The organism is Nocardioides sp. T2.26MG-1, assembly GCF_950101795.1.
Lineage (GTDB): Bacteria > Actinomycetota > Actinomycetes > Propionibacteriales > Nocardioidaceae > Nocardioides.
Genome location: NZ_CATNLZ010000032.1, coordinates 392330 through 447287 on the forward strand (window position 1 = coordinate 392330; position 54958 = coordinate 447287).

The following is a 54958-nucleotide window of genomic DNA, read 5'->3' on the forward strand; positions in this document are numbered from 1 at the left end:
TGCTCATCGGCTCGCGCCGACCCGATCGGCATAGGTGACCAGGCGCGGCAGGAAGTGGTCCCAGCCCTGGACGTGCTCGGCGTACATCTCCTCGAGCACCGCGGCCTCCCAGCCGAGCTCGCGGTAGCCGGTCTCGGAGAAGCGCAGCAGCGTGCCGGTGCCCGACGGCACCAGGTCGAAGGTGACCAGCAGGGAGTTGCTCGCGGAGGCTGTCTCGCCCGACTCGTGCACCCAGCGGAAGGAGAACCTTCGGGGCGGGTCGGCCTCGACGACGGCGATCGGCGCGACCTGCGCGTCCGGCTTCGTCGTGTCGCCGAACGAGATGACGCCGGTGCCGCCGGGCGCCGGGTCGAACTCGGCGTCGTCGGGCCACCACTCGCGCAGGTGCTCGGGCCTGCTCACGACCTCGTACACCACCTCGGGGGTCGCCTCGATGCGGAGCTCCCGCTCGATCGTGCCCCGCTCACTCCCCTGGCTCGTCTGCGTCATGCCACTCTCCTTCGTGATGCAACCGTTGGTTGCACGCTACCTCGGAGGAGCGCGATGCGCAACTACTTGTTGCGCACAGGTTGCTTCACGTACGCCGCGAGGTGCTGCCCGGTGAGCGTGTTCTGGGCCGCCACCAGGTCCGCGGGGGTCCCCTCGAACACCACCCGTCCACCGTCGTGGCCCGCCCCCGGGCCGAGGTCGACGATCCAGTCGGCGTGCGCCATCACGGCCTGGTGGTGCTCGATCACGATCACCGACCGGCCCGAGTCCACGAGGCGATCGAGCAGGCCGAGCAGCTGCTCGACGTCCGCGAGGTGCAGGCCGGTCGTCGGCTCGTCGAGCACGTAGACCTCGCCCTTGTCGGCCATCTGCGCCGCGAGCTTGAGCCGTTGCCGCTCCCCTCCCGAGAGGGTGGTGAGCGGCTGGCCCAGACTGACATAACCGAGGCCGACGTCGGCGAGCCGCTCGAGGACCTTGCGGGCCGCCGGCGTCGCCGCGTCCCCCTCGCTGAAGAACTCCAGCGCCTCGGCGACCGGCATCGCGAGCACCTGGCTGATGTCCTTGCCGCCGAAGGTGTACTCCAGCACCACCGCCTGGAACCGCTTGCCCTCGCAGTCCTCGCACGGCGACTCGACGGTCGCCATCACTCCCAGCTCGGTGAAGATCACGCCGGCGCCGTTGCACGTCGGGCAGGCGCCCTCGGAGTTGGCGCTGAACAGCGCCGGCTTGACGCCGTTGGCCTTCGCGAACGCCTTGCGGATCGGGTCGAGCAGGCCCGTGTACGTCGCCGGGTTGCTGCGCCGGGAGCCTTTGATCGCCCCCTGGTCGATCACGACCACGCCGTCACGGCCCGCGACCGAGCCCTGGACCAGCGAGCTCTTGCCGGAGCCGGCGACGCCGGTGAGCACGCACAGCACGCCGAGCGGGATGTCGACGTCGACGTCCTGCAGGTTGTGCGTCGAGGCGCCGCGGACCTCCAGGGCACCTGTCGGCGTGCGGACCTCGGCCTTGAGCGAGGCCCGGTCGTCGAGGTGCCGGCCGGTGACGGTGGGCGTGCGCCGCAGCTCGTCGTACGTGCCCTCGAAGACCACCTCTCCCCCGGCGCCGCCGGCGCCGGGACCGAGGTCGACCACGTGGTCCGCGATCGCGATCGTCTCGGGCTTGTGCTCGACCACGAGCACGGTGTTGCCCTTGTCGCGCAGCTGCAGCAGCAGCTGGTTCATCCGCTGGATGTCGTGGGGGTGCAGCCCGATCGTGGGCTCGTCGAAGACGTAGGTGACGTCGGTGAGCGAGGAGCCCAGGTGACGGATCATCTTGGTGCGCTGGGCCTCTCCCCCGGACAGCGTGCCCGCCGGTCGGTCCAGGGAGAGGTAGCCAAGCCCGATCTCGGCGAACGAGTCGAGCAGATGCTGGAGGCCGGCGAGCAGCGGCGCCACGGTGGGCTCGTCCAGCTCGCGGATCCAGTCGGCTAGGTCGGTGATCTGCATCCGGCACAGGTCCGCGATGTTCCTGCCGGCGATCATGGAGGACCGGGCCTCCTTGCTGAGCCGGGTGCCGTCGCAGTCGGGACACGTCGTGAACGTGATCGCCCGCTCCACGAACGCCCGGATGTGCGGCTGCATCGCCTCGACGTCCTTGGACAGCATCGACTTCTGGATCTGCGGGATCAGGCCGAGGTAGGTCAGGTTGATCCCGTCGACCTTGATCTTGGTCGCCTCCTTGTAGAGGAGGTCCTCGCGCTCCCGCTTGGTGTACTTGCCGAGGGGCTTGTCGGGGTCGAACCAGCCGCAGCCGCGGAAGATCCGGCCGTACCAGCCCTCCATGCTGTAGCCCGGGATCGTGATCGCGCCCTCGTTGAGCGACTTGGTCTCGTCGTACAGCGCGGTCAGGTCGAAGTCGCTCACCGAGCCCATGCCCTCGCAGCGGGGGCACATGCCGCCGAGGTAGACCGCCTTGCGGACCACGTTGCGCTCGACCCGGCCGCCCTTCTCGGTGCTCATCACGCCGCTCGCGGTGCGGGTCGGGACGTTGAACGAGAACGCCGTCGGCCCGCCGATATGCGGCCGCCCGAGGCGGCTGAAGAGGATCCGCAGCATCGCGTAGGCGTCGGTCGCGGTGCCGACGGTGGAGCGCGGGTTGGCGCCCATCCGCTCCTGGTCGACGATGATCGCGGTGGTCAGCCCGTCGAGGACGTCGACGTCGGGCCGGGTCAACGAGGGCATGAAGCCCTGCAGGAACGCGCTGTAGGTCTCGTTGATCAGCCGCTGCGACTCCGCGGCGATCGTGTCGAAGACCAGCGAGCTCTTGCCCGACCCCGACACGCCGGTGAACACCGTCAGCCGGCGCTTGGGGATCTCGACGTGCACGTCCTTGAGGTTGTTGACCCGGGCGCCGTGGACGCGGATCAACTCGTGGCTGTCCGCGGCGTACGACGGGGTGCTGGACGCAGGACTCAAGCGATCTCCCGGATCCGGATGAGGTTGCCCGCGGGGTCGCGGAAGGCACAGTCGCGCAGGCCATACGGCTGGAGGGTCGGCTCCTGGACGACCTCGGCCTCGGTCGCCTGCACCTGGTCGAAGGTGCCGTCGAGGTCCTTGGTCGCCAGCAGGATCCAGCCGTAGGTGCCCTTGGCCATCATCTCGGCGATCATCCGGCGCTCGTCCTCGGTGATGCCGGGGTCGGCCGCGGGCGGTCCGAGCAGGATGCAGGTCTCGGGCTGGCCGACCGGGCCGACGGTGATCCAGCGCATCGTGCCGGTGCCGACGTCGCTGCGCACCTCGAAGCCCAGCGCGTCGCGGTAGAACGCGAGCGACTCCTCCGGGTCGACGTGCGGGAGGGCGGTGGTGTGAATGGTGAGGTCCATGGCGCTCACGCTAGGTGCGGCTGCGGGGTCGGCGCTTCTCGATTCCTGACCGGTCTGGTGACCTGCTTGACCACGCACGACGGCATCCCCTCGACCGCGCCCGCCGTCTCCCGGCGGTAGGTGCTGGGCGGCATGCCGACCAGCTCGGTGAAGCGGGTGCTGAACGTGCCCAGCGAGGAGCACCCGACCGCGAAGCAGACCTCCGTGACGCTGAGGTCCCCCCGGCGCAGGAGTGCCATCGCCCGCTCGATGCGCCGCGTCATCAGGTAGCCGTACGGCGACTCGCCGTACGCGAGCTTGAACTGGCGGCTCAGGTGCCCGGCCGACACGTGGGCGCCCCGGGCGAGCGCCTCGACGTCCAGGGGCTGGGCGTACTCCCGGTCGATCCGGTCCCGCACCCGCCGGAGCCGCGCGAGGTCGCGCAGGTCGGGCGTCTTCCCAGGTGGAGGCGTCACCTGCGAGATCGTGCCACACCAAGCACCAGCCGGTCATCGGCGATCTCTTCAGTCCGGCCCGGGTCGGCCGATGGTCTGAGGTATCCGGGGGCACTCCCGGGGCTCCTTGGACAGGAGACCTCGAGCCACTCGGGATGATGTGGGAGGACAGCGCCATGTGGGACACCGTCGAGACCAGCACCCATCACCTGTCGCACGACCGTCCGTGCCCCCTGTGCGGGCACGCCCTGCACGTGTACCTCGCGTGCGACGGCTGCGACTGCGAGCCGCGCGAGGCGCGGACCGCCTGCGCCTGACCTGCTCTCGCCTGACTGTCCGGGATCAGGCTCCCCCGGCGCGCCGGCGCTCGAGCACGTCGAGGTCGCGCTCGGCGAAGAGCCGGTGCTCCCACTCCTCGTTGAGGATCGCCTGCAGGCACCGGCGTACGGCGTAGGACTCCGGGGGCGGGTAGCCGGGGGCGTCCACCGGCTCGGTGTGGCCGGCGAGCTGCTCGTCGGTGAGGCCGGCCAGCACCTCGCGGACGGTGCGCATCCGGTCGGCTCGGACCGCCAGGATCTCGTCGAGGTTCGGCCGCGCGTCGGGGTCGTTCGGGACGCCGGGCACGTCACCCATCTCGGTGTGCGGCAGGCCGAGCGGGTGGAACGGCGCAGGGTCGCCCAGGACAGCCCGGCCCACCCACGCGTCGGTGGCCATCACGAGGTGGCGCAGGGTCTCGATGAACGACCACTCGCCGTCGACCCGCTCGTGCAGCAGTTCGGGCGGCAGCCGCCGCGCCCGCTCGAGGGTCACCGGCCAGAGCTGCTCGAGTGCAGCCCACCCGGCCCGGAAGCCGTCCGCGTCGGCGGGGCGCATCTTGCGCCGCTGCGGGTAGCGGCGGTCGAGCTCGGCCTCGACCAGCGGCGCGACGTCGACGCCGTTGACGGTGAGACCCTCGATGACGCCGTCGATCTCGGCGCCGACCATGAGCGCACCACGGATGACCGCGCCGCTGAGGTCGACGTTGTGGAAGCGCGACCCCTGGAGATCGACGTTCTCGAAGCGGGACCCCCGGAGGTCCTCCTGGATGTGCTCGACCATGCGATCACCGTAGATGCCGGCGCGGACAGCGCGATCCCCCTGACCCGAACGGGCCATGTCGGCCTGACGTGCTCGGGGGGTTTGCTCCCATCACGTCACATCAGCCCCACTGGTTCTCTACCGTCGGAGCCATTGGTTCCAGGCCCCAGGCCCGGTCGGCACCTGCGTCCACAGGTCGTCCGGGGTGGGGTTGGCGGGCCACGCCGTGGGGCAGACCGAGGGGTACGAGAGGAGGCAGAGCCATGTGGGACACCGTCCAGACCAACACGGTGCACCTGTCGCACGACATGCCGTGCCCACAGTGCGGGCACGCCCTCCACACCTACCTTGCGTGCGGAGACACCTGCGACTGTGAGCCGGTCCGGCTGCGCCGGAGCGTCGAGCCGGTCCTCGTCTGACCCGTTCCGGATCAGCCGACCGGGCCCACGGTCGCGACCCGCTCGAGCACCGGGAGGTCGGGGCGGCCCTCGACCTTGCCGGCCACCCACCAGATCCGCAGCCCGGGCGTGCCGAGCTCGAGGATCGCGAGGTTGTTGTCGAACCAGGGGCCCTGCGTGACGCCCCAGCGCAGCGGCTCGAGCGGGACCCGGCCCGCGAGCGAGAGCAGGCGGCCCAGCAGGCCGGCCGGCCGCTTCGACGCCCCCTGCATGAAGCCCCGCATCCCCCGCGGGAGCGGATTGCGGATCGGCGAGCAGACCGCCTGCACGATCCGGCTCGCCACCAGGCCGCCGCGCGGCCACGCCTCCGCGACGTAGCTGTGGTGGACGTCCCCGGAGAGGAACGTGATCGTCCGCGGTGCGCGGCCGCGCCGGCCCGAGGCGACCTCGACCACGATCTCGGCCACGTCGCGGAAGCCCTGCTCGAACGCCGCCCAGTGCTCGAGGTCCGCCGCGGTTCGGACCCTCTCCCCCAGGACCTTGCCCGGCCGTCCCCAGGCGCCCTCGGCGATCGACTCGCTGAACGACTCGATGTGGTGCAGCCCTGGCGCCAGCAGGAACGGCAGCGACGTGCCCACCAGCAGGTGGTCGACGTCGCCCTGCAGCTGGGCGTCGAGCCACATCAGCTCGCCCTCGTCGAGCATCGAGCGCCGGTCGGGCTCCAGCACCCGGGCGGCGCGCGAGTCCACCACGACCAGCCGGGCCTGGGTGTCGAAGTCGCGCGAGTAGCTCCAGCGGTAGGTCTCCGGGTGCTGGTCGGCGCGGTCCGCGAGCGCGTCGAGCGCGTCGCTCACGTCCAGCTCCTGGCCGCCGTCAGCATCGCGGTCGTACGACGTGATCCGCCGCCACAGCTCGTCGGCGGCGCGCTCCTCGGGGCCGAGGTTGCCGAGGTGCTGGTAGATCCAGTACGACGCCAGCCCGCCCACGACGCGGTCGTGCCACCACGACGTCGACTCCATCTCCTGGCGCCAGGACCAGCTGGTGTTCCAGTCGTCGCGGATGTCGTGGTCGTCGAAGATCATCGCGCTGGGCAGCGTCGACAGCAGCCACCGGTTGGCCGGGTCGCGCCACGCGAGGGCGTAGAGGTGGGCGTACTCCTCGAAGTCCTTCAGCTCGTACCACGGAGCCTGCTCGGGGTCGCGGCGCCGTTCGATGAACTCGCGCATCTCGTCGCTGGTCTCGTCCGCGTAGACCTGGTCGCCGAGGAACAGCACGAGGTCGGGCCAGCGCTCGCTGTCCTCCGGCGAGTCGTCGGCGGTGATGCCGGCCATGAACAGCGCGTACGCCCGCAGCGCGTCGACGCCGAACTGCGCGTTGCCCCGCTCGTCGTGGTCGACGCTGACCCGGCACGACCCGAAGGCCATCCGCAGCGGCTTGCCCGGCTGCAGCGTGGGGATCACCGAGGGTGGGAAGTCCGCGAACGCGGGGTCGCCCGGCGGCCAGACCCGGGTGCCGCCCACCTCGACCGTGTACGGCGTCTTCGTCCCCGGCTCCAGCCCGGTGAGCTCGACGAGGGCGTAGTGGTGGCCGTGCGCGCCGAACGTCCGGGCCTCGGCGTGGCGGCCGCCGGCGGTCACGGTCACGACGGCCGGGTCGGCCGTCTCGACCCACACCGTCGCGGACGTGGCGTCGACGTACCTGAGCAAAGGGCCGAGCACCAGATCCGACATGGGACCGAACCTAATACGCTGTCGCCCATGGCGACCCCTGTGCAGCGCACCTCCCACGTCCCGGCGCCCTCCGCGGCGCACCCGATCGCCGGGCAGCAGCCGGTCGAAGCCGTCCCCGTCGTCGCACCCTTCGGCTGGGTGCTGGCGATCGCCGGCGCGGTCGGGCTGCTGCTCGCGACCTGGCTGATCTACCCCCTCGACTACGACGGCATGTGGGCCGGCTACCGCGGCGGGATCATCGGCACCGTGGCGATCGTGGCCGCGATGTCGCTGCGTACCTCGCTCCCGGACCGGCCCGCGATCGCCGTGATCGCGCTCTGTGGCGCGCTGCTGGTGCTGTTCGGGGTCTTCCTCGACAACCCGCAGAAGGTGCTGGTCAGCGAGCTCTCCGCCGGCGCGGTGCTGCTGCTCGCGGCCGGGCTGCTCGCCGCGGGCTCCCCCCGTCGCTGACGGGAGGGAGCCTCAGGGCTCGATCAGCACCTTGATCGCCCGGCGCTCGTCCATCGCCCGGTAGCCCTCGGCGACCTCGTCGAGGGGCAGCCTGCTGTCGAAGACGAGGCCCGGTTCGATCCGTCCACTCAGCACCAGGTCGAGCAGCTCGGGCACGTAGCGCCGCGTCGGCGCCATGCCGCCCGCGAGGCCGACGTTGCGTTGGAACATCCGGCGCACCGGGAGCTCCACCCCGTGCGGCACGCCGACGAACCCGACCATCGAGCCCGGGCGCGCGATCGCGAAGGCCGACCGCATCGCGTCGTCGGTGCCGACGCACTCGAGCACAGCGTCGGCCCCCACTCCCTCGGTGATCTCGAGGACCGCGGCCGTGCCGTCCTTGCCGCGCTCGGCGACGACGTGGGTCGCACCGAACCGGCGGGCCAGCTCCTGGCGCGGCTCGTGGCGCGACATCGCGACGATGGTCTCGGCGCCCATGACGGACGCCGCCAGCACGCCGCACAGCCCGACCGCGCCGTCGCCGACCACGACCGCCGTACCGCCCTGGCGGACGCCGGCCGACACCGCCGCGTGCCAGCCGGTCGGCATCACGTCGGAGAGCGTGAGCAGCGAGGGCAGCAGCGCCGCGTCGGGCATGCCGTCGGTCTTGACCAGGCTGCCGTCGGCCTGGGTGACCCGGGTGAGCTCGGCCTGGCCGCTCTCGGTGAAGCCGAGGTTGGTGCAGGCCGACTGCGCACCGGCGAGGCAGTGCGGGCAGGTGTTGTCGCAGTGGTCGAAGGGGACGATCACGAAGTCGCCGGGCCGGAACGAGCGGACGTCGGCGCCGACCTCCTCGACTACCCCGACGCACTCGTGGCCGATGGTGTCGCCGGGCGTGATGTCGTTCTCGCCGCGGTAGGGCCACAGGTCGGAGCCGCAGATGCATCCGGCGACCACGCGGACGATCGCGTCGGTCGGTGCGGAGATGGTCGGGTCGGGGACCTCGGAGACGCGGATGTCGCGGGGGCCGTGGATCGTGGTGGCACGCATGAGAGCATCTTCTCAGCACCCCTCGCCGCCCCTCGGTCCCGGCTCCCCGGCCGCCGACACCCCGGCGGCGGGGGTTTGTTGTCTTATCTCATATATGAGTTACCGTGGCGGTATGAGTGAGGGATACAAGAACCGCATCGGGAACCTCATCCGGGACGCGCGCAAGCACCGGGGCCTGACCCAGCACCAGCTCGCGGACCTTCTCGGGACCAGCCAGAGTGCGATCAACCGGATCGAGAAGGGTCACCAGAACCTCTCGCTGGAGATGCTCGCCCGCATCGGCGCCGCCCTGGACTCCGAGATCGTCGCGCTGGGCGCCGGACCCACGCACCTGCGCGTGAGCGGCCCGACCACGCTGTCGGGTGAGATCGAGGTCAAGACCTCTAAGAACGCCGGGGTCGCGCTGCTGTGCGCCACCCTGCTCAACCGCGGCCGCACGACGCTGCGCAAGGTCGCCCGGATCGAGGAGGTCAACCGCCTCCTCGAGGTGCTGACCAGCATGGGCGTGCAGTGCCGCTGGCTCAACGACGACAACGACCTCGAGATCGTGCCCCCCAAGGAGCTCGACCTCGAGCACATCGACGCCGACTCCGCCCGGCGCACCCGCTCGATCATCATGTTCCTGGGCCCGCTCCTGCACCGCACCGACGTGTTCGAGCTGCCGTACGCCGGCGGCTGCGACCTCGGCACCCGCACGGTCGAGCCGCACATGGCTGCGCTGCGGCCCTTCGGCCTCGAGGTCAAGGCCACCGACGGCAGCTACCACGCCGCGGTCAACCGGGCCATCGAGCCGCACCGCCCGATCGTGCTCACCGAGCGCGGCGACACCGTCACCGAGAACGCCCTGATGGCCGCCGCCCTGCACCCGGGCACCACGGTGATCCGCAACGCCTCGTCCAACTACATGGTCCAGGACCTCTGCTTCTACCTCGAGCGGCTCGGCGTCCGCATCGACGGCATCGGCACCACCACGCTCTCGGTCACCGGCCTGGCGAACATCGACGTCGACGTCGACTACGCGCCGAGCGAGGACCCGATCGAGGCGATGTCGCTGCTCGCGGCCGCGATCGTCACGAAGTCCTCGATCACGATCCGCCGGGTGCCGATCGAGTTCCTCGAGATCGAGCTCGCGCTGCTCGAGGAGATGGGCTTCCTCTACGAGCGCTCCGAGGAGTACGTCGCGCTCAACGGGCACACCCGGCTGGTCGACATCACCACCAAGCCGTCGAGCCTGCACGCGCCGCTGGACAAGATCCACCCGATGCCGTTCCCGGGGCTCAACATCGACAACCTGCCGTTCTTCGCGGTGATCGCCGCCGTCGCCGAGGGCCAGACGCTGCTGCACGACTGGGTCTACGAGAACCGCGCGATCTACCTCACCGACCTCAACAAGCTCGGTGCCAAGGTCAAGCTGCTCGACCCCCACCGGGTGATGATCGAGGGGCCCACGAGCTTCACCGGCACCGAGCTGGTCTGCCCGCCTGCGCTACGCCCGGCCGTGGTGATCCTGCTGGCGATGCTCGCCTCGAAGGGCACCTCGGTGCTGCGCTCGACGTACGTCATCCACCGCGGCTACGAGGACCTGGCCGAGCGGCTCAACCAGCTCGGCGCCACGATCGAGACGTTCCGCGACATATAGGAGCCGTCAAGGCGCTTCGCTGGTCGAGTAGCGAGCGCCAGCGAGCGTATCGAGACCGCTGCACGTACTCGACCTGGTCTCGATACGCCCGTCGCGGCCTCGTTCCTCGGCCGCGGGGCTACTCGACCTGGTGCCTGATTCCGGGCCTTCGCGAGCTCAGGCCCGGGTCACTCGAAGAGGGTCTCCACCCAGGCACGCGGGCTGGGCTTGCCGACCGGCGGGGCGGTCATGTCGGCGGTGATCCGCGGCATCGGGGCGGTGTGCTGACCGGCGTGCCGGTGCCAGTCGCCCTCGGCCTCGATCAGCGCGCCGAGGTCGGCGCGGGCGAGGAAGACGCCGTGGCCGTCCGGGCACTGGCTGATCTCGCCCTCGCCCAGCGACGAGCTCAGGGTGCGGGTGACCATCTCGGTGCCACAGCGAGGACAGGTCAAGGTCTCCATGCCCCGACGCTACCGCCCGCCCGGGTGGCCCGGGCGGAGCCCCTGCCGTGAATACTGCACCCGTGGTCATGCCGCGCACCGGGTTCGCCTTCCTCGACGATCCGGGCCCCGTCCTCGCCTTCGCCCACCGCGGCGGCGCCTACCACCCGGAGATCGAGGGCCTGGAGAACACCCTGGCGGCGTTCCGCCATGCGGTGGAGCTCGGCTACGACTACCTCGAGACCGACGCGCACGTGACCCGCGACGGCGTGCTGCTGGCCTTCCACGACACCGTCCTGGACCGGGTGACGGACCGGCGCGGTGAGATCGGGGCGCTCACCCACGCCGAGGTCCGTCGTGCGCTGGTCAACGGGCGGGAGTCGGTGCCGACGCTGGCCGAGCTGTTCGACGCGTTCCCGCACGCCCGGTTCAACATCGACCTCAAGTCGGACGGGGCGGTGCCGGCACTGGCGGAGTTCATCGCGGCGCGCGAGGCCTGGGACCGGGTGCTCGTGGGCTCGTTCTCGCGGCGCCGCACCGGGCAGTTCCGGGCCCTGACCGGTGGTCGGGTCCCGACGTCGGCCACCCCGGCGGAGATCGTGCTGTTCCGCTTCCTGCCCAGCGGCCGGCTGGCCGCCCTGCTCAGCCGCGGCCGGTTCGCCGCGTTCCAGGTCCCCCACCGCCACGGCCGGATCAGGATCGTCACCCCCGGGTTCGTACGCCGGGCCCACGCCGCAGGTCGGCACGTCCACGTGTGGACGATCGACGAGGCGGACGAGATGCGGGAGCTGCTCGACCGGGGCGTCGACGGGCTGTTCACCGACCGCACCGACATACTCAAGGCCGTCCTGACCGAGCGGGCACAGTGGCGGGAGGCGACATGACGGCGAGCGGGATCGCGGACCTCGGACCGCTGCGGCGCGCCCGGGAGCAGAAGGCGTGGTACTGGTACGACTGGGCCAACAGCGCCTACGTCACCACGACCGCCGCGGTGCTGTTCGCGCCGTACCTCACCTCGGTCGCCGAGAAGGCCGCCTGCGGACGCGCGACCGACGACGACGCGGGCTACAAGTGCACTACCGACCTGCACGTGCTCGGGCTGGACGTCTCGGCGGGCTCACTGGTCTTCTACATCGTCACGGCCGCGACCATCCTCTCGGCGTTCGTGCTGCCGGTGGTCGGCGCGATCGCCGACCGCAGCAGCCGCAAGCCGCGCCTGCTCGGCGGGTTCGCCTGGTCGGGCAGCGCGATGGCGATGGCGATGTTCCTCGTGGCGGGCTCCAACTGGCAGCTGGGGGCCGTGCTGCTGCTCCTGGCGACCCTCTTCCTCGGCGCGAGCCTGGTCGTGTACGACGCGCTGCTGGTCGAGGTCGCCGACCCGGACGAACGCGACCGGGTGTCCTCGCGCGGCTGGGCGCTGGGCTACCTCGGCGGCGGGCTGCTGCTCGCGCTCAACTTCGGCCTGCTGACCGCGCTGAGCGACCACACCGAGCTCGCGGTGCGGATCAGCCTCCTCAGCGCGGGCGTGTGGTGGGCGGCGTTCACGATCATCCCGGTGCGCGGCATCCGGTCGCGGCCGCCCGTGAACGTGGTGGCGGAGCCGGGCGGGCTGCTCCAGGCGAGCTTCGGCCAGCTCTGGCGGACGCTGAAGGACCTGCGCCGCTACCCCGTCACCCTGACGTTCCTGGTCGCCTACCTGTTCTACAACGACGGCATCCAGACCGTGATCTACGCGGCGTCGGTGTACGGCGAGAAGCAGCTCGGGTTCGAGAAGAGCACGGTCCTGCTGGCCTTCCTCGTCGTCCAGTTCGTCGGCATCCTCGGGGCGCTGTGGTTCGGCCGGGTGGCCCAGGGGCGCGGCGCCTACCACGTGATCCTCGGTGGGCTCTTCGTGTGGCTGCTGGTCGTCGTGGCCGGCTGGCTCACCCCCGACGAGAACCTCCCGCTGTTCCTGCTGCTCGCGATCGGGATCGGGATCGTGCTGGGCGGCACCCAGGCGCTGTCGCGGTCCTTCTACAGTCAGCTGATCCCCCGCGGGCGGGAGGCGGAGTACTTCTCGCTCTACCAGGCCTGCGAGCGCGGCACGAGCTGGGTGGGGACGCTGATCTTCGGCCTGGTCCACCAGTGGACCGACTCCTACCGGCCCGCGCTGCTCGCGCTGGTGGTGCTGTTCGTGCTCGGGATCGGGTTCCTGCTGCGGGTCGACCCGCGCCGGGGCATCGCGGAGGCCGGCAACGCCCTCCCCCGGGTCGTCTGAGGGCGCAGCGCGCCCGGTGCGGCGCGCCTGAGGGTTTCGGCGGTCAGCAGCCGGAACCCGCACGACACGCCGGGGACGTACGGCGTGTCGTGCGGCTTTCGGCTGCCAGCAGCCGAACCCCCGGCGTGACAAGCGGGTGTGAGCCCGGCCACGACGACGATTCCTGGAATCATCACCCCCCCGGTACCGTTGAACGGGTTGAGACGTCGTCCGGCTGGGTACATGAAATCCCGGAGTCCGGTGTCACGAACAGCGGAGTTCGTCCGTCTCGGTCAACACACGGGGGACAAGAATTCGGGAGGTGGCTCATGGCGGAGCGCACGCTGCGCGGAGCGCGGCTGGGGGGCCAGAGTTTCGAGGATGAGCGCGGCATCGAGTTCGCGGCTCGTCAGCAGGTCGGGTACCGGTGCCCCCAGGGGCACGAGTTCGAGATCACGATGTCGGTCGAGGCCGACGTCCCGGCGGTGTGGGAGTGCCCGCGCTGCGGTGGCGAGGGACTGAGCGTCTCCGGCATCCAGCCCGAGGTGAAGGCTGAGAAGCCGGCCCGCACCCACTGGGACATGCTGCTCGAGCGGCGCTCGGAGAAGGAGCTCGAGGACATCCTCAAGGAGCGGCTGCAGCTGCTCCGCGACGGAGAGATCGGCCCCGCTCACCTGCACCGCGTCAACCAGAAGAAGCGCAAGGCGACCGCGTAGGCCTCGGCCGACGCGTCGCTACTCGTCGATCACCTCGCCCCGGACGACCGGGCCCTCGGGTCCGCGTCCGGGGCGAGTCACGTCCAGGAGCACCCGGCGCGAGACGAGCGTCGCCAGGAGGCGCCGGAAGACCGGCCGGGTCGGGGGCAGCACCAGCAGCAGGCCGAACCCGTCGGTGACGAACCCGGGGGTCAGCATCAGGGTGCCACCGACCAGGATCAGAGCGCCGTCCGCGAGCTCGCGGGCGGGCATCCGTCCGGTCCCGAGCGCGTCGCGCAACGCCCGCCAAGCGCGGGTGCCCTCGCGCCGCACCAGCCAGGCACCCACCACGCTGTCGGCCACCAGCAGCAGGATCGTCCAGCCGGCACCGATGACCTGCCCGACCTGGACGATCACGTAGATCTCGAGCAGCGGCAGCAGCACGAACGAGAGGACCAGCGCCAGCGCGACCGGCCGGCGGCGCCGGCGGCTCACGGCCGGCTCCGCCCGAGTGCTCGGCGTACCTGTGCCGTCCGCTGGCGCACCCCCCAGGCGGTGATCCGCTTGAGTGACTCGGTGGCGACCGCGCCGCTCATCTTGGAGTCGCCGCGCACCCGCTCGACGAACTCGATCGGCACCTCGCGCACGGTCAGGCCGGCGGTGAGAGCGCGGGCGACCATGTCGGTCTGGAAGACGTAGCCGGTGGACTCGACCGACTCGAGGTCGATCTTCTCGAGCGTCGCGCGCCGGAACAGCCGGAAGCCGGCGGTCGCATCGCGCACCGGCACGCCGAGGAGCAGCCGGACGTAGAGGTTGCCGCCGCGGGAGAGCAGCTCGCGGCGCAGCGGCCAGTTCACGACCGAGCCGCCGGGGACCCAACGCGAGCCGATCACCAGGTCGGCACCGGCGAGCGCGTGGAGCAGCCGGTCGAGCTGCTCGGGCTGGTGGGAGCCGTCGGCGTCCATCTCGCCGATCACGTCGTAGCCGGCGTCGAGCGCGACCCGGAAGCCGTGCAGGTACGCCGCGCCCAGACCGGCCTTCGCGGTGCGGTGCACGACCGAGACCGCGGGGTCGGCCGCTGCCAGCTCGTCGGCGATCGCGCCGGTGCCGTCGGGCGAGCCGTCGTCGACGACCAGCACGTCGACGTCCGGCTGGGCGGCGCGGAGGCGGCCCACGATCCAGGCGAGGTTGCTCGCCTCGTTGTACGTCGGGATCACCACCACGACGCGTCCGAGGCCCTCGACGCTGCGCTCACCCATCGGGTCACTCACCTGCGGTACGCCCTCCACTCGCGGCCGGGGCCGCGACCGGGTGGTCGGAGCCTGCCGGGCCGTCCTCGGCTGCTTGCCGGTTCCTCTTCCGACGATACGTGAGCCGGCCTGACCCCAAGGTGACCAAGAGACCAACGGCGGTGAGCGCGATGCAGAACCGGCCGGTCCAGGCCCCCAGCCGCACCGCCGGCGTGACGCTGTCCACGAGCCCGACCCGCTCGACCAGCACCCGCTGGGTGCGGGGCGCGGCGCTCGCGATCACCTCGCCGTCGGGGTCGATCACGCCGGAGACGCCGTTCGTGGAGGCCACCGCCAGCCACCGCCCGGTCTCGATCGCGCGCAGCCGGGTGATCGCGAACTGCTGGTCGATCTGGTCGGTGTGGATGAACGTCGCATTGCTGGTCTGCACGGTCAGCAGCTGAGCGCCATGGCTGACCTGGGCGTAGATGCCGTCGTCGTACGCCACGTCGAAGCAGATCGCGTCGGCGACCTCGGTCCCGGCCACCTGCAGCGGCGTCGAGCGGGTGCCGCTGAGCATGTCGCGCGGGATCTCCGCGAGCCGCCCGAACTGGCGGGTGAAGAACTCCCGCGCCGGGATGTACTCCCCGAACGGCACCGGGTGGCGCTTGGTGTAGCGGTCCCCCGCGCCCGTGACCGGGTCCCAGACGATGCCCTGGTTGAGCACGTGCTCCGGGCCGGCGTCGACGATCGCGCCGACCAGGATCGGCACCCCGATGGCGGCGCTGGCCGCCCGGATGCCGGCGTTGGTCTGGGCGTCGCGGAACGGGTCGATCGCGGTGGAGTTCTCCGGCCAGAGCACGAAGTCGGGGCGCTCCGCGGTGCCGGCCGCCACGTCGCGGGCGAGCTGGACGGTCACGTCCACCTGGTTCTGGGTGACCTGCCGGAAGTCGTAGAGGATGTCGTCGCCGTTGCCCGGCACGTCGCCCTGGACGGCCGCCACCGTGATCTCGCCGGTGGCGTCGGCCTGCCACGGCACCGCCACCGGCAGCGCGACCACGGCGAACAGCCCGACCAGCGCTCCGGCGGCAACCTTGCGCTCGCGGCTCTCTGCCACGGCCAACCAGGCGAGGAGCGTGCCACTGAGCGCGAGCAGGAGGCTGACGCCGACCGAGCCCACCCACGGGAGCGCGTTGGCGACCGGGGTGTCGACCACGGCGAAGGCGAGCCGTCCCCAGGGCATGCCGCTGAACGGCCAGCCGCTGCGCCAGACCTCGACCGCGACCCACGCGGCGGCCACCCACAGCGGCCACCAGCGGTGCCGGCAGAGCACCGCGGTGAGCGAGCCGAGCAGGCCGAGGAACACCGCCTCGACGCTCGCGAGAGCCAGCCACGCGTCGACGCCGACCGCACGCATCCAGAACAGCAGCACGTACTGGAAGCCGAGCCCGAACAGCAGGCCCGGCAGCCAGGCGATCCGGGCGCGCAGCCCCCGGACGGACAGCACGAACCCGGCGACGGCGAACGGGATGACCACGGGGGCCGCGACCGGCTCGAAGGCGAGGGACAGGACGACGCCCGACAGCAGCGCGAGGAGGAGGCGGGCGGGCACGAGACGAAAATACCGGTCCGGCGGGCGCCGGACCGGCTCAACCCACCTCTCGGCCTCGCCGGGAGCTCCACATCCTGCAGATCACGGAAGGGAGCCGCACCCTTCGGACCAGCACGACGCCGACTGGCTGCCGAGAGCGTGACTGTTGTCTAGGGGACACGGGTCCCTTCCGTATCCGTCCTCGCGGAGCGGACCGACCTCCGCGAACCAGGGTGGACGGATGGTTGGCGCTGCCATCCTCCGACCCGGCCACTCGGACGTCGGTTCGCCGGCCACGATCTGCATGGGCGGACGGCACACATTGGATCGGCGGGAGCGTGCCTGTCAAGCGTCCGATGACCTGCGAGAACGCGCGAATCCGCAGGTCACGGACCTGCCGCTGGCGAGGAAAATCTCGGCGATTTCGAAACGTGATCGGCGTGTCGCCGGCGACGCGCCGAGCGATGTGTCACCTGGCCCCGGGCGTCACGCCGGGACGACGACGGTCCCGGTGGCGGTCGTCGCGAGCAGCGGCTCGCTGAGCACCTCCGCGGCACCGGGCCGCTCCGGGTTCGCGGCACCGCGGGCCACCACGTGGACCGCGAGCTCGAGGACGCGCGAGCGGGTGCCCACCCGGACCAGGTCACAGGTGATCTCGAGGACGTCGCCGGCGCGCACGGGAGCGCGGAACTGCACGTCGGAGTACGACGCGAACAGCCCCTCGTCACCGTCGGTCCGGATGCACATCTCGGTCGCGACGTCGCCGAACAGCGCGAGGCTGTAGGCCCCGTCGACCAGGTTGCCGGCGTAGTGGGCGTGGGAGTAAGGCACGTAGCGACGGTGCACCACTCGGGTTCCGACCTCTGGGGTGTGACGTGGGCTGGTCATGCGGCGACTCCCTTCCGGGCGAGACGGTGGACGAGGAACGACGCGACCTCGGCGGGCGTGGTGCCGCGGACGAAGACCCGGTCGACGCCGAGCTCGTCGGCCATGGACTCGTCGAACCGCGGCCCTCCGACGACCAGCAGCGGGCGCCGGTCGGACGGGTAGGCCTCGCGGAACGCGGCCGCCATCTCGCGGGTGTTGAGGAGGTGGGCGTCGCGCTGGGTGACGACCTGCGACACGAGCACGGCGTCGGCGTTCTCGGCCCGGGCGCGCTCGACGAGCTGCGGCACCGACACCTGGGCGCCGAGGTTCACGACCTTGAGCTCGCGGTAGTACTCCAGGCCCTTCTCGCCCGCGAAGCCCTTGATGTTGAGGATCGCGTCGATGCCGACGGTGTGCGCGTCGGTGCCGATGCAGCCGCCGACGACGACCAGGCGGCGGCGCAGCGCCCGCTTGATCGCGGCGTTGGCCTCCTTGGGCGTCAGCAGGGGGTAGTCGCGCTCGACGACCTCGACCGTGCTGGTGTCGACGAGGTGGTGGACCCGGCCGTAGACCACGAAGAACGTGAAGTCGGGGCCCATCGGCTTGGCGTGCACGACGAGGGCGGGATCCATGCCCATCTTGTGCGCGAGCTGGGCCGCGGCCCCCTCGGCGAGCTTGAGGTTCTGCCCCTCGCCGTTGACCGGCAGGGTGAAGCTCAGCTGCACCATGCCGTCGCCGGTGGTGTCGCCGTACGGCCGGATGATTCCCATCGTCACCTCGGTTCCTGAGGAGGCGCGCCAGCGCCGTCTCGAAGGGCCTCGAGGATCTCCGAGGCCGGGTTGTAGTACGCCGCCGACTTGCGGGCGACGCCGTCGAGGCCCTTGCCTGCGTCCGCCGGCCGCTTCATCAGGCCGAAGGTGCCGTCCGCGATCGCGTTCAGCAGTGTGTCGTCGACGATCCGGTCGAGCAGGTCGATCGACTCGGCCAGCACCTGCCGGGCGCGCTGCACGATGAAGCCCTCCGGCTCGGGGCGGAAGTCCTGGTGCAGGTTGCCCGCGGCGTTCATGACGTAGCGGACGTTCTGCAGCGCGAGGTCGCGGTCGGAGATCCAGGGGGTCACCACCGCCTCGGTCATCATGCCGACCAGCAGGATGCCCTGGCCGGTCAGTGCCCCGGCGAGGTTGAAGAACCCGTCGAGGAGGTAGCCGCGGAACACGTCGCCGGTCATGTGCCGGGTCGGTGGCATCCACTTGAGCGGTGCCTTCGGGAACAGCTCGCGGGCCAGCAGCGCGTGAGCGAGCTCGAGCCGGAACGAGTCGGGCACGTCGGGGTCGATCTCGAACGCGTGCCCGAGGCCGAGCTGCCAGTCCTCGAGACCCGCCTCCTTGGCGAAGTACTCGTTGAGCAGCTGGCTCGTGGTGACCGTGTGGGCGGCCTCGATCGCGTCGGCGGTGGTGAGGTAGTTGTCCTCGCCGGTGTTGATGATGATGCCGGCCCGAGCGTGGACCTGACGGCTGAACCGCTGGTCGACGAACGTGCGCACCGGGTTGATGTCGCGGAACAGGATCCCGTACATCGAGTCGTTGAGCATCATGTCGAGGCGCTCCATGCCGGCGAGCGCCGCGATCTCGGGCATGCACAGCCCGGAGGCGTAGTTGGTGAGGCGCACGTAGCGGCCCAGCTCCTTGCTGGACTCGTCGAGCGCCGCCCGCATCAGCCGGAAGTTCTCCTGGGTGGCGTAGGTGCCGGCGAAGCCCTCGCGGGTCGCGCCCTCGGGCACGAAGTCGAGCAGGCTCTGGCCGGTGGAGCGGATCACCGCGATCACGTCGGCGCCGGCCCGTGCGGCCGCCTGCGCCTGGGGGATGTCCTCGTAGATGTCACCGGTCGCGACGATCAGGTAGATCCACGGGGTGCGGGGCGCGTCGCCGTACCGCCGGATGAGCCGGTCGCGCTCGACCCGGCGCCGGTCGATGAGCCGGATGCCGCGCTGCACCTGGGCACGTGAGGCGCGCCGGGCCCGGTCGGCGTCCTTGCCCTCGGGCAGGCGGAAGCGCACCGAGCCGGCCGACGCCTTCTCCGCGAGCGTGGCGAGGTCGTCGGCCTCGCCGCGCAGGAGGGCGTCCCAGACCGGGAGGGCGACGCCGTGCTCGAGCCCGCCGTCCTCGTGGAGGTCGGCGCGCACCGAGTCGAGCAGCCGGTTGACCCACGGCGTGCCGTCGGGGTCGGCGCCCTCGAGGCCGGCGAGGCGGAGCGTCGCCCGCTCGACGGCGACGGTGGTGTGCCTCTTGGCCATCGTGACGATCGGGCGGCCGGCCTTGCGTGCCAGCGCGCGAGCCTGGCGGATGGTCGCCGGGTCGAGGTCGAGTTTGCCCCTCATCCGAGCCTCCTCTCGAACAGGTCGCGCACGCCGGGGGTCCCGCGGAGCAGCTCGAGAGCGTACGCCGCGTGGCCCGGTGCGTAGCCGTTGCCGACCAGCATCGTCACGTCCGCAGCGAGCCCCTCGGCGCCCAGGGCGGCAGCGGAGAAGGACGTCGCCATCGAGAAGAACACGACCGTGCCCTTGTCGGCGGTCGTGAGGATCGCGCCGCCCTCGCAGCCCGGGACGTCGACGCACACCACGGTGACGTCGGCCGGGCCACCGGCCTTGGTGACGGCGTCGCGGAGCGCGATCGGGTCGCGGGCGTCGGCGATCACGACCTCGTCGGCCAGGCCGGCGCCCCGGAGGAGCTCGGCCTCGGCCTGGTGCGGCACGACGCCGATGGTGCGCCGGGCGCCGGCCTGCCGGGCTGCGGCGAGGCTCAGCGATCCCGACTTGCCCGCCCCGCCGACCACGGCGACCACCGGGTCGGCGTAGGTCCCGACGACTCGCGCCGTCAGGGCCGGGGCGCCGCACACGTCCATCACCGAGAGGCTCAGCTCGGGGGCCAGGTCGTCGGGCAGCACCGCGGCGATCGAGCGGCCGAAGAGCACGGCGTACCCGTCACAGGGCACCTGCTCCCCCAGCCCGTCCCACCGGGCGAGCCCGTCCTCGATCACCAGCGGGGTCAGGGTCAGCGAGACCAGGGTGGCGACCCGGTCGCCGACGGCGAGTCCGAGCGGGGACTCGGGCCCGACCTCCTCGACGGTGCCGACGAGCATGCCGCCCGACCCGGTCACGGGGTTGTGCATCTTGCCGCGCCGGCCGACGATCTCGAGGACCTCGTCGCGGATCGCGGCCCCCGCGACCGTGCCGTCGACGGTGTGCTTGCGCTCGAGCTGGCGGTACGACGCGGCGTCGAGGTTGAGTCGCTCGACCCGCACCCGCACCTCGTCGGGCCACAGCTCGCGGCGGGTGTCGAGCCGCTCGGCGGCCTGCGGCAGCCGGGCAGCACCGCTCGGCAGCTCGTCCAGCACCCGGTGCAGACCGGTGGGATCACTGGCAAGGTGCGTCGGCACGGCTCGTCCTCCGATGAAATCATCATGTGACAGGAAAAGATGCGGCATGTCTTTGGACATACCGGATGATCTTCTCCTACTCTGGCAGATAGGTCGCGGCGCACACAACCGGCGCGCCGTCGGACCCGGACCACCCCCGTCACAGCACCGCGCCACCGAGGAGGACCCCCGTGAGCATCGAGACTTCTGTCGCCGCCCGGCTCGAGGGGAACGACGGCCAGCCCTACGCCTACCGGCGCACCGAGCTCGTCGAACCGGACTGGACCCGGTTCCCCGGATGGCGCGACGTCGTCCGCGAGGAGTGGGAGTCGGTGCAGTGGCAGCGCGCCCACTGCGTGAAGAACGTGAAGCAGCTGCGCGAGCTGTTCGGCGACCTGCTCGACGAGCGCTTCTACGCCGACCTCGAGCGCGACCAGGCCGAGCGGGCCACCATGTCCATGCTGGTGCCGCCGCAGATGATGAACACGATGGTCCCCGACGCGACCCCGGCCGGGCCGGGCTCGCTGACCGAGGCGTTCTACGCCGACCCGGTGCGGCACTACATGATCCCGGTGTTCTCCGACCGGCGTACCGACTGGCCCTCGCACCCGCACGCCACCCGGGACTCGCTGCACGAGCACGACATGTGGGTCGCCGAGGGGCTGACCCACCGCTACCCCACCAAGGTGCTCGCCGAGCTGCTGCCGACCTGCCCGCAGTACTGCGGCCACTGCACCCGGATGGACCTGGTCGGCAACTCGACGCCGACGATCGACAAGCTGAAGTTCGTCGCCAAGCCGAATGACCGGCTCGGCGACATGCTCGACTACCTGCGTCGTACGCCGCAGGTGCGCGACGTGGTCGTCTCCGGCGGCGACGTGGCGAACATGCCCTGGCCGCGCCTCGAGGACTTCCTGACCCGGCTGCTGGAGATCGAGAACATCCGAGACATCCGGCTCGCGACCAAGGCGCTGATCGGCCTCCCCCAGCACTGGCTGCAGGACGACGTGCGCGCCGGCATGGCCCGCGTCGCGGGCACCGCGCGCGCCCGTGGGGTGTCGATCGCGATCCACACCCACGCCAACCACGCCAACTCCGTCACTCCCCTGGTGGCTCGCGCCGCCGGCGCCATGCTCGAGGCCGGGGTGCGCGACGTACGCAACCAGGGCGTGCTCCTCAACGGCGTCAACGCCGACCCGCATGCCCTGCTCGACCTGTGCTTCCGGCTGCTCGACGGTGCGCAGGTCATGCCCTACTACTTCTACATGTGCGACATGATCCCGTTCTCGGAGCACTGGCGGGTCTCGGTCGCCGACGCGCAGCGGCTCCAACACCACATCATGGGCTACCTGCCCGGCTTCGCGACCCCGCGGATCGTGTGCGACGTGCCGTTCGTCGGCAAGCGCTGGGTGCACCAGGTCGCCGACTACGACACCGAGCGCGGCATCTCGTACTGGACGAAGAACTACCGCACGTCCATCGAGAACGCGGATCCCGAGGCGCTGACGCGGACCTACGAGTACTACGACCCGATCCACACCCTGCCGGCCGCCGGCCAGGCGTGGTGGGCCGAGCACGCCGACGACTGAGCGATCCCGATGGGGCGATCCCGACTGGGGCGATCACGGGCGCCTAGGCTCGGCGCTGTGCTGTCGGCGCAGACCCACTCGGTGTTCTTCTCCGAGACCGAGGTGAGGAAGCGGTACGTCAGCTGGCAGCGTGGCGAGCCGGACCGGGAGTGGGCCTGCCTGACCCTTCTCGCCCGCCACGCCCCAGGTGTCGCGCCGGTCCCGCTCCGCCGTGAGACCGATCCCGACGGCGCGCCGGTCGTCGTCATGAGCAGGCTGCCCGGGGACCCTCTCGGCGGAGCGCCGCTCACCCCCGCGCAGACCATGGCCCTGGGCCGAGCCCTCCGCAAGACCTACGACGTACCGCTCGGGGCCGCCCTCGGAGCCGGCATCGCCGAGCGCGTGCTCGGCCCGAGGACGCTGCCGGCGGTGGTCAGCGAGTGGCTCGGCGGCTGCGGCTCCCTCGAGCGGTGCCGAGACCCTCGCCTGGTGCGCCTCGGGGTGGACGCGGCGCTGTCCTGGCTCGCGGATCCAGCCGTCCTGCCCGAGCCGCGCCCCTCGGTCCTGGGCGTCTCCGACCGCAAGCCGGCCAACACCCTCTGGGACGGGCGGACCTGCCGCCTGGTCGACTTCGAGGACAGTGGTCTGAGCGACCCGGCGTACGAGCTCGCCGACCTCGTCGAGCACATCGCGGGGCGCCTCGGTGGGCTAGTCGAACCGGGTGCCCAGATCGATGCGGTGGGCCTCTCCTCGGAGCAGGAGGACCGGGTGCAGACCTACCGACCGCTGTGGGCCTGCTTCTGGCTCGCCATGCTCCTGCCGGGCAGCGGCGGCTTCCGGCGCAACCCGGCGGGCACCACCGAGCTCCAGGTCGAGCACCTGCTGGGCCTCATCGGGGAGGCCCATCCCCGGTGGGCTGCCGTCAGATGACCGAGCGGGCCTCGTAGGGCGTCGAGAGCACGATCGTGGTGCGGGTCGAGACGTTCGCGGCGGAGCGGATCCGGGCGAGCAGGTCCTCGAGGTCGGTCGGGGTGCCAACCCGCACCTTGAGGATGTAGGACTCGTCGCCCGCCACCGACCAGCACGACTCGATCTCCGGGATGCCGCGGACCCGCTCCGGGGAGTCGTCGGGCTGGGAGGGGTCGATCGGACGGATCGAGATGAACGCCGTGAGCGGCAGCCCCAGCTGCTCGTGGTCGATGGTCGCGCCGTAGCCCTGGATCAGACCGCGGCTCTCGAGCCGCTTGACCCGCTGGTGGACCGCCGAGGTCGAGAGGCCGGTCGCCTTGCCGAGGTCGGTGAAGGACATCCGCCCGTCGTTCGCGAGCAGCTCCAGGATCTTGCGGTCGGTGCTTTCGAGTTCGGACTGGCTCACGCGGTCAGCGTAGCGGCGCGTGGCAGGATGCGGGTCGTGACAGACCGGCCCGGGCGCCTGATGCTCCTCGACTCCGCCTCGATGTACTTCCGAGCGTTCTACGGCGTCCCGGAGATCAAGGCCCCCGACGGCACGCCGGTCAACGCGGTGCGCGGCCTGCTCGACTTCATCGCCCGGCTCGTCGGTGACTACCGGCCGACCCATCTGGTCGCGTGCTGGGACAACGACTGGCGTCCGCAGTGGCGGGTCGACCTGCTGCCGTCGTACAAGGCCCACCGCGTCGAAGCCGAGCGCACCGGCGAGCCGGACGTCGAGGAGGTGCCGCACCCGCTGGAGGTGCAGGTGCCGATCATCCGTGAGGTCCTCGAGGCGTTCGGGATCTGCGTCCTCGGCGCCGACGGCTACGAGGCCGACGACGTGATCGGCTCGCTCGCCGCGCAGGCGCGCCAGCCCGTCGACGTGGTCACCGGCGACCGCGACCTGTTCCAGCTCGTCGACGACGACGCGGACGTCCGGGTGCTCTACATCGCCCGCGGGGTCGGCAACCACGAGCGGGTCACCAACGACTGGGTGCGCGCGAAGTACGGCGTCGACGCGCGGCAGTACGCCGACTTCGCGACCCTGCGCGGCGACGCCTCGGACGGGCTGCCCGGGGTCGCCGGCGTCGGCGAGAAGACCGCGGCCACGCTGCTCGGGCGGTTCGGGGACATCGACGGCATCGTCGCCGCCGCGCTCGACCCCGGCTCCGACCTGGCCCCCGGACCTCGGGGCAAGATCAAGGGCGCCGCCGACTACCTCGCCGTCGCCCCCGAGGTCGTCGCCGTCGCGCGCGACCTGGAGCTCGACACGTCCGGCACCTTGCTGCCGGCCGAACCGCGCGACCTCCCCCGCGTCGCCGAGCTCGCCCACCGGTGGGGCCTCGAGAGCCCCGTCCAGCGGCTGACCTCGGTGCTCGTCGGGGGCTGAAATCGTTGCGGTTTGGTCACCAACGACAGCTTTTGGCGCGAGATCTGTGTCGTTGGTGACCAAACGACATGACTTCTGGACCCAGCCGCGGCGGCCGCCGACTCAGCGCAGCATCTCGTCGACGACGATCCGGGCGGCGGACAGGCAGCCCGCGGTGAAGCCGTCGAACGGCCCGAAGTCGCGGGTGGCGGCGAAGCCGACGACGAACAACCCCGGGAGGCTCGTCTCGAAGCCGCTCGTGTGCGACCGTCGACCCTCCGGGACCCGCAGGTGCCACTCGGGCAGCTGGGCGAAGTAGCCGACGCCGGGAGCGGCGACCATGCGGTCCGCCTCGACCGTGCTGCCGTCCGTCAGCGCCGCCACGAACCGGTCGTCGGGCTTGGTCAGCCCGGCGACGAGGGGCGGGTCGGCGGCCAGGCCCTTGCGCTGCGCGAACCACTCGGTGTGGTCGAGGAACACCCCGATCGGGATCGGATCGTGCTCGGTCGGGTCCAGGCCCCGCTCCTCGAAGAACGCCGCGAACGTGTGCTCACCGGTCGCGTCGAGGGGCCAGTCGGGCCCCGAGCGCAGGTACATGTCCGCGGGCATCTGCTCGCGCCAGGACGCCATCGGGTGTCCCGCGACGTGCGTGTCGAGGCCACGGTCGCGGGCGTACGCCGCGGTCGCGTAGGCGTAGGGTCCCGCTCCGATGACGAGCAGGTCGGTGCGTGCGGGCATGGCGCCCTCCCGGGTGTGACGTACGTCGCACGGTACTGCCCAACCGCGCGGCTCGTACGGTGAAGGCATGACTCGGATTGCGATCGTCGGCGGGCACGGCCAGGTGGCCCGCCAGCTCATCCATCTCCTCCGCCGCGCCGACCACGACCCCGTGGCCCTGGTGCGCAACGAGGACTACCGCGCGGACCTCGAGGCGCGCGGCGCCGAGGTGCGGCTGCTCGACATCGAGCACCAGGGCGCGGCCGACTTCGCGGACGCGTTCGCGGGCTGCGAGGCCGTGGTGTTCGCGGCCGGAGGCGGTCCTGACGGCAACATCGAACGCAAGCGCACGGTCGACCTCGAGGGCTCGCTGAAGTCGATCGAGGGCGCGCAGAAGGCGGGCATCCGGCGCTTCGTGCAGGTCTCGGCGATCGGCGTGGACGACCCGCTGCCGGCCGACACCGGAGCGGTGTGGCGGGCGTACGTCGAGGCCAAGCGCGACGCCGACGCCGCGCTGCGCGCCAGCGACCTGGACTGGACGATCATCCGGCCCGGCCGGCTGACCGACGAGCCCGGCACCGGGCGGGTGGCGCTCGGCCCGGACGTCCTGCGGGGCGACGTGGCGCGCGCGGACGTGGCGGCGGTGGTCGCCGCGGTGCTCGACGTACCGACCACCATCGCCCGGCAGTGGAACCTCGTGAACGGCGACGTCCCGGTCGGCGAGGCCGTCCGGGTGGCCGGCTAGTCACCGCCTCGTCAGGGTCCGGTCACTCGTCGTCGGCGAGCGAGGAGTAGGCGACGACCCCGCGCCGCATGGCGCGGACCATCTCCCGCGCGGTCTCGCGCAGTGGCGTGGCCCCGGCGGCGTCGGCGATCTGGCCGCCCAGGTCGAGGAGCTGCTTCATCCAGCGTACGAAGTCGCCGGCGGCCAGGTCGCTGGCCACCAGCACGTCGTCGAGGGCGTCGCCCTCGGCCCAGCGGTAGGCCACCCAGGCGAACCCGAGGTCGGGCTGGCGGAGGAAGTCCAGCCTGTGGGAGCGCTCGAGGGCATCCAGGCTCCCCCACAGTTTCACCATCTCGCCGATCGCCTCGCGCACGGGACCTCCCGGGATCCGTGGCGACGAGGCGTCGTCGGGCCGGCGGGCCTCGAACACCAGCACGGACAGCGCGGACGCGAGGCCCGATGGTGTGAGGTCGTCCCACAGCCCGAGTCGCATCGACTCCGCGGCCAGCAGGTCCATGTCGGAGTAGATCCGGCGCAGGTGGACACCGCGCTCGGTGACGCGCGAGTCGGCACCGTCGTCGCCGAGGTAGCCGAGCGCGGTGAGGACCTCGCAGACCCGGTCGAACTGTCGGGCCACGCTGTTGGTGCGCTGCTCGACCCGCCGCTTGAGCGTCTGGGCGTCGCGGTCGAGCTTGAAGTAGCGCTCGGCCCACCGGGCGTGGTCCTCGCGGTCGGGGCAGTCGTGGCACGGGTGCGCCTTGAGCTCGGCCCGCAGCCGGGCAACCTGCTCGTCGGCGTGGGTGTGCACCGGGTCGCGCTGCGGCCCTCGCCCCGGAGGCGGCGGGGTCAGGTCGTGGGTGCGGGACCGCAGTGCCGACGCGAGGTCACGGCGCATCTGCGGGTTGCGGCCGTTGAAGTTCTTCGGGATCCGCAGTCGGGCCAGCGCCGTGACCGGGGTCGGGAAGTCGATCATCGCCAGCCGCCGGGCCTGGCGGTCCGCGGTCACGACGTATGGCCGCGGTCCCTCGGCCGACCACCCGGGGTCCACCACGACCGCGTAGCCGGCGAACTTGCCGGTCGGGACCTCGATCACATCCCCCGGGCGAAGTGCGCGCAGCGACTCGACGGCCTCCTCACGCCGGTCGGCGCGCTTGGCGCGGCTGGCGCCCTTCTCGGCCTCGCCGATCCGGCGCCGGAGGTCGGCGTACTCCATGAAGTCGCCGAGGTGGCAGGTCGCGGCCTCGCGGTAGCCGGCGAGCGCGTCCTCGCTCTTGCGCAGCTGGCGGGCCAGCCCGACGACGGCCTTGTCGGCCTGGAACTGGGCGAACGACTGCTCCAGCAGCTCGCGGGCCCGGTCGCGGCCGAACTGGTGCACGAGGTTGATGGCCATGTTGTACGACGGGCGGAACGACGACCGCAGCGGGTAGGTGCGGGTGGAGGCCAGGCCGGCCACCTCGCGCGGGTTCATGCCGGGCTGCCACAGCACGACCCCGTGGCCCTCGACGTCGAGACCGCGGCGGCCGGCGCGGCCGGTGAGCTGGGTGTACTCCCCCGGCGTGATGTCGGCGTGGGTCTCGCCGTTCCACTTGCTGAGCTTCTCGATCACCACGGTGCGGGCCGGCATGTTGATGCCGAGCGCGAGGGTCTCGGTGGCGAACACGACCTTGCACAGGCCGCGCACGAACAGCTCCTCCACGCACTGCTTGAACGCGGGCAGCATGCCGGCGTGGTGGGCGGCGACGCCGCGGGTGAGCCCGTCGAGGAAGTCGTGGTAGCCGAGGACGTGGAGGTCCTGCTCGGGCAGGTCGCGGCAGGCCTCCTCGACGTACGCGTAGATCGCGTCGCGCTCCTTCGGAGAGGTCAGCCGGACGCCCGCGTTGAGGCACTGGGTGACCGCCGCGTCGCAGCCGACCCGGCTGAACACGAACACGATCGCCGGCAGCAGGCCCTCCCGGTCCAGCCGGTCGACGACGTCGGGGCGGCTGGGGATCCAGACCCGCCGGCCGTTGCCGACGTTCTTCTGCCCGGCCTTCTGTCCGGGCTGGGAGCGGCCGCGTGGGCTGCGCCGGTCGCGGATGCGGGTGCTGGCCCAGTCGTCGCGGGCGATCTTGACGAGCTCGTCGTTGACGGGTGCGCCCTCCTTGACGAAGCCGGCGGCCGCGTCCACGTCGGAGGACGCGAACAGGTCGAGCAGCCGCCGGCCCACCATCACGTGCTGGTAGAGCGGCACCGGTCGCCGCTCCTCGACGATCGTGGTGGTGTCGCCCCGCACGGTCTGGAGCCACTCGCCGAACTCCTCGGCGTTGGAGACCGTGGCCGACAGCGACACCAGCGACACCGACTCGGGCAGATGGATGATCACCTCCTCCCACACCGCGCCCCGGGAGCGGTCGGCGAGATAGTGCACCTCGTCCATGACCACGAAGCCCAGGCCGAGCAGGGTCCGGGACCCGGCGTACAGCATGTTGCGCAGCACCTCGGTGGTCATCACGACCACCGGGGCGTCCCCGTTGACGACGTTGTCGCCGGTCAGCAGGCCGACCTGGTCAGGGCCGTAGCGGGCGACCAGGTCGTGGTACTTCTGGTTCGACAGCGCCTTGATCGGCGTGGTGTAGAACGCCTTGCGCCCGGTCTCGAGCGCCAGGTGGATCGCGAACTCGCCGACGATCGTCTTGCCCGACCCGGTCGGCGCCGCGACCAGCACGCCGCGGCCCTCCTCGATGGCCTCGCAGCCGCGCACCTGGAAGTCGTCGAGCGCGAAGTCGTAGAGCGCGCGGAAGCCGCGCAGGACGGGGTGCTTGCGGCCGTTGCGGTAGTCCGCGTACCGCTCGGACGGGGACAGGTCGTCCGAGGTGCTGCTCATGCGGTCCAACCTACGTGAGCACCGTCAACGCCCCCGGAGCACACTCCACCGTCAGCGGGAGCGCGCCGAAGCGCTCGCCGTCGGCGTAGGAGATGATGCCCGGCGCCGCGACCGTGACCGTGCGCACCCGGTGGTGCTCGTACTGCGGGTGGGTGACGTGGGTGCCTTTGAAGAGCTTGGGGTAGGTGCGCACCAGCCCGAGCTTGGTCATGGGCTTGATGATCACCACGTCCAGCAGGCCGTCGTCGAGGAGCGCGCCCTCGGTGATCCGCAGGCCGCCGCCGAAGGACGGGCCGTTGCCGACGGCGACCAGCATCGCGTCGAGGCTGAGGGACTCCCCGTCGAGGTCGAGGGTGTACGGGATCGGTTCGAAGGTGCGCAGCTCGGCGAGCGTCGCGAGGTTGTAGCGCATCTGGCCCTTGGGCCAGGTCATGTTGTTGGCGCGCTCGTTGACGACCGCGTCGAAGCCCGCGGCGAGGACCGTGAGGAAGTGCCGGTCGCCGCTGCGGGCCAGGTCGACGGTGCGGGTGCGGCCCGCGACGACCACGGCGGCGGCGGCGACCGGGTCCTTGCGGGGCACGTCGAAATAGCGCGCGACGTCGTTGCCGGTCCCGGCCGGCACCACGCCCAGCGCGACGCCGGTGCCTGCGAGCGCCTGGACGGCGATGTGGACCATCCCGTCGCCGCCGACCACGACCAGCGCGTCCACCCCTTCGGCCACCGCCTGGTGGGCGAGGTCCTGGGACTCGGCGGCGTCGCGCGCCGTGAGGTTGCGGACGGTGAGTCCGGCGGCCCGCAGGTGGTCCAGCGCGACGTCGCGGTAGCGCGCCCCGCGGCCCCTGCCGGCGGTCGGGTTGGTCAGCAGCGCGATGTCGCGGTCCGTCACGCGGGTGAGACTAGGGCCTCTCGGCGCCGATCCGCAGCAGCACGGAGTAGCGCTCGACCGAGGCGCCCACCGCGAGCGCGAGCCGGCCGACGGCCTCGAGCACCAGGTCGGCGGTGAAGCCGGTGCCCGGCACCGACAGGGTGAGACGGCCGTCGCGGCTCACCGGCAGCACCTGGCCGTAGCGCCAGGCCTGGTGGGCGTCGTGGCGCACCTGCTCCGGGACCACGGCGGTGGGGTACGCCGGGTCGACCGCGAGCAGGTCGCACGGGATCGGCTCGTGGCCGGGGCTCGTCAGCAGGCCGGTGACCACGTGGCCCCGGCGTACGCCGCTCTCGGCCGCCCAGGTCACCTCGGCCTCCCCGAGCCAGTCGGGCAGGTCGAAGGGGTCGATCGCGTCGAAGCGCGCGTCGGAGCTCACAGGGGTGAGACCTCGTCGTCGGCCCACTGGTCGGTGCTGGGCCGACGCCGGCCCCGGATCCGGTCGGACCAGCGTGCGATCACCTCGGCGACCAGGAACAGCAGCATCATCGGGATCGCGAGCATCAGCATCGAGAACGGGTCGGTCGAGGGCGTGGCGACCGCCGCGAAGACGAACGTGCCGAGGATGATCCAGGGCCGGTACTTGCCGATCGCCTTGCCGGAGACGACACCGGCGAGGTTGAGCATGATCACGAACAGCGGGATCTCGAACGCGACGCCGAAGACGAGGAGCATCCGGGTGATGAACGAGAAGAACTGGGTGAACTCGACGAGGTTGGTCACCGAGTTGGGCGTGAACCCGATGAGCACCTCGATGCCCTTGGGCAGCACGTAGTAGCCGGTCGCGACGCCCAGGAGGAACAACGGGCCCGCGATGGCGGCAAAGAGGCGCGACCACTTCTTCTCGTTGGCGTGCAGCCCGGGCACGATGAACGCCCAGATCTGGTACAGCCAGTAGGGGCTCGACGCCACGATCGCCGCGACGCCGCAGAGCTTGAGCTGAAGCATCAGGCCGGCGGTCACCCCGTTGAGCACGACCTCGCTCTTCGTGTCCGGGTCGAGCTGCTCGCGCGCGGCGAGGTAGGGATGCTCGATCACGTCGAGCAGCTGGTCGTAGAAGAACAGCGAGACCAGGAACGTCAGGGTGAGGAAGAGCGCCGACTTCAGCAGCCGGGCCCGCAGCTCGCGCAGGTGGTCGGAGAGGGCCATCCGGCCGTCCTCGCCCACCGGGTGGTGGGGACGGCCCGAGAAGTAGTCGAAGACTCCGCTGAGGGACAACGGGTGCAGTGCCGGGTCAGGCGCTGTCGGGGCGCTGCAGACGGTCGCGCTCGGCGTCGATCTCCGCCTGCTTGCGGTCCAACTCCGCCTGGCGCGCCTCGAGCTCCCGCTGCTCGACGGTCTTGCTGGCCTCCGGCGTGTCGTCGTCCAGGAGGCCCTTGGTCTCGGCCTTGAAGATGCGCAGCGCGCGTCCGCTGCCACGGGCCAGCTCGGGCAGCTTGGTCGCTCCGAAGAGCAGGACCAGGACGGCCAGGATGATCAGCAGCTCGGTGGGGCCGAGGCCGGCGACGTATGCGGTGGTCATGGCGTCCTCACGTACGGAAAGGTGGTCGTTTCATCCTACGCCGGGCCGGCGTAGAGGCTGAGCGTGTCCTGTGCACGGCGGGTGAACGCTTGGTCCAGCTCGGTCGGGCTGAGCACCCGTGCGTGCGGCGCCAGCCGGAGCAGCAGCCGCTGGAGCCACCGCTCGTCGGCGACCAGGAGGTCGACGTCGAGGCCTCCGCCGCGGCGCGACCGGACCGCCTCCACCGGGTAGTACTCGACGATCCAGCGGGCCTCACGCTCCACGCGGAGCGTCACCGGTGTGGTGTCGTCGGCGCGGGTGAAGAGCCCGTCGGAGAGGTCGCGGGGCGGCTCGGGCGCCGTGGCGACCGGGGTGTCGAGCACCTCGGCCTCGTCGATGCGGTCGAGCCGGAAGAGCCGCGGGGCCTCCGCGCTGTGGCACCACGCGTCGAGGTAGGTGAAGCCGTGGGCGGTCACCAGGCCGCGGGGGTCGACGACCCGCTCGGACTGCTCGTCGCGGGAGGGGACGAAGTAGGACAGCCGCACCTGCCGCTGCCGGGCTGCTGCGTCGCGGAGATCGGCCTCGAGCCGGGCCAGGTCGAGCCGGTCGGGGTCCTCCTCCCCCGGGTCGATCTGCCGGGCTGCCGAGCCCTCGGCGGCGGCCGCCTCGAGCTTGGCGAGCGCGCGGTCGACGACCTCGCGCGTCTCCTCCCGGGCGCTGCTGCGCAGCGCACGGAGGGCGACGATGATCGCGGTCGCCTCGGTCGGCGTGAGGCGGAGCGGGCGCGAGAGGTAGTCGGCGTTCGACACCCGGATCACGCCGTCGGCCTCCGGGCCCTCGAGGGCATCGAGGTCGACGTCGATCAGGTCGTCGGGGTAGCCACCCGGCAGGCCGCACATCAGCAGCACCTTGAGGTCGCTGAGCAGCTGCTCGGGGGCGAGCCCGAGTGCCGCCGCGGCCTCGTCGAGGCGCACCTCGCCGTGGGTGTGGAGGTACGGCACCAGCGTGAGCAGCCGGGCCACCTGGTCCTTGGCGCCGCTGGCGGTCGGAGTGCTCATGACGCCGCCACCACCGCGCGCAGCCGTCGGACGACCTCGTCGCGCAGCGACGCCGGCTCCTCGACGTACACGTCGGGGCCGTAGCCGAGCACCTCGTCGGCCACGCCCGGCCCGCCGCGGCTGATCACCACGCGGTCCCAGCCGGTGCGGTCGTCGGGTCCCGGAACGCCGGGCTCGACGGACTCCGCGTCGCGGCGCAGCGCCAGGCCGGACCCCTCCCGGACCAGCAGCGTCGCGTGGCCGGTCGCCGGCTCGGGGGCCAGGCGCATCGTGGTGGCGCGGACGTCGGTGCCGGGCGGTACGTCGTACGAGCCGGGCTGGCCGTTCCGGCGCGCCTCTCCCTGCACGCGGGAGAGCCGGAACACCCGCTCCTCGCCGCGGTCGGTGTCGAGGCCCACGACGTACCACCGGCCGGAGTAGCGGACGACGCCCCACGGCTCGAGGTGGCGGGTGGTGGTCGCGGTGGCACCCGAGCGGCGGTACTCGAACTCGACCGGGGTGCGCTCCTGGGTCGCCTCCCAGAACACGTCGAACGACGGCTCGTCGGCGCTCAGCCGGGGCTGGGCGATGTCGAGGGCGCTGACGTCGAGCGGCAGCCCGAGCGCGGTGAGCTTGCGGACCGCCTCGGTCGTGGCCTCGGCCAGCCGCGCGTGCTCCCACACCCGGGTCGCCAGGCCGATCACCGCGGCCTCGTCGGCGGTCAGCGAGACGTCGGGCAGCGCGAACTCGTCGGGCCGGATCCGGTAGCCCGGCTCGTCGTCGAAGTAGGCGTCCATGTTGCCCACCTCGATCGGCACGCCCAGGCTGCGCAGCTCCTCCTTGTCACGCTCGAACATCTTCTCGAACGCGTCGGTGCTGGAGTCGGGATAGAGGATCGCCCGGATCCGGTCCTTGGAGACGTAGTGGCGCTGGACCAGCAGCATGATGAGCAGGTTGAGCAGCCGTTCGCTCTTGTGCACCGCCATGCTGCTGATCCTCGCCGGTCTTCGTCGCAGGTGCTACTTGGCGTCGACGATGTCGAGGACGAAGTAGAGCGTGCTGTTGGCGGGGATGTCCCCGTTCGCCTGTGCGCCGTACCCCAGGTCCGGCGGGACCTGCAGCAGCACCCGGCTGCCGACCTTGAGGCCCTCGAGGCCGTAGATCCAGCCCGGTACCAGGCCCGAGAGCGGCTGCACCAGCGGGTCCTTCGAGTAGCTCTCGTCGAACGGCTTCTTCGCGCCGTAGACCATGCCGAGGTAGTTCGCGGTGAGCGTCATGTCCTTGGTCAGGGTCGCGCCCGTGCCCTTCTTGATCACGGTGCGCAGCAGGTCGCCGCCCTCGGCCGCCGGCTTCGGCACGCCCTTGAAGTCGAGGGCGACCGGCTTGCCGTTCTTCTCGACGATGCCGGGCATCTGGCTCGACGGGACATCCCTGGGCGCCGGCGGGGTGAACTCCTCCATGAGGTCGACCACGATCAGCACGGTGTCGGTCGGCGCGATGCCGATCGAGGTGTTGCCGGCGTCACCGAACGCGTCGGCCCCGGTGGCGGTCACGGCGACCCGCGAACCGATCGTCTGGCCGAGCACGGCGTCCTTGAAGACCGGGGCGAGCTGGTCGTTCGCCGTCACGGTCTCCTCCTGGCCGCCCTCGTCGTAGCTGCTGTAGGCCTGCTCCTGGGTGAAGCCGTTGCCGATCCAGAGGTTGACCTGGACCTGGTCGCCGTCCTCGATCTTCTTGCCGTCGCCCTCGGTGACGACGGTCGTCTCGGTCTTGTCGACGTCGAGCTTGCCGTCCCACTTCACCTCCGGGGCCTTGCCGAGGTCGCCGGTGATCGAGATGCCGTGGACGGTGTCGGACGACGAGTCGTCGCCCCCGTCGGAGGAGTCGGAGCCGCAGGCCACCAACGTGGTCGCGAGGACCAGCGGGAGCAAGGCGGCGGGGAGGCGTCGGAGACGTCGGGACACAGGTTCAACCTTCGCAGTTCGGGTGCTGGGACAGCGCGCCACACACTAGCCCTCGAGCCTGAGGGGAGCCTGATCGGCTCACATGCCGTCGATCAGGCGCTGCACCCGCTCGTCGTGCGCCCGGAACGGGTCCTTGCACAGGACGGTGCGCTGGGCCTGGTCGTTGAGCTTGAGGTGCACCCAGTCGACGGTGAAGTCGCGCCGGCGCTCCTGGGCCTTGCGGATGAACTCGCCGCGCAGCCGCGCCCGCGTGGTCTGCGGCGGCACCGACTTGGCCTCGAAGATCTTCAGGTCGGTGGTCACCCGGGCGACCATGCCGCGCTTCTCGAGCAGGTAGTAGAGCCCGCGGCCACGGTGGATGTCGTGGTAGGCGAGGTCGAGCTGAGCGATCCGCGGGTGACCCAGGGGCAGACCGTGCTTGGCGCGGTACTGCTCGATCAGCTTCCACTTGATCACCCAGTCGATCTCGCGGTCGACCAGGCCGAGGTCGTCGGACTCGACCGCCTTGAGACCGCGCTCCCACAGGTCGAGCGCCTGCTCGATGAGCGGCGTGCTGATCTCGCGGCGGTCGACGAAGTCGCGGGCCTTGGAGAGGTATTCCTGTTGGATGTCCAGCGCGCTGGCCTCGCGGCCGTTGGCCAGCCGGATCTTGCGGCGGCCGGTGACGTCGTGGGAGATCTCGCGGATCGCACGGATGGGGTTCTCCATCGTGAGGTCGCGCATCACCACGCCCTCCTCGATCATCCGCAGCACGAGGTCGCAGCTGGCGACCTTGAGCATCGTGGTGGTCTCGCTCATGTTCGAATCGCCGACGATCACGTGCAGCCGGCGGTACTTCTCGGCGTCCGCGTGCGGCTCGTCGCGCGTGTTGATGATCGGGCGGGAGCGCGTGGTCGCGCTCGAGACGCCCTCCCAGATGTGCTCGGCACGCTGGCTGACGCTGTAGCTGGCCCCGCGCGGGGTCTGGGTGATCTTGCCGGCGCCGACGATGATCTGTCGGGTCACCAGGAACGGGATCAGCACGTCGGCGAGGCGGGAGAACTCCCCCGCCCGGCCCACGAGGTAGTTCTCGTGGCAGCCGTAGGAGTTGCCCGCGGAGTCGGTGTTGTTCTTGAACAGGTAGATCTCGCCCGCGATGCCCTCGTCGTGCAGCCGCTGCTCGGCGTCGAGCAGGAGCCCCTCGAGCACCCGCTCCCCCGCCTTGTCGTGGGTGACCAGCTCGACCACGTCGTCGCACTCGGGCGTCGCGTACTCCGGGTGGCTGCCCACGTCGAGGTACAGCCGGGCGCCGTTGCGCAGGAAGACGTTGCTGCTCCGGCCCCAGCTGACAACCTTGCGGAAGAGGTAGCGGGCCACCTCGTCGGGGCTCAGACGGCGCTGGCCCTTGAACGTGCACGTCACGCCGTACTCGTTCTCGATGCCGAAGATCCGCCGGTCCACGCGCTCAGCCTAGGCGCAGCCTGGTCGCCTGCGGGGTGTTGTCCGCGCGTCGCGGTGGTCGAGAAACGTTGCGGTTTGGTCACCAACCACCCAGATCGCCGCCTAGATCATGCGGTTCGTGACCAATCCATGATCCCGTTCTCCCGCCGCCAGCGGTTCATCACCCGTTCCCGGCCGGCCTCGGAGTACAGCGAGTTGTCCACCAGTCGTCGCCATCGTCGGAGCCGGCTGCCAAGGTGGCGGCGGCCAAGTGCCCGATCGATCTCGTGCATCACCACCGCTGGGTGGTTCAAGAGGTCGTCGAGCGCGTACCCGTGGCGGGAGTACGGCGAGTCCGCCCAGCCACGCTCACGGCGCATGTCCACTCGGTGCTGGTCCTTGTCGCGATGATGCTCGCCGTCGTACTCGTGCAGCCGCGTGGTGCCGGTCACCAGCAGGTCCGCGCGGCCGAGGAACGTGCCGCGGTCATCGAAGAGCTCCACCTGGGGTTCGACTGGGACATCGATCGCCTTGTGAAAGACCCGCATGACGCTCTCTCCTTCCGACTCGCTCTTCGAGGTGGCCTCGCGGTAGGCCGGACGAAGCATCCGGACACCCGGTCGCCGGCTCGCGAGCAGCTTCTCCATGCGCTCCGGGTCCAGCTCGCCCTTCCGCAGGGCGGAGTCGATGACGACGACCAGGTCCACGTGGCCGAGATCCCGCGCCATCCTCAGGAGGATCTCCTCGGCGGCCTCCACGGGGAGATCGACTCGCTTGATGGGGTTGCGTTCCCGCACCAGCCGGGAGCAGATCAGCCCGTGCCGGCGTGGGCGAGGATCTTTCTGGTTCACGGCGACGAAGATCGGCACCTGCTCGGGAAGCTTCGGGAGCTGCCATCCCAGCAACCGCGCCGCCGTGATGTGGGTGAACACCGCCGACTTCGGCAGAACGAGGAGATATGCCTCGAGCTCGCGGGCGAACTCCTGGTCCTGGGTCAGGTCGTCGCGCAGTCGAAGGTAGAGCCCGTGGCTGACGCGCTGGTGGCCGACGAGTCGCACCTGCCCGCGGATCGGCTTGTCCTTGTCCTTGTCCTTGTCCTTGTCCTTGTCCTTCTTTCCCATGACGGCCAGGTTGCGCACCCCGGCCGGTGCCCAAACCGGTGCCTCAGAGGGCTGTGGATGACGCCGCGGGCGCCGATGAACGCGGTTTGGTCACCAACGACAGAGGTCCGAGTTGGATGTCTGTCGTTGGTGACCAAACCACAAGGAAGAGGGGCAGCCGGGAGGCCGGCGGGGCGACCGGGGGTCGTTCTCGCCCCTGGGCGCCGGCGCGCAGGGAGAGGCAGACTCGGACGTCGGCTCGGGGTCACGTCGCCCGAGGCGAACGCAGCCAACGGTCCACGGGCCCGGAATCAGGCCCGTGGACCGAATCCGCGGTGGAGCGCAGGCGTGGGTCGTGGTCAGCCGGCGCAGATCACGGTCACCTTGGCGGAGTAGGTCGTGGTGCCGTCGTTGCGCACCGAACCCATCCAACCGGTCGCGGAGCCGTGCTGGCCGTCGGTCATGCCGATCGGGCGGCTGCTGGACGGGTTGGTCCCGAACACGGGAGTCGACTGGGTGACCGTCATCGTCAGCACGTTGCCCGGGTCGACGCCTCCGCCGATCGCCTCCATCCCCGCGGGGCACTGGACGATCGCGGCATCGAAGCTGCCGGCCGCGACCGGCGAGGTGGAGCGGATCACGCTCACCGTGTCCACCGGCCCGGGGACGCCCTGCGGGCCGGCAGGTCCGGGCGGTCCGGCCGGTCCTTCGACCCCGGCAGGAAGCTCACCGGGTGCGAAGTCGCCGGCGATGAGTGAACCGTCCTTGACCTTGGCGGTGGTGACCGAGCTTGCGCCGAGGTCGGCGGTCTTCACCTGGCCGTTGACGATGTGGGGCGAGCGGACGCTGTTCTTGGCCAGCGTCACCGCGGCGTAGGAGGTGCCGCCCATGGCGATCATGAGAGCGAGGAGGGCGACCAGCATGGCCGGCGAGGGCACCAGCCGTCGGACGAGCGAGCGTGACATGGGGTTCCGCCTCTCTGGAGCTGTCCTCTCCAGAGTCCTCCTGCCCCGCGGGGCCGCGGCGGTTTCCGGCAGTCTCGTGCGTCACGTCTGGCGGGTGGTCAACTGACCGGCGGTGCCACCGGGGGCTCGTTGTCGCCGGCGGCGTCGGCGGCGTCGGCGGCCGGTTCGGCGGGCGGCTCGGGGGCGTGCGCGGTCGGGCCGCGCTCGCCGAGGAGCTCCTCGAGCCGGGCCGGGCGCAGCCGGCTGAACTTGCGCGGCTGGCTGCGGTTGCGGTCGAGCACGGCGACCTCGAGGTCCTCCACGGGGATCACCCGGTCCTCGGCGTCGGAGGTGTGGCCGAGCGCGGCGACCGCGATCCGGAGCGCGTCGGCGAGGGAGGCACCCTCGGCATACCGCTCCTTGAGGTACGTCGCCACCACGTCGGCGGCGCCGCCCATCACCGCGAACCCGTGCTCGTCGGCGACCTGCCCGTCGTAGGTGAGCCGGTAGAGCTGGTCGTCGGCGGCGGCGTCACCGATCTCGGCGACGAACAGCTCCACCTCGTAGGGCTTCTCTCCGCCGCTCGAGAAGATCGTGCCGAGCGTCTGGGCGTAGGCGTTGGCCAGCCCACGGCCGGTGACGTCACGGCGGTCGTAGGCGTAGCCGCGCATGTCGGCCAGCCGGACGCCGGCGATCCGGAGGTTCTCGAACTCGTTGTAGCGACCCACCGCGGCGAACGCGATCCGGTCGTAGATCTCCGAGACCTTGTGCAGCGCCTGGGAGGGGTTCTCGGAGACGAACAGGATGCCGTCGGCGTACTGCACGGCCACCACCGACCGACCGCGGGCGATCCCCTTGCGGGCGAAGTCGGCCCGGTCCTTCATCAGCTGCTCGGGCGAGACGTAGAAAGGCATGCTCATCGGGTCACGCACCTTCCGTCGTCTGGGCCACGGGCTGGGCCGTCAGCGGGGCGTTGGGGCCGTCGGGGCTGCTCATCCGGCCGGCGATCACCCGGTCGGCGATCGCGGCCACCTCGGAGTCGGGCATCCGGCGACCGCCCTCGGCGGTCATCACCTGGACGACCGGGAAGATCCGGCGGGTCACGTCCGGCCCGCCGGTGGCGGAGTCGTCGTCAGCGGCGTCGTACAGCGCCTCCACGACGGCCTGCACGGTCTGCTCGGCGGACAGGTCGGCGCGGTAGAGCTTCTTCAGCGAGCCACGGGCGAACAGCGAGCCCGAGCCGACCGAGTGGAACGCGGTCTCCTCGTAGCGGCCGCCAGTGACGTCGTAGCTGAAGATCCGGCCCTGGTCGGCGGCGAGGTCGAAGCCGGCGAAGAGGGGTACGACGGCGAGGCCCTGCATCGCCATCCCGAGGTTGGAGCGGATCAGTGCCGCGAGCCGGTTGGCCTTGCCGTCCATCGAGAGCGTGCTGCCCTCGATCTTCTCGTAGTGCTCGAGCTCGGTCTGGAACAGGCGCACCATCTCCACCGCGAGACCGGCGGACCCGGCGATGCCGACCGCGGAGAACTCGTCCGCGGGGAAGACCTTCTCGATGTCGCGCTGGGCAATGATGTTGCCCATCGTGGCGCGCCGGTCACCAGCCATCACCACGCCGCCGGGGAAGGTGGCGGCCACGATCGTCGTGCCGTGCGGTGCGAGGTCCCCGGCATGGCCCTGGGGCACGGCCCGGCGGCCCGGCAGCAGGTCGGGTGCCTGCTCGGCGAGGAAGTCGGAGAACGACGCTGAGCCCGGCTGCAGGAACGCGGCCGGGAGGCGGGGGTCGGTCAAGGCCTACTCCCCGCCCTTCTGGATGAACGACTTCACGAAGTCCTCGGCGTTGGTCTCGAGCACGTCGTCGATCTCGTCGAGGATGTCGTCCACGTCGCTGTCGAGGGCTTCCTTGCGCTCGGCCACGTCGGTCTCGGGGGCGGTCTCGACCGCCTCCTCGGTCTCCGAGGACTTGCGAGGTTGCTTCTGCTCCTGTGCCATACCCACACCCTATCGAGCGAGCAGTGACCGCGAGGGACGAGCGGTCGCGTGGGCGAGCGAAGATTGAGCAAGCGCCGCGACCGAGGCACGAGGTCGCGATGCGCGCGTCGAAATCAGCGGGTGAGAGCGGTGAACAACTCCTCGGCCGTCTCACAGCGGTCGAGCAGGTCGCCCACGTGGGCCTTGCTGCCGCGCAGCGGGTCGATGGTCGGCACCCGCTGCAGGGACTCGCGGCCGGGCAGGTCGAAGATCACCGAGTCCCAGGAGGCGGCGGCGACGTGGTCGGCGTACTTCTCCAGGCAGCGGCCCCGGAAGTAGGCGCGGGTGTCCTCCGGCGGGTCGTGCATCGCCGACTCGACCACGGCGTCGTCGAGCAGTCGCTCGATGCGGCCCCCGGCGACCAGGCGGTGGTAGAGGCCCTTCTCGGGGCGGATGTCGGAGTACTGGTAGTCGATGACCTGCAGCTTCGCGTCGTCCCAGGCGAGTCCGTCGCGCTGCCGGTACTGCTCGATCAGCTTGAGCTTCGCGACCCAGTCGAGCTCACGGGCGCACAGCATCGGGTCGCGCTCGAGCCGGTCGAGGACGGACTCCCAGCGGGTCAGCACGTCGCGCGTCTGGGCGTCCGCGTCGTCGCCGTAGCGGTCCTCCACGAACTTGCGGGCCAGGTCGAGGTACTCCAGCTGCAGCTGGATCGCGGTCAGCCTGCGGCCGTCGGTGAGCGGCACGGTGTGGCGCAGGGTGGGGTCGTGGGAGATCGCGCGGAGGCCGGCCACCGACCCGTCGACGGTGAGGTCGCTGGTGATGAACCGGTCCTCGATCATCGCCAGCACCAGCGCGGTGGTGCCGACCTTGAGGTACGTCGCGACCTCCGAGAGGTTGGCGTCCCCGATGATCACGTGCAGCCGCCGGTACTTCTCCGGATCGGCGTGCGGCTCGTCGCGGGTGTTGATGATCGGCCGCTTGAGCGTGGTCTCGAGCCCGACCTCGACCTCGAAGAAGTCGGCCCGCTGGCTGATCTGGAACCCGTCCTCGCGCCCGTCCTGGCCGATCCCGACCCGGCCGGCGCCGCAGAAGACCTGGCGGCTGACGAAGAACGGCGTCAGGTGCCGCACGATGTCGCCGAACGGCGTCGAGCGGCGCATCAGGTAGTTCTCGTGGGCGCCGTACGACGCGCCCTTGTTGTCGGTGTTGTTCTTGTAGAGCACGATCTGCGGGCCGCCGGGGAGCTGAGCGGCCCGGCGGGCCGCGTCGAGCATGACCTGCTCCCCCGCCTTGTCCCACCGGACGATGTCGAGCGGCGTGGTCACCTCGGGCGTGGAGTACTCCGGGTGGGCGTGGTCGACGTATAGCCGGGCTCCGTTGGTGAGGATCACGTTGGCCAGGCCCATGTCCTCGTCGGTGAGCTGGGTCGGGTCCGCGACCTGGCGGGACATGTCGAAGCCGCGGGCGTCGCGCAGCGGCGACTCCTCCTCGAAGTCCCACCGGGCTCGGCGCGCCTTCACCGTCGACGACGCGTAGGCGTTGACGACCTGGGAGGAGGCGACCATCGGGTTGGCCAGGGGCTGGCCCTGCACGGCGATGCCGTACTCCACCTCGGTCCCCATCACCCGGCGCACGCTCATGCTTCGAGCGTACGCGAGTGGAACACGTCCTACTCTCGGGGTATGGGCTACTGGACCGATCGTGTCTTACCTCGACTCACGGAGCGAACCCTGTCGACGCCCGACATCCGGCGCCTGCGCGCCGAGGTGTGCGCCGGGCTGCACGGCCGGGTGCTGGAGATCGGCTTCGGCACCGGGCTCAACATCCCGGTCTACCCGGCCGTGGTCGACCAGGTCGACGCCGTCGAGCCCACCGACGTCGCCTGGGAGATGTCGGCACGCCGGCGAGCCGGGTCCCGGGTGCCGATCGAGCGGACCGGGCTCGACGGGGAGCGCCTCGCGGCGGCCGACGGGCAGTACGACGCCGTGCTGTCGACGTTCTCGCTGTGCACCATCCCCGACGTCGAGCGCGCGTTGCGCGAGGTCCGTCGGGTGCTGCGGCCGGGCGGGTCGTTCCACTTCGCCGAGCACGGACTCGCCCCGGACCGGCGGGTCGAGCGGTGGCAGCATCGCCTCGACCCCCTGCAGCGGCGGCTCGGCGGCGGCTGCCACCTCAGCCGCGACATCCCCGGCCTGGTCGCCGGCTCCGGTCTCGACGTGGTCGAGGTGGCGGCGGCGTACCTGCCCGGGCCGCTGGTCAGCAGGCCGTGGACACACGGCTTCGTCGGCCGCGCCGTCAAACGATGAGCGAGGCAGGCCCCGACCGCGTGGTGGCGGCCGCCGACGAGCTCGGGCTCGCCCACACCGTCACCCGGCACGGGCCGGTCCGCTCCCTGGAGGAGGCGGCCGCGGCGCGCGGCGTCACACCGCACCAGCTGCTCAAGACCATGGTGGTGCGCGTCCGCGACGGGGACCACCGGTTCGTGCTGGTGCCCGGCGACCGGGAGATCGCCTGGCCCAAGCTCCGGGCGCTGCTCGGCGTGAACCGGATCTCGATGCCGAGCGCGGACGCGGCGTACGAGGTCACCGGCTACGTGCGCGGGACGATCACCCCGCTGGGCAGCGCCACGCCGTTGCCGGTGATCGCGGACGCGTCGATCGCGGGTGTGGTGAGCATCGGCGGCGGGGCGCCGGGCGTGGCGCTGACCGTCGACGCGGGCGAGCTGATCGCGGCGCTGGGCGCGACGGTCGCCGACGTCACCGACGACAGTCGTTGACCGTCACATCCGGGTGCCGCCCGGCCGCTGTCCCTCACGATGGATGTGGGCCTGGTTCATCGCTCGCCCCCGGGCGGCCTCGGCCGCGCCGTCAGGGCGCCCGGCGATGCGCTTGGAGCGCCCGCTGCTCCACCAGGCCAGCGCGAACAGTACGACGGCGACCGCGAGAACGATGATCCAGAACATGTGACGACTCCCCCGAGCTGGTGGGCGGGTGGGTCCCGACCTGCTTCGAGGCTAGGGCCTGGGCCCGAGTCTCGGAAGGGTGTCGGCCCCGGTGCCTGCGGCTTGCGGTTTGGTCACCAACGACGGATGGAATCGCTCCCATCGTGCCGTTGGTGACCAAACCACCTGGGTCGGCTCAGCGCCGGCGTGCCGGCCGGGGCTCGGCCTCAGAGGTACTGGCCGGTGTTGGCGACCGTGTCGATCGAGCGGCCCGGCTCGGTGCCCTGCTTGCCGGTGATGAGCGTGCGGATGAACACGATCCGCTCGCCCTTCTTGCCGGAGATGCGGGCCCAGTCGTCGGGGTTGGTGGTGTTGGGCAGGTCCTCGTTCTCCTTGAACTCGTCCACGCACGCCTGCAGCAGGTGCGAGACCCGCAGGCCGTGCTGGTCGTGGTCGAGGAAGTCCTTGATCGCCATCTTCTTCGCGCGGTCGACGATGTTCTGGATCATCGCGCCGGAGTTGAAGTCCTTGAAGTACAGGACCTCCTTGTCGCCGTTCGCATAGGTCACCTCGAGGAAGCGGTTCTCCTCGGTCTCGGTGTACATCCGCTCGACGGTCGCCCGGATCATCCCGGCCACGCAGGCCTCACGGTCGCCGCCGAACTCGGCGAGGTCGTCGGCGTGCAGCGGCAGGCTGGTGAGGAGATACTTGCTGAAGATGTCGCGCGCCGACTCGGCGTCGGGACGCTCGATCTTGATCTTCACGTCGAGGCGTCCGGGGCGCAGGATCGCCGGGTCGATCATGTCCTCGCGGTTGGAGGCGCCGATGACCAGCACGTTCTCGAGGAGCTCGACGCCGTCGATCTCGCTGAGCAGCTGCGGGACGATCGTGTTCTCGACATCCGACGAGACCCCGGAGCCGCGGGTGCGGAACAGGGAGTCCATCTCGTCGAAGAACACGATGACCGGGGTGCCGCCGCTCGCCTTCTCGCGGGCCCGCTGGAAGACCAGCCGGATGTGCCGCTCGGTCTCGCCGACGTACTTGTTGAGCAGCTCGGGACCCTTGATGTTGAGGAAGTAGGACTTCCCCTCCTGGCCGGTCTTGGCCGCGACCTTCTTGGCCAGGGAGTTGGCCACCGCCTTGGCGATCAGCGTCTTGCCGCAGCCCGGCGGCCCGTAGAGCAGGACGCCCTTCGGGGGCTTGAGCTGGTGCTCCTTGAACAGCTCGGGGTGCAGGTAGGGCAGCTCCACCGCGTCACGGATCTGCTCGATCTGCCCGGCCAGGCCGCCGATCGACTCGTAGGCGATGTCCGGGACCTCCTCGAGGACGAGCTCCTCGACCTCGGACTTCGGCACCTTCTCGTAGACGTAGCCGGCGCGCGAGTCGAGCAGCAGCGAGTCGCCGGCCCGGATGGTGTCGCCGCGCAGGGGCTCGGCGAGCCGCACGACGCGCTCCTCGTCCGCGTTGGCGATCACCAGGGCCCGGTCGCCGTCGGCGAGCAGCTCCTTGAACATGACGACCTCGCCGACCTCCTCGAAGTCGAGGGCTGCGACGACGTTGAGAGCCTCGTTGAGCATCACCTCCTGACCCCGCTGAAGGGTGTCGAGGTCGACGCTCGGGCTGACGTTCACGCGCAGCTTGCGGCCGCCGGTGAAGACGTCGATCGAGTCGTCCTCGTTGCGGGCGAGGAAGGTGCCGAAGCCGGCGGGCGGCTGCGCCAGCCGGTCGACCTCCTCCTTGAGCTTCATGATCTGGTCACGGGCCTCGCGCAGCGTCTGGGCCAGCCGCTCGTTCTGCGACGTCAGGCCCGCGAGCGAACGCTGCGCATCCGCCAGACGCAGCTCCAGGCCTCGGGAGCTCCCGGGGCTCTCACTGAGCCGCCGCCGGAGGTCGGAGACCTCGTCCTCCAGGAGCCGGACCTGGCTCGCGAGCTCCTCGGGGCTGCGACCACCCGTGCTGGACACGCCTTCTGATGTCGACATCAGCGCCACCTCCTGTGCGCACGACCCTACCCGCGCGCCGTGAGGAGGAAAGACCTCATTTCGCGGTGTCGATCACGATTTGGACGCGGCTCGGGTGCGGCGCTCGCTGTCGTTTGGTCACCAACGACAGATTCTCGGACGCAATCACTGTCGTTGGTTTACAACACGACAAGGACTCAGTCCGCGGGGTCCTCAACGGGGACGTCCGCGGGGCGGGGACCGGTGTAGTCGGGGCCGTAGGCGCCCGGCGCGGGACGCCGCCGCTTCAGCGGCGGCCTCTCCCCCGGGGCCATCCGCCGGGCGGTGACGAGGAACGCGGTGTGGCCGATCATCTTGTGGCCGGGGCGTACGGCGAGGCCCTCGACGTGCCAGTCGCGTACCAGCGACTCCCAGGCCTGCGGGTCGGTGAACCCGCCGTGCACGCGGACGGTCTCGACGAAGCGGGACAGCTGGGTCGTGGTGGCGACGTAGGCGCACACGATGCCGCCGGGGCGGAGCGCCTCGGCGGTGGCGTCGAGGCACTCCCAGGGCGCGAGCATGTCCAGGATGACCCGGTCGGCCCTCATGCCGGACGCGGTCAGCTCCTCGGCGAGATCGCCCACCTTCAGCCGCCACGCGGGGTGGCTCTCGCCCTCGGGCGCGCCGAAGAACTGGTGGACGTTGCGGCGGGCGACGTCCGCGAACTCCTCGCGGCGCTCGTAGGAGGTGACGGTCCCGAACGGTCCGACCGCCCGCAGCAGCGAGCAGGTCAGCGCCCCGGAGCCGACCCCGGCCTCGACGACGTCCGCGCCGGGGAAGATGTCGGCGAGCGCGACGATCTGGGCGGCGTCCTTGGGGTAGACCACGGCCGCGCCGCGGGGCATCGACACCACGAACTCCGAGAGCAGCGGCCGGAAGACGAGGTACTCCCCGCCGGCCGACGAGGTGACCGTGAAGCCCTCCTCCCGGCCGATCAGCTCGTCGTGCTCGAAGTGGCCGCGGTTGGAGAAGAAGCGCTTGCCCGCCTCGAGGCAGATGTTGTGCCGGCGGCCCTTGCTGTCGGTGAGCCGCACCCACTCGCCGGCCCGTAGGGGGCCGCGGTGGACGCCGGACCAGGCCTCGGGCGGTACGTCGGGATGCTCGGACACGGCCGGAACCCTAGTGGCCCGCGGCGCGGAACGCCTTATCGACGTCGGCGGTGGCGAGCACCCCGACCATGGAGCCGTCGGGCTCGACGAGGAGGTACTCGGCGGCGGGGGTGCGGCTGATCGCCATCACGAGGTCCTCGCCGACCAGGTCTGCGGGCAGCCGCAACCCCGCCTCGAGCGAGCGGGCGACGGCCGACACGGCGACCCAGGGCCGCCGGTCGGGTGGCGTCGCCTCGACCGCGGCCTCGCTGACGATGCCTTCGGGAACGCCCCCCGACGTCACCGTGACGATGCTGCCGGCCTGGGCCTCCTGGGCGCGGCGTACCGCCTCGGCGAGCGGCAGGTCGCTGGGTACGGCGAGGGTGCGGCGCGCGAGCTGGCGGGCGACGAGGTGCGGCAGCCGGGTGCGCAGCCGGGCCGAGGCCATCGCGGCGGTCGACCCGGACCAGAGGAACGCCGAGATCACGAACGCGAGGATGTAGTCCACGGTGTCCGGCGCGGTGCCGATCAGGTCCTCTTGGACGAACGGCCAGAACAGCACGGCCGCGGCGGTCAGGCGGCCCCCCCACCCGGCGACGATCGTGCCGCGGTGCATGTTGCCGGTGACCCCCCAGACCAGCGACTTGAGCACCCGGCCGCCGTCCAGCGGGAGCCCCGGGACGAGGTTGAGGACGCCGACGAGGAGGTTGGCGCCGGCGAGGCCTTCGACCGCCATCAGGAGCAGGCCGTCCGGGGTGACCTCCCTGACGCCGAGGGCGAGCCCGCCGACCAGCAGCGAGGTCAGTGGGCCGACGACGGCGATGAGGAACTCCTGCCGCGGGTTGCGTGCCTCCCCCTCGATGGCGGTCATCCCGCCGAGGAAGTGCAGCGTGATCGAGGAGACCTGGAACCCGTAGCGGCGGGCCATGATCGCGTGCGACGCCTCGTGAAGCAGGACCGAGAGGTAGAGGATGACCGCGAACGCGAGCCCGGCGACGTACTTCCAGCCACCCAGGCCGGGCTGTGCCTCCTCGACCGCCGGTGCCACGATCACCGAGATCAGGCCGGCGACCAGGAACCAGGAGGAGGAGACGAGCACGTCGCTGCCGGCGATCGTCCCGACCTTGAGCGTGCCCGGCGGACGGGGTCGAGGCGGGGAGTCGGGCACGCGTCGAGGCTAGCCGACGGCTGCGGTCTACCCCCGCCGTGCACGAGTGCACCGCACGGCGTCGGGTGTCCACGGGCTCGCCTAGGGTGGCTCGCATGAGCACGCCGTCCGAGTCGCCCGCGACGCGGATGTCGACCGCGGTCGACGGCGTGGAGGTGCTCGGAGCGCTCTCCCCGAGCCGTGCAGGCGACTTCCTGAGCTGCCCGCTGCTCTACCGGTTCCGCACGGTCGACAAGCTGTCCGAGCCGTTCTCGCCCGACGCGGTGCGCGGCACGGTGGTGCACAAGGTGCTCGAGGACCTGTTCGACCTGCCGGCCGCCGACCGCACGCCCGGTCGCGCGCAGGCGATGCTCGAGCCCGCCTGGGAGCGGCTCGTCGCGGAGGACCCCGGGCTCGAGGAGATGTTCCCGGCGGACGGCGAGGGCGCCCAGGTCGCCGACTGGCTCACGTCCTGCCGCTCGGTCCTCGAGCGCTACTTCACCCTCGAGGACCCGCGCCGGCTCGAGCCGGCGGAGCGGGAGCTCTATGTCGAGACGCTGCTGGACTCCCGGCTGCTGCTGCGCGGCTTCGTGGACCGCATCGACGTCGCTCCCGACGGGGCGATCCGAGTGGTCGACTACAAGACGGGCCGGGCGCCCCACGAGATGTTCGAGGCCAAGGCACTGTTCCAGATGAAGTTCTACGCGCTCGTCATCTGGCGCACCCGCGGCGTCGTCCCGGCGATGCTGCAGCTGGTCTACCTCGGCAACGGCGAGATCCTGCGCTACGTGCCCGACGAGCGCGACCTGCTGGCCACCGAGCGCAAGGTCGAGGCCATCTGGCACGCCATCCGGCGAGCCCAGGAGTCGGGCGACTGGCAGCCGAGCCCGGGCCGGCTATGCGAGTGGTGCGCCCATCGGGCGATCTGCCCCGCCTGGGGCGGCACTCCCCCGCCACTACCTGTCCGCGAGGTCGAGTCCGACCTTTCCGCCGACGAGTCCGTGGACTAGGCGCCACACCATTCGGCGTGTGGTTTGGTCACCAACCGCAGGTGGGAGCGCTCCCCCTATTGCCGTTGGTGACCAAACGACAACGACACAGGGCCTGGCGGAATGGCGGTGCGCGGCCCGCGTCAGAGGCCGTTTCGCTCGGCCCAGAGGGCGGCCTGGGTGCGGTCGGCGACGCCGATCCGGGCGAACGCGGAGGTGAGGTGGGCCTTGACCGTGCGCTCGCTGATGTCGAGGCGGCGAGCGATCTGCTTGTTCGCGAGGCCCTCGCGGACCAGGGTGAGCACCTCCGTCTCGCGGGTGGTGAGCTGGACCTGGGGCGAGCCGGAGCGGACGCCGAGCAGAGCGCGGGCGGCCTTCGGGTGGAGCGGTGACTCGCCGCGGCTCACGGCCCGGATGCCCTGGAGCACGTCCTCGGGGTCGGCGTCCTTGAGCAGGTACCCGACGGCGCCGGCGTCGAGGGCGGCGATGATCCGCTCGCTGTCGGAGAACGAGGTCAGCACGAGGACGTCGACGCCGAGCCGCTCGGCCATGATCGCCCGGGTGGCGGCGACCCCGTCGACCTGGGGCATCTGCAGGTCCATGAGCACCACGTCGGGGCGGATCCGGCGTACGACCTCGAGTGCCTCGGCACCGTTCGCCGCGGTCCCCACGACCTCCATGTCGTCGGTGCCTGAGAGCAGCTGCTCGAGGCCGGCGCGGATCACCGCGTGGTCGTCGACCAGCACCACCCGGATGGGCGCGGGGGTCGGGGTCGCGGGTGGTGTGGGCGTCGTGGGAGTCGTCATTGAGCATCCACCTCCATGTGCACGATGGTCCCGTCGCCGGGCGCCGAGCGCACGTCGAGCAGGCCACCGTGGTCGGCGACCAGGCTGCGCAGGCCGCGCAGGCCGTAGCGGTCCGAGTCACGGACCGAGTCGGTGTCGAAGCCGACGCCGTCGTCGACGACCTCGAGGGTCAGGCGATCGCGGTCACCGCGAACCGTGACGGCGAGGGTGGAGGCGCTCGAGTGGCGCAGTGCGTTGCGCACCGCCTCCTGGGCGACTCGCCACACGAGGGCCGCACGCCGGTCCGAGGCCATCTCGGCGCCCTCGACGCTCACCGATGCCTGCATGCCGGCAGCCCCCGCCGGGGCGGTCAGGTCGGCGAGCGCGGCGGGCAGTCCGTCGGCGCGAAGGTCGGGCGGGTGGATCTCCGCGAGCAGCGAACGCAGAGCCTTCAGGCTCGACCGCAAGGAGGTCCCGGCGCCTTCCAGCGTCTCGCGTGCGTCGTCCGACGTGTCTGGGTTGCGCGAGATCGCGCTGACGGCGAACGCCGTGCCGGCCAGGTCTTGGACCACGCTGTCGTGCAGATCCCGCGCGATCCGGCGGCGCTCGGCGTCGGAGGCGTCCATGGCGGAGCGCAGCAGCCTCTCGCGCTCGTTGCTCGCGCTCGTGAGCTGTCGGGTGAGAACGCTGAGGATCGCGGTGGCGAGCAGGATGAGCAGCACGAGAGGGCCGAGCACGATCCAGCGGAAGGTGCGGAACAGCTCACTCTGCCGACGCTCGAGACGATCCAGCGAGTAGTAGGTGTCGAACAGCAGCGGGTCACCCTCGGGGGACCGGATCCGGGTGTAGATCTCCACCCGCTGCGGGGCGCTGGCGGAGTTCTCCGGTCGATCGGGATCTGAGGGCTGGGAACCGGTGCCCCCGAGCGCGATGACGCGAGCCTGGTCCTCGTCGAGGGCGAAGGTCTGGCCGAGCAGCTCCTTGCCCTCCGAGGACGCGTACAGCACGGTGCCGGCTTCGCTGCGAATGGCGAAGCGATCGATCCCCTGGACGCGCGACACGCCGTCCAGGCGGTCACCCAGCGCCCGGTCCAAGCGGTCCGCAGCGCCGGCGGACGCCGCCGACAGTCTCTTGGGCAACAGCGGTTCCACCACCTGATGAGCGAGCAGCGTGTTGATGCGTCGCGCCTCGGCGGTCGACTCGTCGGCCGCCGCCCCGTGGGCGATGGAGTTGACTCCGATGAAGATCGCCGCGACGGTCACGAGACCGATGAGCAGGAACTGCGTCACCGGATTGCGGATCAGTCTCACACGGGTGCCTTGTCGTCGGGTGCGCACCAAAGGATAGGTGCCAACCCGAGGATCAGTAGCCCGTTGCGATGCGGCAGACCTCGCCAGTCTGCTGGTTCTCGGCACGGAAGACGACGTCGTCGGTGCCGTAGAAGTCGAGCATGGTCCGGCTCACCCGGAACGAACGGTCGATGTCGTCTCGCGCCTTGACCTCGCCCTGAGCCGACAGGTCGCCGTTGTGTCGCATCTTCCAGGACCACACGTCGTCATCGGGACTGAAGACCGCGCCGATCACCTGGAAGCGGTCGGCGTTGTTGTCGATGGACTTGACGTTGAGTCGCACCCAGGAGGTGTTGTCGCACTTGGTGCGCACCGGACCGTCGTTGCCGTCCGTAGCGCTCCCGCCATCACTCGCCAGCGCGATAGGAGCACTGGCCAGGGCCGCTGCACCCAGCACGAGGCTGAGCACGATGGCGGGAACGCGTCGGACGAGCATGATGAACCTTTTCGGACCTATCCAGGTGGAACAGCTCCCCCCCGAGATGTCCCTATCCTCTGACGTCGCGAGCGCGGACCGCCATTGTCCGGTGGTACTAGGACCATGCGGCTCGACGAGTAGTCATTCACTAGTCACGGTCTAGTCACTGCTGCGACCACACCTCGGCCAGGTCCAGTCCGACGAGCGTGTCGGCGAACACCCGCCGCTCGGTGGCCAGCACCGGGACGTGGTTCTCGACGACGAGCACCAGGCAGCCGGCGGCCTCCGCGGACTTGGCGCCGGCGTTCGAGTCCTCGATCGCCAGACAGTCGGCCGGGGCGACGCCGAGCGCCGCCGCGGCGGTCAGGTACGGCTCCGGGTGCGGCTTGGCCTGCTCGACGCCGTCACCGGTGACGATCACGCGGAAGGTCTCGGCGGGCAGCCTGGAGAGGATCGGCGCCACGAACCGCTCGTACGACGAGGTGACGAGCGCGCAGGGCAGCCCGGCGGCACGCAGCCGGTCCAGCTGGTCGACGGCCCCGGGCCTCCAGGGCACCTCGTGCTCGACCCGCGCCACCACCCCGTCGAGCAGCTCCTCGACGATCTGCTCGGGGCTCACGTCGATGCCCAGCTGGTCGCGGATGTAGCGGCCCGACGACATCAGGTCGTTGCCGATCAGGTTCAGTGCGTGGGCGTCGCTCCAGGTGCCGCCGTACCGCTCGGCGATCTCGAACTCCGTCTGGATCCAGTAGGGCTCGGTGTCGACGAGCGTGCCGTCCATGTCCCACAGCACCGCGGCCGGGAGCCCGACCGGAGTGAGGCGCAGCGCCGGCTCAGTCATCGGGGTCGTAGCCCAGGTTGGGTGACAGCCACCGCTCGGCCTCGGCGAGCGTCCAGCCCTTGCGCTCGGCGTAGTCGGCGACCTGGTCGCGGCCGATCCGGCCGACCACGAAGTACTGCGACTGCGGGTGGCTGAAGTACCAGCCGGACACCGCGGCGCCCGGCCACATCGCCATCCCGTCGGTGAGCTCGATGCCGGTGCGGGCGGTGACGTCGAGCAGGCTCCAGAGGGTCCGCTTCTCGGTGTGCTCGGGGCAGGCCGGGTAGCCGGGCGCCGGACGGATCCCCTCGTAGCGCTCGGCGATCAGCGCCTCGTTGTCGAGCGCCTCGTCGGGCGCGTGCCCCCAGAGCTCGGTGCGCACCCGCTGGTGGAGCCGCTCGGCGAAGGCCTCGGCGAGCCGGTCTGCCAGTGCCTCGAGCATGATCGCGGAGTAGTCGTCGTGCTGCTCCTTGAACCCCAGGATCCGGTCCTGCGCGCCCAGGCCCGCGGTGACCGCGAACGCCCCGACGTGGTCGGGCAGCCCGGTGTCCCGGGGAGCCACGAAGTCTCCGAGAGACCGGTTGGGTACGCCGTCGCGGTGCTCGCCCTGCTGACGCAGGTTGTGCAGGGTGGTGAGCACCTCGCCGCGCGACTCGTCGGTGTAGACCTCGATGTCGTCCCCGACCGCGTTGGCGGGGAAGAACCCGAGCACGGCGTTGGCCCTCAGCCACTTCTCCTCGACGATCCGGTCGAGCATCGCCTGGGCGTCCTCGTACAGCCCTCGCGCCGTCTCGCCAGTCGAGGGGCTGTTGAGGATGTCGGGGAACTTCCCCTTGAGCTCCCAGGCGTTGAAGAACGGCTGCCAGTCGATGTAGTCGCGCAGCTCGGCGAGGTCGTAGTCCTCGAGGACGGTGATGCCGGGCACCCGTGGCGCCGGAGGCTCGTAGGACGCCCAGTCGATCGGGGTCCGGTTGGCGCGTGCCCGCTCGAGGGGGATCATCGGACGCTCGTTCTTGGTCGCGTGCCGGGCGCGCAGCGAGTCGTAGTCCTCCTTCACGTCGGCCATCAGCCGAGCGCGCTGAGCCGGGCTCAGCAGGGCCGCGAGCGTCGGCACCGACCGGGAGGCGTCCTTGACCCAGACCACGGGGCCGTCGTACTTGCCGTCGACCTTCACCGCGGTGTGGGCACGCGACGTGGTCGCCCCGCCGATCATCAGCGGGATCTCGAGCCCGCGGCGCTGCATCTCGGCGGCGACGTTGACCATCTCGTCGAGCGACGGCGTGATCAGGCCGGACAGGCCGACCGCGTCCGCGCCGACCTCGACCGCGGTGTCCAGGATCTTCTGCGCCGGCACCATCACGCCGAGGTCGATGACCTCGAAGTTGTTGCACTGCAGCACGACGCCGACGATGTTCTTGCCGATGTCGTGGACGTCGCCCTTGACCGTGGCCATCACGATCGTGCCGTTGGTCTCCTTGGCGGTGGCGTACTGGGGGTTGTCGAGCTTCTCCTGCTCGATGAACGGGATCAGGTAGGCGACGGCCTTCTTCATGACCCGCGCCGACTTCACGACCTGCGGCAGGAACATCTTGCCGGCGCCGAACAGGTCGCCGACGACGTTCATGCCGTCCATGAGCGGGCCCTCGATGACCTCGATCGGGCGTCCGTTGCGGCCGGCGATCTCAAGCCGGAGCTCCTCGGTGTCCTCCTCGACGTACGCGTCGATGCCCTTGACCAGGGCGTGCGTGATCCGCTCGCCGACCGGCAGACCGCGCCACTCCTCGGCGGCCGCCTCGGCCGTCTCGCCGGTGACGTTGTGGGCCTCCGCGATCTCGAGGAGCCGCTCGGCGGCGTCGGCCCGCCGGTTGAGCACGACGTCCTCGATGCGCTCGCGGAGCTCGGGCTCGACCTGGTCGTAGACCACCAGGGCGCCGGCGTTGACGATGCCCATGTCGAGCCCCGCGCCGATCGCGTGGTACAGGAAGACCGCGTGGATGGCCTCACGGACGGGGTTGTTGCCGCGGAACGAGAAGCTCACGTTGGAGATGCCGCCCGACACCTTCGCGCCCGGGAGGTTCTGCTTGATCCATCGGGTGGCCTCGATGAAGTCCAGGCCGTACGACGCGTGCTCCTCGATGCCGGTCGCGATCGCGAACACGTTCGGGTCGAAGATGATGTCCTCGGCCGGGAACCCGACCTCGTCGACGAGGATCCGGTAGGCGCGCTCGCAGATGGCCTTGCGCCGGTCGAGGTTGTCGGCCTGGCCGTCCTCGTCGAAGGCCATCACGACAGCGGCGGCGCCGTACTTGCGGCACAGCCGGGCCTGCCGACGGAAGGCCTCCTCGCCCTCCTTCATTGAGATCGAGTTCACGATCGGCTTGCCCTGGACGTTCTTCAGCCCGGCCTCGATCACCTCCCACTTGGAGGAGTCGACCATCACCGGGACCCGGCTGATGTCGGGCTCGCTGGCGATCAGCCGGGTGAAGCGGTCCATGGCCGCCGGGCCGTCGATCATGCCCTCGTCCATGTTGATGTCGATGACCTGCGCGCCGTTGTCGACCTGCTGGGCGGCGACGGTCAGGGCCGTGTCGTAGTCGCCGTCCTTGATCAGCTTGCGGAACCGTGCGGACCCGGTGATGTTGGTGCGCTCGCCGACGTTGACGAACAGGCTGTCGTCGGTGACCGCGAACGGCTCGAGACCCGACAGCCGGAGCGCCGGTTCGACCTCCGGCACCTCCCGGACCGTCTTGCCCTCGACCGCGCGCGCGATCGCGGCGACGTGGGCGGGCGTGGTGCCGCAGCAGCCGCCGACGAGGTTGACGAAGCCCGCGGCGGCGAACTCCTCGATGATCCCGGCGGTCTCCTCCGCTGCCTCGTCGTACTCGCCGAAGGCGTTGGGGAGGCCGGCGTTGGGGTAGCAGGAGACGAACGTGTCCGCGATCCGCGCCATCTCGGCGATGTAGGGCCGCATCTCCTTGGCGCCGAGCGCGCAGTTGAGGCCGACCGCGAGGGGCCGGGCGTGGCGCACGGAGTTCCAGAACGCCTCGGTCACCTGGCCCGACAGGGTGCGGCCGGAGGCGTCGGTGATGGTCCCGGACACGATCACCGGCCACCGGCGTCCGTGCTCCTCGAACAGCGTCTCGACCGCGAAGATCGCGGCCTTCGCGTTCAGGGTGTCGAAGATCGTCTCGATGACGAGCAGGTCGGAGCCGCCGTCGACGAGGCCGCGAGCCGCCTCGAGGTACGCCGCGACCAGTTGGTCGAAGGTGACGTTGCGGGCCCCGGGGTCGTTGACGTCCGGCGAGATCGATGCCGTCCGCGTGGTCGGGCCGAGGGCGCCGGCGACGTAGCGGGGCCGCTCCGGGGTCGCGACCGCGTCCGCCTCGCCGCGCGCCAGGCGGGCCGCCTCGAGGTTCAGCTCGTAGGCCAGGTCCTGGAGGCCGTAGTCGGCCAGGGAGACCGCGTTGGCGTTGAAGGTGTTCGTCTCGATGATGTCCGCGCCGGCCTGGAGGTACTCGCGGTGGATGCCGGCGATGATCTCCGGCTGCGTGATCGTCAGCAGGTCGTTGTTGCCGACCAGGTCGCTGGGCCAGTCCTTGAACCGCTCGCCGCGGTAGCCGGCCTCGTCGGGCCGGTCGCGCTGGATCGCCGTGCCCATCGCGCCGTCGAGCACCATGATCCGCTCGCGGAGGGCTCGGGCGAGCTCCTCGGTGAGATCCGGGCGCAACTGCGGTGACGGGGACAACGCGACTCCTCTCGGCCACCCGGAGGGCGGCGTGTGTCCAGCCTAGGAACCGTGTCCACGAAC

General features: G+C 71.1%; 56 protein-coding genes (1 of these 56 only partly in view). 14 read left to right on the forward strand and 42 right to left on the reverse strand.

Going from position 1 to position 54958, the window contains the following annotated elements; all coding sequences use genetic code 11:
* From QQZ14_RS16920 to QQZ14_RS16940, 5 genes are all read right to left on the reverse strand, one after another.
* On the reverse strand, positions 1–7 hold the 5' end (the start) of the coding sequence (locus QQZ14_RS16920) for an ArsR/SmtB family transcription factor (RefSeq protein ID WP_284535551.1). The gene continues 350 nt to the left of window position 1, outside the view; the window shows 7 of its 357 coding nt (coding positions 1–7); the start codon lies at positions 5–7; its stop codon lies beyond the left edge, outside the window.
* Entirely contained in the window at positions 4–489 is a 486-nt protein-coding gene (locus QQZ14_RS16925; RefSeq protein WP_284535552.1) for an SRPBCC family protein, read from the reverse strand. The genes QQZ14_RS16920 and QQZ14_RS16925 overlap by 4 nt, the downstream gene beginning before the upstream one ends.
* Before the next feature lie 62 nt (positions 490–551).
* Positions 552–2945, reverse strand: a complete 2394-nt coding sequence (locus tag QQZ14_RS16930) for an excinuclease ABC subunit UvrA (RefSeq protein WP_284535553.1) — start codon at positions 2943–2945, stop codon at positions 552–554.
* Complete coding sequence (locus tag QQZ14_RS16935) at positions 2942–3352, reverse strand: VOC family protein (protein WP_284535554.1); 411 nt, start codon at positions 3350–3352, stop codon at positions 2942–2944. The genes QQZ14_RS16930 and QQZ14_RS16935 overlap by 4 nt, the downstream gene beginning before the upstream one ends.
* A gap of 5 nt (positions 3353–3357) precedes the next feature.
* On the reverse strand, positions 3358–3807 hold the full coding sequence (locus tag QQZ14_RS16940; protein ID WP_284535555.1) for a helix-turn-helix transcriptional regulator: 450 nt from the start codon (positions 3805–3807) through the stop codon (positions 3358–3360).
* 155 nt (positions 3808–3962) lie between these two features.
* Here QQZ14_RS16940 and QQZ14_RS16945 point away from each other — a divergent pair, with 155 nt between their 5' ends.
* Positions 3963–4103, forward strand: coding sequence for a hypothetical protein (locus tag QQZ14_RS16945; protein ID WP_284535556.1), 141 nt, complete (start codon positions 3963–3965; stop codon positions 4101–4103).
* Between the two features lie 25 nt (positions 4104–4128).
* On the opposite strand, the gene QQZ14_RS16950 is transcribed toward QQZ14_RS16945, so the two are convergent.
* Complete coding sequence (locus QQZ14_RS16950) at positions 4129–4884, reverse strand: DinB family protein (RefSeq protein ID WP_284535557.1); 756 nt, start codon at positions 4882–4884, stop codon at positions 4129–4131.
* A gap of 242 nt (positions 4885–5126) precedes the next feature.
* Here QQZ14_RS16950 and QQZ14_RS16955 point away from each other — a divergent pair, with 242 nt between their 5' ends.
* Positions 5127–5282, forward strand: a complete 156-nt coding sequence (locus QQZ14_RS16955) for a hypothetical protein (RefSeq protein WP_284535558.1) — start codon at positions 5127–5129, stop codon at positions 5280–5282.
* 11 nt (positions 5283–5293) lie between these two features.
* Here the strand turns inward: QQZ14_RS16955 and QQZ14_RS16960 are convergent, their stop codons facing one another.
* The gene (locus QQZ14_RS16960) at positions 5294–6991 is read right to left on the reverse strand and encodes an alkaline phosphatase D family protein (protein ID WP_284535559.1); all 1698 of its coding nucleotides are present in this window, start codon (positions 6989–6991) and stop codon (positions 5294–5296) included.
* A 27-nt stretch (positions 6992–7018) separates the two neighbouring features.
* Between QQZ14_RS16960 and QQZ14_RS16965 the strand changes: the two genes are divergently transcribed.
* Positions 7019–7441, forward strand: coding sequence for a hypothetical protein (locus tag QQZ14_RS16965; RefSeq protein ID WP_284535560.1), 423 nt, complete (start codon positions 7019–7021; stop codon positions 7439–7441).
* Positions 7442–7453: 12 nt separating this feature from the next.
* On the opposite strand, the gene QQZ14_RS16970 is transcribed toward QQZ14_RS16965, so the two are convergent.
* Positions 7454–8470: a zinc-dependent alcohol dehydrogenase family protein gene (locus QQZ14_RS16970; RefSeq protein WP_284535561.1), complete on the reverse strand. Its 1017-nt coding sequence runs from the start codon at positions 8468–8470 to the stop codon at positions 7454–7456.
* 112 nt (positions 8471–8582) lie between these two features.
* Here QQZ14_RS16970 and QQZ14_RS16975 point away from each other — a divergent pair, with 112 nt between their 5' ends.
* A complete protein-coding gene (locus tag QQZ14_RS16975) occupies positions 8583–10109 on the forward strand; it encodes a helix-turn-helix domain-containing protein (protein WP_284535562.1) in 1527 nt (508 codons plus the stop codon).
* Positions 10110–10276: 167 nt separating this feature from the next.
* Here QQZ14_RS16975 and QQZ14_RS16980 read toward each other — a convergent pair whose 3' ends face one another.
* Positions 10277–10549 carry a TFIIB-type zinc ribbon-containing protein gene (locus QQZ14_RS16980; RefSeq protein ID WP_284535563.1) on the reverse strand — a complete coding sequence of 91 codons (273 nt, stop codon included), beginning with the start codon at positions 10547–10549 and terminating at the stop codon, positions 10277–10279.
* Between the two features lie 47 nt (positions 10550–10596).
* On the opposite strand from QQZ14_RS16980, the gene QQZ14_RS16985 reads away from it, so the two are divergent.
* The 3 genes from QQZ14_RS16985 to QQZ14_RS16995 all read left to right on the forward strand — a co-directional run bounded on the left by QQZ14_RS16985 (position 10597) and on the right by QQZ14_RS16995 (position 13480).
* On the forward strand, positions 10597–11412 hold the full coding sequence (locus QQZ14_RS16985; protein ID WP_446740499.1) for a glycerophosphodiester phosphodiesterase: 816 nt from the start codon (positions 10597–10599) through the stop codon (positions 11410–11412).
* Positions 11409–12785, forward strand: coding sequence for an MFS transporter (locus QQZ14_RS16990; protein WP_284535564.1), 1377 nt, complete (start codon positions 11409–11411; stop codon positions 12783–12785). The genes QQZ14_RS16985 and QQZ14_RS16990 overlap by 4 nt, the downstream gene beginning before the upstream one ends.
* Positions 12786–13093: 308 nt before the next feature.
* The gene (locus QQZ14_RS16995; RefSeq protein ID WP_284535565.1) at positions 13094–13480 is read left to right on the forward strand and encodes an RNA polymerase-binding protein RbpA; all 387 of its coding nucleotides are present in this window, start codon (positions 13094–13096) and stop codon (positions 13478–13480) included.
* A gap of 18 nt (positions 13481–13498) precedes the next feature.
* Here QQZ14_RS16995 and QQZ14_RS17000 read toward each other — a convergent pair whose 3' ends face one another.
* From QQZ14_RS17000 to kdd, 7 genes are all read right to left on the reverse strand, one after another.
* A complete protein-coding gene (locus QQZ14_RS17000; protein WP_284535567.1) occupies positions 13499–13954 on the reverse strand; it encodes an FxsA family protein in 456 nt (151 codons plus the stop codon).
* Complete coding sequence (locus tag QQZ14_RS17005) at positions 13951–14718, reverse strand: polyprenol monophosphomannose synthase (RefSeq protein ID WP_284535568.1); 768 nt, start codon at positions 14716–14718, stop codon at positions 13951–13953. Before QQZ14_RS17005 ends, QQZ14_RS17000 begins: the two co-directional genes overlap by 4 nt.
* A gap of 4 nt (positions 14719–14722) precedes the next feature.
* On the reverse strand, positions 14723–16300 hold the full coding sequence (gene lnt / locus QQZ14_RS17010; protein WP_284535569.1) for an apolipoprotein N-acyltransferase: 1578 nt from the start codon (positions 16298–16300) through the stop codon (positions 14723–14725).
* Between the two features lie 465 nt (positions 16301–16765).
* Entirely contained in the window at positions 16766–17167 is a 402-nt protein-coding gene (gene kal, locus QQZ14_RS17015; protein ID WP_446740500.1) for a 3-aminobutyryl-CoA ammonia lyase, read from the reverse strand.
* Positions 17164–17916, reverse strand: coding sequence for a lysine 5,6-aminomutase subunit beta (gene kamE / locus QQZ14_RS17020; RefSeq protein WP_284535784.1), 753 nt, complete (start codon positions 17914–17916; stop codon positions 17164–17166). Before kamE ends, kal begins: the two co-directional genes overlap by 4 nt.
* A gap of 2 nt (positions 17917–17918) precedes the next feature.
* The gene (gene kamD, locus QQZ14_RS17025) at positions 17919–19523 is read right to left on the reverse strand and encodes a lysine 5,6-aminomutase subunit alpha (protein ID WP_284535571.1); all 1605 of its coding nucleotides are present in this window, start codon (positions 19521–19523) and stop codon (positions 17919–17921) included.
* The gene (kdd, locus tag QQZ14_RS17030; RefSeq protein ID WP_284535572.1) at positions 19520–20581 is read right to left on the reverse strand and encodes an L-erythro-3,5-diaminohexanoate dehydrogenase; all 1062 of its coding nucleotides are present in this window, start codon (positions 20579–20581) and stop codon (positions 19520–19522) included. Before kdd ends, kamD begins: the two co-directional genes overlap by 4 nt.
* A 170-nt stretch (positions 20582–20751) precedes the next feature.
* On the opposite strand from kdd, the gene QQZ14_RS17035 reads away from it, so the two are divergent.
* The gene (locus tag QQZ14_RS17035; RefSeq protein ID WP_284535573.1) at positions 20752–22149 is read left to right on the forward strand and encodes a KamA family radical SAM protein; all 1398 of its coding nucleotides are present in this window, start codon (positions 20752–20754) and stop codon (positions 22147–22149) included.
* Positions 22150–22206: 57 nt separating this feature from the next.
* On the forward strand, positions 22207–23058 hold the full coding sequence (locus QQZ14_RS17040) for a phosphotransferase family protein (RefSeq protein WP_284535574.1): 852 nt from the start codon (positions 22207–22209) through the stop codon (positions 23056–23058).
* Here QQZ14_RS17040 and QQZ14_RS17045 read toward each other — a convergent pair.
* Positions 23051–23503, reverse strand: a complete 453-nt coding sequence (locus QQZ14_RS17045; RefSeq protein ID WP_284535576.1) for an Lrp/AsnC family transcriptional regulator — start codon at positions 23501–23503, stop codon at positions 23051–23053. The two genes, QQZ14_RS17040 and QQZ14_RS17045, sit on opposite strands and share 8 nt — an antisense overlap.
* A 60-nt stretch (positions 23504–23563) precedes the next feature.
* On the opposite strand from QQZ14_RS17045, the gene QQZ14_RS17050 reads away from it, so the two are divergent.
* Positions 23564–24469 carry a 5'-3' exonuclease gene (locus QQZ14_RS17050; RefSeq protein ID WP_284535785.1) on the forward strand — a complete coding sequence of 302 codons (906 nt, stop codon included), beginning with the start codon at positions 23564–23566 and terminating at the stop codon, positions 24467–24469.
* Between the two features lie 102 nt (positions 24470–24571).
* Here QQZ14_RS17050 and QQZ14_RS17055 read toward each other — a convergent pair whose 3' ends face one another.
* Positions 24572–25186, reverse strand: coding sequence for a hypothetical protein (locus QQZ14_RS17055; RefSeq protein ID WP_284535577.1), 615 nt, complete (start codon positions 25184–25186; stop codon positions 24572–24574).
* Between the two features lie 67 nt (positions 25187–25253).
* Here QQZ14_RS17055 and QQZ14_RS17060 point away from each other — a divergent pair, with 67 nt between their 5' ends.
* Positions 25254–25910: an SDR family oxidoreductase gene (locus tag QQZ14_RS17060; RefSeq protein WP_284535578.1), complete on the forward strand. Its 657-nt coding sequence runs from the start codon at positions 25254–25256 to the stop codon at positions 25908–25910.
* 22 nt (positions 25911–25932) lie between these two features.
* On the opposite strand, the gene QQZ14_RS17065 is transcribed toward QQZ14_RS17060, so the two are convergent.
* The 15 genes from QQZ14_RS17065 to dop all read right to left on the reverse strand — a co-directional run bounded on the left by QQZ14_RS17065 (position 25933) and on the right by dop (position 41253).
* Positions 25933–28752, reverse strand: coding sequence for a DEAD/DEAH box helicase (locus QQZ14_RS17065; protein ID WP_284535580.1), 2820 nt, complete (start codon positions 28750–28752; stop codon positions 25933–25935).
* Between the two features lie 10 nt (positions 28753–28762).
* Entirely contained in the window at positions 28763–29638 is an 876-nt protein-coding gene (locus QQZ14_RS17070) for a diacylglycerol kinase (RefSeq protein WP_284535581.1), read from the reverse strand.
* 10 nt (positions 29639–29648) lie between these two features.
* The gene (locus QQZ14_RS17075) at positions 29649–30056 is read right to left on the reverse strand and encodes a hypothetical protein (protein WP_284535582.1); all 408 of its coding nucleotides are present in this window, start codon (positions 30054–30056) and stop codon (positions 29649–29651) included.
* Complete coding sequence (gene tatC / locus QQZ14_RS17080; RefSeq protein WP_284535584.1) at positions 30053–30895, reverse strand: twin-arginine translocase subunit TatC; 843 nt, start codon at positions 30893–30895, stop codon at positions 30053–30055. The genes QQZ14_RS17075 and tatC overlap by 4 nt, the downstream gene beginning before the upstream one ends.
* Before the next feature lie 16 nt (positions 30896–30911).
* Positions 30912–31199 (reverse strand): Sec-independent protein translocase subunit TatA, encoded by a 288-nt coding sequence (tatA, locus tag QQZ14_RS17085; protein ID WP_284535586.1) that lies wholly within the window; start codon positions 31197–31199, stop codon positions 30912–30914.
* Positions 31200–31234: 35 nt separating this feature from the next.
* On the reverse strand, positions 31235–32236 hold the full coding sequence (locus QQZ14_RS17090) for a helix-turn-helix transcriptional regulator (protein ID WP_284535587.1): 1002 nt from the start codon (positions 32234–32236) through the stop codon (positions 31235–31237).
* A complete protein-coding gene (locus tag QQZ14_RS17095; RefSeq protein WP_284535588.1) occupies positions 32233–33201 on the reverse strand; it encodes a helix-turn-helix transcriptional regulator in 969 nt (322 codons plus the stop codon). Before QQZ14_RS17095 ends, QQZ14_RS17090 begins: the two co-directional genes overlap by 4 nt.
* A 33-nt stretch (positions 33202–33234) precedes the next feature.
* Complete coding sequence (locus tag QQZ14_RS17100; protein WP_284535589.1) at positions 33235–34179, reverse strand: FKBP-type peptidyl-prolyl cis-trans isomerase; 945 nt, start codon at positions 34177–34179, stop codon at positions 33235–33237.
* A 78-nt stretch (positions 34180–34257) separates the two neighbouring features.
* Positions 34258–35619: a Pup--protein ligase gene (gene pafA / locus QQZ14_RS17105; protein ID WP_284535590.1), complete on the reverse strand. Its 1362-nt coding sequence runs from the start codon at positions 35617–35619 to the stop codon at positions 34258–34260.
* A gap of 107 nt (positions 35620–35726) precedes the next feature.
* Positions 35727–36719 carry a hypothetical protein gene (locus QQZ14_RS17110; RefSeq protein WP_284535591.1) on the reverse strand — a complete coding sequence of 331 codons (993 nt, stop codon included), beginning with the start codon at positions 36717–36719 and terminating at the stop codon, positions 35727–35729.
* Positions 36720–37057: 338 nt separating this feature from the next.
* On the reverse strand, positions 37058–37663 hold the full coding sequence (locus QQZ14_RS17115) for a hypothetical protein (protein ID WP_284535592.1): 606 nt from the start codon (positions 37661–37663) through the stop codon (positions 37058–37060).
* A gap of 98 nt (positions 37664–37761) precedes the next feature.
* Positions 37762–38562: a proteasome subunit alpha gene (gene prcA / locus QQZ14_RS17120; protein WP_284535593.1), complete on the reverse strand. Its 801-nt coding sequence runs from the start codon at positions 38560–38562 to the stop codon at positions 37762–37764.
* Positions 38563–38566: 4 nt separating this feature from the next.
* Positions 38567–39430 (reverse strand): proteasome subunit beta, encoded by an 864-nt coding sequence (gene prcB / locus QQZ14_RS17125; protein ID WP_284535594.1) that lies wholly within the window; start codon positions 39428–39430, stop codon positions 38567–38569.
* A gap of 3 nt (positions 39431–39433) precedes the next feature.
* Positions 39434–39631, reverse strand: a complete 198-nt coding sequence (locus QQZ14_RS17130; protein WP_284535595.1) for a ubiquitin-like protein Pup — start codon at positions 39629–39631, stop codon at positions 39434–39436.
* 113 nt (positions 39632–39744) lie between these two features.
* A complete protein-coding gene (gene dop, locus QQZ14_RS17135) occupies positions 39745–41253 on the reverse strand; it encodes a depupylase/deamidase Dop (RefSeq protein WP_284535596.1) in 1509 nt (502 codons plus the stop codon).
* Between the two features lie 42 nt (positions 41254–41295).
* Between dop and QQZ14_RS17140 the strand changes: the two genes are divergently transcribed.
* The gene (locus QQZ14_RS17140) at positions 41296–41919 is read left to right on the forward strand and encodes a class I SAM-dependent methyltransferase (protein ID WP_284535597.1); all 624 of its coding nucleotides are present in this window, start codon (positions 41296–41298) and stop codon (positions 41917–41919) included.
* Complete coding sequence (locus tag QQZ14_RS17145; protein ID WP_284535598.1) at positions 41916–42389, forward strand: aminoacyl-tRNA deacylase; 474 nt, start codon at positions 41916–41918, stop codon at positions 42387–42389. The genes QQZ14_RS17140 and QQZ14_RS17145 overlap by 4 nt, the downstream gene beginning before the upstream one ends.
* Before the next feature lie 3 nt (positions 42390–42392).
* On the opposite strand, the gene QQZ14_RS17150 is transcribed toward QQZ14_RS17145, so the two are convergent.
* The 4 genes from QQZ14_RS17150 to QQZ14_RS17165 form a co-directional block, all read right to left on the reverse strand.
* Entirely contained in the window at positions 42393–42575 is a 183-nt protein-coding gene (locus tag QQZ14_RS17150; RefSeq protein WP_284535599.1) for a hypothetical protein, read from the reverse strand.
* Between the two features lie 206 nt (positions 42576–42781).
* Entirely contained in the window at positions 42782–44536 is a 1755-nt protein-coding gene (arc, locus tag QQZ14_RS17155; RefSeq protein ID WP_284535600.1) for a proteasome ATPase, read from the reverse strand.
* A gap of 176 nt (positions 44537–44712) precedes the next feature.
* Positions 44713–45663, reverse strand: coding sequence for a tRNA (adenine-N1)-methyltransferase (locus QQZ14_RS17160; protein WP_284535601.1), 951 nt, complete (start codon positions 45661–45663; stop codon positions 44713–44715).
* Positions 45664–45673: 10 nt separating this feature from the next.
* Positions 45674–46810: a site-2 protease family protein gene (locus QQZ14_RS17165; RefSeq protein ID WP_284535602.1), complete on the reverse strand. Its 1137-nt coding sequence runs from the start codon at positions 46808–46810 to the stop codon at positions 45674–45676.
* 95 nt (positions 46811–46905) lie between these two features.
* Between QQZ14_RS17165 and QQZ14_RS17170 the strand changes: the two genes are divergently transcribed.
* Positions 46906–47799, forward strand: coding sequence for a RecB family exonuclease (locus QQZ14_RS17170; protein ID WP_284535603.1), 894 nt, complete (start codon positions 46906–46908; stop codon positions 47797–47799).
* A 122-nt stretch (positions 47800–47921) separates the two neighbouring features.
* On the opposite strand, the gene QQZ14_RS17175 is transcribed toward QQZ14_RS17170, so the two are convergent.
* From QQZ14_RS17175 to metH, 5 genes are all read right to left on the reverse strand, one after another.
* Positions 47922–48584, reverse strand: coding sequence for a response regulator (locus tag QQZ14_RS17175; protein ID WP_284535604.1), 663 nt, complete (start codon positions 48582–48584; stop codon positions 47922–47924).
* Complete coding sequence (locus tag QQZ14_RS17180) at positions 48581–49873, reverse strand: sensor histidine kinase (protein ID WP_284535605.1); 1293 nt, start codon at positions 49871–49873, stop codon at positions 48581–48583. The genes QQZ14_RS17175 and QQZ14_RS17180 overlap by 4 nt, the downstream gene beginning before the upstream one ends.
* A 52-nt stretch (positions 49874–49925) precedes the next feature.
* Complete coding sequence (locus QQZ14_RS17185) at positions 49926–50348, reverse strand: hypothetical protein (protein ID WP_284535606.1); 423 nt, start codon at positions 50346–50348, stop codon at positions 49926–49928.
* 145 nt (positions 50349–50493) lie between these two features.
* A complete protein-coding gene (locus QQZ14_RS17190; RefSeq protein ID WP_284535607.1) occupies positions 50494–51171 on the reverse strand; it encodes an HAD family hydrolase in 678 nt (225 codons plus the stop codon).
* Complete coding sequence (gene metH, locus QQZ14_RS17195; RefSeq protein WP_446740503.1) at positions 51164–54826, reverse strand: methionine synthase; 3663 nt, start codon at positions 54824–54826, stop codon at positions 51164–51166. Before metH ends, QQZ14_RS17190 begins: the two co-directional genes overlap by 8 nt.
* Positions 54827–54958: the final 132 nt, after the last annotated feature.

What these genes read in the sequence shown, in the direction of transcription:
- QQZ14_RS16925 (WP_284535552.1), bottom strand. Translation starts at nt 489, where the DNA reads ATGACGCAGACGAGCCAGGGGAGTGAGCGGGGCACGATCGAGCGGGAG.
- QQZ14_RS16935 (WP_284535554.1), bottom strand. Translation starts at nt 3,352, where the DNA reads ATGGACCTCACCATTCACACCACCGCCCTCCCGCACGTCGACCCGGAG.
- QQZ14_RS16945 (WP_284535556.1), top strand. Translation starts at nt 3,963, where the DNA reads ATGTGGGACACCGTCGAGACCAGCACCCATCACCTGTCGCACGACCGT.
- QQZ14_RS16950 (WP_284535557.1), bottom strand. Translation starts at nt 4,884, where the DNA reads ATGGTCGAGCACATCCAGGAGGACCTCCGGGGGTCCCGCTTCGAGAAC.
- QQZ14_RS16955 (WP_284535558.1), top strand. Translation starts at nt 5,127, where the DNA reads ATGTGGGACACCGTCCAGACCAACACGGTGCACCTGTCGCACGACATG.
- QQZ14_RS16960 (WP_284535559.1), bottom strand. Translation starts at nt 6,991, where the DNA reads ATGTCGGATCTGGTGCTCGGCCCTTTGCTCAGGTACGTCGACGCCACG.
- QQZ14_RS16965 (WP_284535560.1), top strand. Translation starts at nt 7,019, where the DNA reads ATGGCGACCCCTGTGCAGCGCACCTCCCACGTCCCGGCGCCCTCCGCG.
- QQZ14_RS16970 (WP_284535561.1), bottom strand. Translation starts at nt 8,470, where the DNA reads ATGCGTGCCACCACGATCCACGGCCCCCGCGACATCCGCGTCTCCGAG.
- QQZ14_RS16975 (WP_284535562.1), top strand. Translation starts at nt 8,583, where the DNA reads ATGAGTGAGGGATACAAGAACCGCATCGGGAACCTCATCCGGGACGCG.
- QQZ14_RS16980 (WP_284535563.1), bottom strand. Translation starts at nt 10,549, where the DNA reads ATGGAGACCTTGACCTGTCCTCGCTGTGGCACCGAGATGGTCACCCGC.
- QQZ14_RS16990 (WP_284535564.1), top strand. Translation starts at nt 11,409, where the DNA reads ATGACGGCGAGCGGGATCGCGGACCTCGGACCGCTGCGGCGCGCCCGG.
- QQZ14_RS16995 (WP_284535565.1), top strand. Translation starts at nt 13,094, where the DNA reads ATGGCGGAGCGCACGCTGCGCGGAGCGCGGCTGGGGGGCCAGAGTTTC.
- QQZ14_RS17005 (WP_284535568.1), bottom strand. Translation starts at nt 14,718, where the DNA reads ATGGGTGAGCGCAGCGTCGAGGGCCTCGGACGCGTCGTGGTGGTGATC.
- kal (WP_446740500.1), bottom strand. Translation starts at nt 17,167, where the DNA reads ATGACCAGCCCACGTCACACCCCAGAGGTCGGAACCCGAGTGGTGCAC.
- kamE (WP_284535784.1), bottom strand. Translation starts at nt 17,916, where the DNA reads ATGGGAATCATCCGGCCGTACGGCGACACCACCGGCGACGGCATGGTG.
- kamD (WP_284535571.1), bottom strand. Translation starts at nt 19,523, where the DNA reads ATGAGGGGCAAACTCGACCTCGACCCGGCGACCATCCGCCAGGCTCGC.
- QQZ14_RS17050 (WP_284535785.1), top strand. Translation starts at nt 23,564, where the DNA reads ATGCTCCTCGACTCCGCCTCGATGTACTTCCGAGCGTTCTACGGCGTC.
- QQZ14_RS17055 (WP_284535577.1), bottom strand. Translation starts at nt 25,186, where the DNA reads ATGCCCGCACGCACCGACCTGCTCGTCATCGGAGCGGGACCCTACGCC.
- QQZ14_RS17060 (WP_284535578.1), top strand. Translation starts at nt 25,254, where the DNA reads ATGACTCGGATTGCGATCGTCGGCGGGCACGGCCAGGTGGCCCGCCAG.
- QQZ14_RS17065 (WP_284535580.1), bottom strand. Translation starts at nt 28,752, where the DNA reads ATGAGCAGCACCTCGGACGACCTGTCCCCGTCCGAGCGGTACGCGGAC.
- tatA (WP_284535586.1), bottom strand. Translation starts at nt 31,199, where the DNA reads ATGACCACCGCATACGTCGCCGGCCTCGGCCCCACCGAGCTGCTGATC.
- QQZ14_RS17090 (WP_284535587.1), bottom strand. Translation starts at nt 32,236, where the DNA reads ATGAGCACTCCGACCGCCAGCGGCGCCAAGGACCAGGTGGCCCGGCTG.
- QQZ14_RS17095 (WP_284535588.1), bottom strand. Translation starts at nt 33,201, where the DNA reads ATGGCGGTGCACAAGAGCGAACGGCTGCTCAACCTGCTCATCATGCTG.
- QQZ14_RS17110 (WP_284535591.1), bottom strand. Translation starts at nt 36,719, where the DNA reads ATGGGAAAGAAGGACAAGGACAAGGACAAGGACAAGGACAAGGACAAG.
- QQZ14_RS17115 (WP_284535592.1), bottom strand. Translation starts at nt 37,663, where the DNA reads ATGTCACGCTCGCTCGTCCGACGGCTGGTGCCCTCGCCGGCCATGCTG.
- prcA (WP_284535593.1), bottom strand. Translation starts at nt 38,562, where the DNA reads ATGAGCATGCCTTTCTACGTCTCGCCCGAGCAGCTGATGAAGGACCGG.
- QQZ14_RS17130 (WP_284535595.1), bottom strand. Translation starts at nt 39,631, where the DNA reads ATGGCACAGGAGCAGAAGCAACCTCGCAAGTCCTCGGAGACCGAGGAG.
- dop (WP_284535596.1), bottom strand. Translation starts at nt 41,253, where the DNA reads ATGAGCGTGCGCCGGGTGATGGGGACCGAGGTGGAGTACGGCATCGCC.
- QQZ14_RS17140 (WP_284535597.1), top strand. Translation starts at nt 41,296, where the DNA reads ATGGGCTACTGGACCGATCGTGTCTTACCTCGACTCACGGAGCGAACC.
- QQZ14_RS17145 (WP_284535598.1), top strand. Translation starts at nt 41,916, where the DNA reads ATGAGCGAGGCAGGCCCCGACCGCGTGGTGGCGGCCGCCGACGAGCTC.
- QQZ14_RS17150 (WP_284535599.1), bottom strand. Translation starts at nt 42,575, where the DNA reads ATGTTCTGGATCATCGTTCTCGCGGTCGCCGTCGTACTGTTCGCGCTG.
- arc (WP_284535600.1), bottom strand. Translation starts at nt 44,536, where the DNA reads ATGTCGACATCAGAAGGCGTGTCCAGCACGGGTGGTCGCAGCCCCGAG.
- QQZ14_RS17170 (WP_284535603.1), top strand. Translation starts at nt 46,906, where the DNA reads ATGAGCACGCCGTCCGAGTCGCCCGCGACGCGGATGTCGACCGCGGTC.
- QQZ14_RS17175 (WP_284535604.1), bottom strand. Translation starts at nt 48,584, where the DNA reads ATGACGACTCCCACGACGCCCACACCACCCGCGACCCCGACCCCCGCG.
- QQZ14_RS17185 (WP_284535606.1), bottom strand. Translation starts at nt 50,348, where the DNA reads ATGCTCGTCCGACGCGTTCCCGCCATCGTGCTCAGCCTCGTGCTGGGT.
- QQZ14_RS17190 (WP_284535607.1), bottom strand. Translation starts at nt 51,171, where the DNA reads ATGACTGAGCCGGCGCTGCGCCTCACTCCGGTCGGGCTCCCGGCCGCG.
- metH (WP_446740503.1), bottom strand. Translation starts at nt 54,826, where the DNA reads ATGGTGCTCGACGGCGCGATGGGCACGGCGATCCAGCGCGACCGGCCC.